Source organism: Kangiella marina, from assembly GCF_039541235.1.
In the GTDB taxonomy this organism is placed as follows: Bacteria; Pseudomonadota; Gammaproteobacteria; order Enterobacterales; family Kangiellaceae; genus Kangiella; species Kangiella marina.
This window is the reverse complement of record NZ_BAABFV010000002.1, coordinates 517,878-575,548: the sequence shown is the minus strand read 5'-3', so window position 1 is coordinate 575,548 and position 57,671 is coordinate 517,878. Positions and strand designations below refer to the sequence as shown.

The following is a 57,671-nucleotide window of genomic DNA, read 5'->3' as shown; positions in this document are numbered from 1 at the left end:
TATATTCCAAAAGATATTCGCATCCCAATTTTTGTCATGATGATCGCCAGCTTCGTGACCAATATTGGCTTGCTAATGAATGCATTCACCTATGATTTATACTTAACTTTAGGCATTTTTATACCGTTGATCGTGACTAATTGCGCGATTATTGGGCGAGCTGAAGCTTTTGCATCGAAAAACCGGTTCTTACCCTCTTTACTGGACGGTATTATGCAGGGACTTGGCTTCACGGCTGTGCTCTGTACACTCGGCGCTTTAAGAGAAATGATTGGCCAAGGAACCCTTTTCTCAGGAGCCGAGCAATTACTCGGAGGCTGGGCCAGCAATCTAGAAATTTCATTTTACTTAACAGATGCCAAGTTTCTCTTTGCCATATTGCCTCCAGGAGCTTTTGTCGCTCTAGGGATTTTAATTGCAGTTAAAAATGTTATTGATAATAAAGCCGCAGAAAAAGTAAAGCATAGAACCAATAATCAAAATATCAGTGGGGAAACCGTCACTAATGAATAAAGCTAAGCGCCAAGTAATTTTTGAGCGACTAAGAGAACAGAACCCAAACCCTGAAACCGAACTTGAATACAGCTCAACTTTTGAGCTACTCATTGCTGTCATCCTCTCAGCACAGGCTACCGATGTCGGCGTCAACAAAGCCACTCGTAAGCTATACCCTGTCGCTAACACACCTGAGTCTATTTATGCGCTGGGCGAAGAAGGTCTAAAGGAATACATCAAAACCATCGGCTTATTTAATAGCAAAGCTAAAAACGTCATCTCCTGCTGTAAAGATCTGATTGAAAAACATGACTCTGTTGTTCCAGATAACCGGCCAGATCTTGAGGCATTAGCTGGCGTAGGCCGTAAAACGGCTAACGTTGTTTTAAACACAGCGTTCCGCCAACCTGCAATGGCTGTCGATACGCATATTTTCCGCGTATCCAACCGGACCAATATCGCTCCGGGCAAGACTGTTCGAAAAGTCGAAGACGCTTTATTAAAATTTGTGCCCAAAGAATTTTTGTTGGATGCTCACCACTGGTTGATACTCCATGGCCGCTATACTTGCGTCGCTAGGAAGCCCCGATGCGGCTCTTGCATTATTGAAGATTTGTGCGAATTTAAGGATAAAACCTCCGATTAGTGCTCAAAATGAGCACAACTGCTCTTATCAGATGCTTATTTTTTAATCAACAAGTGATCTTTGCTTCACTTTTGTTATACTCAGACGCTGTATGTGAGAGATGTCACATTAATTGATGGCACATTGCGGTCGAAAATAGTCTAAAAACACTAGTGAAAACAACACCCCGCAGAGTCATATCAATAAGTAATAAACACATTCAAAGTACAGGAAATCAAGAAATGAATAGATTGCTACTAGGGGTAGGCTTTCTGGCATGGAGCTCGGGAGCGTTAGCAGGAAAACCTTACATTGAGCATGAATACCAATACTTACAGCCGAATGGCGATGTCGTAACCATATACCTTAATGGTCATGATTACTTTGGCGAGCAACACAGCAAAACTGGCGTACTGGTCATCTACGATGAAACCGTCGGCGGCTTGGTCTATGCAACAGTTAATGAAGATAGAACGGCTTTAGTATCCACAGGCGAATTAGTCAGTTCGAGTGACTTTGATCCTTTCACGAACCGATATGTGCGTCGTGGAGGCCTAGGGTCTGGTGAAAAAGAGGAAGGCACCGAAGAAAATAAAGAAGAAAAACTAGGCGAAGAAACCTCTCAGCAGCAAATCACTCTAAAAACTCGCGAGCAGAAACTTAAGGAGCGCGCACAGTTTGCTTCTGGGAATGTACGTGGCTTAACTCTGTTAATTGAGTTTCCGGATGAAACTTCTGAGCTTAGTCAGCAACACATTGAAAACTTTTTAAATGCTGCGAACTACAGTGAGTTCGGAAACAGTGCATCGGTTAATGGTTACTTTAGTGATGTTTCACACGGTAACCTAAACTATACCAACACTGTCACTCGCTTCTATACTGCAAAGAATCACAAAGCTTACTACACTGATGATAATCATAGCTCAACAGTGCGTTCTAGAGAGTTAATTACTGAAGCTTTGACATGGTTAGAAAACACCGAAGGGTTTGATTTTTCAACATTGAGCACTGACGCCAACAACCAAATTATGGGGCTCAATGTATTCTACGCTGGCGACACTGATGGTTCTTGGTCAAGAGGTTTATGGCCTCATATGGGTAAACTCATCCCAGCATTCTGTGCTGATGGCGTTTGTACTGACCGTTACCAAATCACCAACATTGGTAGTGAATTAGAGTTGGGGCCCTTTGTCCATGAAACGGCACACCTGCTTTTCCGCTGGCCGGACTTATTTGACTATGATGAGTCTTCTTTTGGCTCAGTGGCGGATTTTGGTTTAATGGCGCTTGGTGGCGCAAAGTCCGATACGAAGCACAACCCCGTGTCTCCAAATGCATATTTCCGTTATCTAGCGGGCTGGGTAGAAGCGCAAGAGCTTAATCCAGATGTCAATCCTGAGTCGAGCCAAGGACAACAAAGTCTTTCTTCCGATAGTCGCGTAATCTATCGCTGGTCAAACCCTAATCGTCAAGGTGAAGCCTTTTATATTGAGACTATCCATCAGTCAGGCCACAACCAGTTTCAGCCAGATTCAGGTTTAGCGGTATGGCATATCGATCCCGATGGCAGTAACAATAATGAACTGTTGCCTTTTGTGCAAATGGAGCACGCTGACGGAAATCGCGACCCTGAAAATGCGATGAATCAAGGCGACGACACTGACTTATATGCAGGCAGTGACTTTAATTACAATATCCCGCAAAGCGGTGACGGCCAAACCAACTCATTATGGTCTGATGGCACTGAGTCAGGACTCCATATTCATAACGTGAGCCTGGCGTCTGCGGTAATGGACTTTACAGTAGGCCAGGAAGAAGCCGGCCAAGCAGAACCAACAGCGAGTCATTACTTTTCTAATTACTTGTACCATAATGAACTCAGAGTAGAGCCTCATGGTGGCTGGTTCTATACCGAAGGCGGCACTTTCACATTCACACTGGAAGGCCCAACAAACGCCGACTTTGATCTTTACCTACAGGAATGGAATGGCAATAAGTGGGTCTATGTGGCTGCATCTCAGTCTTACAGTTCATCTGAATCAATCCAGTACGCCACTCAACACGGTTACTATCGTGTGATTGTGCACTCTTATTATGGTTCAGGATATTATGAACTCAGGGTTTACTAAACTACTGTTTATAAGACCAAAAAAGGCTCCTCTTGGAGTCATTTTTGTCAATTCAATACAACTATCATTGACGTGGCTATAACCAACAAAAAGTCATAATAAGTACTTGAGTCCATCAAAGTTTGTGGTAGAATTCCCGCACTTAAAGAAGTCGCGTAGCTCAGTTGGTTAGAGCACCACCTTGACATGGTGGGGGTCGGTGGTTCGAATCCACTCGCGACTACCAAATTAAAAAGATGCCACGTTATGTGGCATTTTTTATAGCAGGATGATGTGGATGAGGACCACCGAAGGTGGTTTGACAAAAGACGAAGTCTTTTGAACAGACTTTAGTCTGGCCCTTCAGGGCAAGGGCATTAGCCCGCAGTAATCCACTCGCGACTACCAAATTAAAAAGATGCCACTTTATGTGGCATTTTTTATGTCCGCATTATTAGCGTTTTTTTGTTTTAAGTCTCATGAATAAAAAAGCCACTGCATTGCAGCTTTTTATATTACTGACATCTATTTTTTAACAAAACCTTTGTCCACCAAATAATCAACAACCTCTTGGGCTAGCACTTCCACTGGCTTGTCACCTGCTTTCAAGTGTACGTCAGGCTCAAGAGGAGACTCATATGGTGAATCAAGCCCTGTAAAATCCTTTATGTCACCTGCCCTGGCTTTTTTATACAGCCCCTTTGGGTCACGTTGCTCACAAACCTCGAGAGGAGTATCAACAAAAACTTCTATAAACTGGCCACTCGGTAATAAATCTTTCACCTGCTGTCTATCAGAGCGGAAGGGAGAAATAAACGCTGATAAAACGATAAGGCCCGAATCTGCAAATAACTTCGACACTTCACCAATACGGCGAATATTCTCCACCCTGTCTTCATCACTAAAGTTCAAATCCTTATTGAGCCCATGTCTTACATTATCTCCATCCAGCAAGTAGCTGTGATTCTGATTTTGAAACAACAAGCTTTCGACCGCATTAGCCACCGTCGATTTACCAGAGCCGGATAGGCCTGTGAACCATAGAACACAGGGTCTTTGTGACTTTTGTTTACAACGATCATCATGGCTCACTTGATGTTGATGCCAAACAACGTTATCGCTCATGACTACCTCACACTCTCATCTAATTAAAAGGAAAAACTATCGGAATCATGACTATCGCCACGATACTAAAACTCATCGATACTAACCAACCCGCTTTTGCAAAATCCGTAAACTTTAAGTTACCGGCATTCATCACCATCAAGTTGGTTTGATACCCAAATGGGCTAATAAAACTTGCAGAGGCACCGTAAGCTACGGCCATTACAAAAGGCATGTAATTAACCCCAAGCGATTCAGCCAAGCCAAATGCCATTGGGAACATTAAGGCTGCTGCTGCATTATTGGTCACCACCTCGGTGATTAACCACGTTAGCAAGTAGCAAACAATAAAAGCCCAATATACACCGATATAATCATTACCGGAATCAACAGATAACAACGCCTGCACTACGCTGGCCAAAAGCTCCGCAGCACCAACCTGGTTAAAAACATCTGCGATTGCTAGCGCAGAAGCTACGACAAGCCATATTTCAAAAGGTAAACGTCTTCTGACTTCTGTCGGTGTTAGAACACGAAATACAAATAATGACATTAAATAAAGAAATAAGCCTGACAGCAGAGTCATAACACCTGCGGCCGCCATGCCAACCACAGCCAAAAAGCCAGTTTCAGCGGCTACTTCTTGGTGTTTAGCCAGTGGCGGGTGGAGTTCTTTTTTATCCAGCAAAATAAAATTACGATCAATATTAGGTCGCTTGTAGAAATCTAGACCGATTGCTAAAACCAGCTTGTCGCCAGCTCTTATTTCCGTATTTGCGATGGTTCCAGACAATCTTGAGCCATTCCGTCCGATAGCCACTACAGCTGCGTCAAAGTGTGCCCTAAAGCTACTTTGTTTTAAAGATCTCCCTACTAGCGTTGAGTTAGGGCTGACGATGACTTCGGTTAAATACTTATCAAGCAACCCTGTATTCTCAGCAAATACGCTTAAACCATTAATTGCAGCTAACTGTTTAGCCTGCGAGACATCGCCCGCGAAAATGAGTTGGTCATCCGCTTTTAAAAGCTCATCAGAATCAGGCATTGAAATAACATGGTCTTCCCTAATTAACTCAACAAGCGTTAAACCAGATAAGCCTGCGAGTCCTGACTGCTGTAGAGTTTGCCCAACAATAGCGCTACCAGACTCAATGCTGGCCTCTAAATAATAGTCTTTGCTGATTTCTTTCGGTAACACTGAGCCCGTAATCCAGTAGCTACTAATGATCACAGCCGTGCCAGCCACCAATAAAATACTGAGGCCCACCGATAGAAAGTCAAAAAAGTTAAGACTAGGCTCACCGTAATCAACCAAGAAACTGTTAACAATTAAGTTGGTAGAGGTACCGATAAGGGTTAGTGTTCCACCAAGGATGGCGAAATACGATAGCGGAATAAGAAGCCGCTTTGAAGGATGCGATGTATTTTTCCTAACAGCACTCATCAATGAAGCAACGACAGCGGTATTATTCAATAGCGCTGAGCTGAATGCGACCAGCCCACCCATCCGTAAAAGCGTTAACAGCTGGCTTTTCGCGAATAACCGTTTACTTATCCAGCTCAACAAGCGAGTTCGCTCAAGAGCTAATGAACTAATCAGTAATAAAATAAGAGTCAGAACAGCTGGGTTCACGGCATGACTAAACATCCTTTCAGGCTCAACAAACCCAGGGAAGTAGAGTATTAAGGCGGCTAATGAAAAAAGCCATGCAGGGCGAGCAATATTCATTATTAGCCCACCAAGCATGGCTACTATCACCGCTACAACATAGAGTTGCGCGAAATCCATTTAATTAGCTCTTAGTAATGTCTTTGGCTCCCCAATGTGGGAAATGTTTGCGCACAAGTTGATTAAACTCAAACTCAAACTCGCTGTAGTTATGCTCGGTAACATCATCACCAGAGTCAGTCAGTGCCGTTTCTATCATCCCAGCCCCAACAGTCACATTGGTTAAACGATCAATGATGATAAACGCCCCTGTTTTGTGGTTACTTCGATAATCGTCGAACATCACTTTTTCATTGACCGACAAGTCCACAACACCGATTTCATTTAACTCCAACTGGCCAGCATCATGTTCAGCCATCGTATTCACATCTATACGGTGATGAACCTCGTCAAACTCACCGGTAGTTAACTTACTATTAAACTTAATGTAATACTCACGATGTGTGGTCAGTGCAGTCTCGTGCATCCAAACAACTTTTGCTCGCATACGGTTTGACACATTGGGAAGGTTATCCTTCTTAACAATCATGTCGCCACGGCTGATATCAATTTCATCGTTAAGCGTTAAAGTCACAGCCATTGGCGCCGAGGCCTCTTCCAGCTCTCCATCGAAAGTTACGATGGATTTAATTTTTGCCAGCTTACCGGAAGGCAATGCTCTAATAGTATCGCCTTTAGCAATAGTACCTGAGACGATAGTTCCGGCAAACCCTCGAAAGTCCAAGTGCGGCCTATTGACGTATTGCACAGGAAATCTAAAGTCGACCAAATTAATATCACTAGCGATCTCAGTGGTTTCAAGATAGTGCATCAAAGGCGAACCACGAAACCAGGTCATGTTCTCGCTGGGGTTAACAACATTATCACCATCGAGCGCTGAAATCGGTACAAATCGAATATCCGGGATATCCAAAGAGCCAGCAAGTTCTAAGTACTGTGCTTGAATTTCTTTGTATCGCTCCTGAGAGTAATCAACCAAGTCCATTTTATTGACAGCCACGATGACATGCTTAATGCCTAATAAAGAACATAAAAAGCTGTGTCGACGTGTCTGGGTTTGAACACCATGTCTAGCGTCCACCAAAATAATAGCTAAGTCACACGTTGATGCGCCCGTTGCCATATTGCGAGTATACTGCTCGTGCCCCGGAGTATCCGCTATAATAAATTTGCGCTTATCCGTTGAAAAGTAACGATAGGCAACATCAATCGTAATCCCCTGCTCACGCTCAGACTGTAATCCATCAACTAGCAGCGCTAAATCAACCTTATCGCCTGTCGTGCCTGACTTTTTGCTATCTTCAGTGACCGCAGCTAACTGATCTTCAAAGATCATTTTACTGTCATGTAACAAGCGACCAATTAGTGTACTTTTACCATCATCAACGCTACCGCAGGTAATAAAACGTAATAACTCTTTATTTTCATGCTGCTCAAGGTAAGCAAGAATATCGTTTTCAATTAAAGGAGATGCATGTGACATTAGAAGTACCCCTCAATCTTTTTCTTTTCCATAGAACCTGCGCTATCACGGTCAATCACTCGACCTTGGCGTTCCGAAGTTTTTGTCAGTAACATTTCCTGAATGATTGCTGGAAGTGTATCAGCATCGGACTCTACGGCTCCTGTTAGCGGATAACAGCCTAGCGTACGGAAACGTACTTTTTTCATCATGGGCTTCTCACCTTCTTCCAAAGGCATGCGGTCATCATCCACCATGATTAAGGTGCCATCTCGCTCTACTACAGGGCGCTCCTTGGCGAAATAGAGGTCTGGAATCGGTATTTTCTCAAGGTAGATATACTGCCAAATATCCAGCTCGGTCCAGTTAGACAGAGGGAAAACACGAATGCTCTCTCCCTTGTGAACTTTACCATTGAAAATATTCCAAAGCTCTGGGCGCTGATTTTTAGGGTCCCAACGATGCTTCTTATCGCGGAAAGAGTAGACACGCTCTTTGGCTCGTGTTTTTTCCTCATCACGACGAGCACCACCAAAAGCAGCATCGAACTGATGCTCATTCAAAGCTTGCTTAAGCCCTTGAGTTTTCATGATATCCGTATGAGTTGCGCTACCATGACTAAAAGGACCCACATTCATCGCCAACCCATCAGGGTTCTGATGAACTAACAGTTCAAAACCATAGTCCTTAGCCATTTGGTCACGGAAGGCAATCATCTCTTTGAACTTCCACGTCGTATCAACATGAAGTAGTGGAAATGGCAGCTTCGCCGGCGCAAATGCTTTGCGCGCCAGATGAAGAAGTACAGATGAGTCCTTGCCTACGGAATAAAGCATTACTGGTTTATCAAACTCAGCAATGACTTCACGCATGATCTGGATGGACTCATACTCAAGTTGACGAAGATGTGTTAGAGAAATGACCATAATGACTGCCCGGCTCCTCAGAGCACCGTTACCACCATGCCCTGAAGTCAGGGCACTAAACAATCATTAAAGTATAGGAATAGAAGTTATATAGGTTAAATAACTAGAAAAGATAAAGGTGTGATAGAAAGAAATATGGGCATTAATTAGATTTTTTGAGTAGGAATAATAATTCTTGTGCTTCTATTTCATATGTTTTGCAATTTATTGTGAGTTTCGGTGGGTTTACACACTGGTAAACTAATTACTACTTTCTCAATTTAAGATAGCATGCTGGAAAAGTAGCTTAATCACTTTTTCGATTCCGTAGCCCCTTTGCAATAGCTAGATAAGATAAGTAATAAAATATTTAAGTATAATTTTTATAGTGTTACGACTTAAGCTTTATTATTTTTGAATCTGTCGAAGAAGACTTTTCTCTACTCTTCCATAAATAATCTTCAATGACAGCATTTGGATTATAATCAGCCGGAGCCTCTAGGAGTATATCTCGAATACCTTGGATATCATCGATTAAGCAACAAGCCTCAAGTTTTTCAATAATAGCAGACATTTCATTCCACAACAGAAACTCTTCATTTGCTGTCATAATTCTTGGATGAGCGGTGCCTTCTACATTATTACCGATTAGTAACTCTTCAAATAACTTTTCTCCTGGCCTTAAGCCCGAATAGACTATCTCTATATCGCCATGTGGGTTTTCAGCACTCTTAGGTTCAAGGCCCATTAATGTAATCAATTTCTTAGCTAGCTCAACAATTTTTACTTGTTCCCCCATATCTAAAACAAAAACATCTCCTCCTTTTGCCATTGCTCCAGCTTGTATAACAAGCTGTGCAGCCTCTGGAATGGTCATAAAGTATCTGATGATATCTGGATGGGTAACTGTTACTGGGCCTCCATTTCTAATCTGGTTTTTAAATGCAGGAATCACGGAACCTGATGAACCTAGAACGTTTCCAAATCTAACCATGCTGAAGCAAGTTTTGGCATTATTTGTCGCTATAGATTGACAAACTAGTTCAGAAAATCGTTTTGTTGCACCCATTACATTTGTTGGTCTCACAGCTTTATCAGTTGAAATAAGAACAAAACTTTCGACACCAGCTTCTTCCGATGAGATAGCAACATTAAGAGTACCGAAAACGTTATTTTTTATACCCTCAATCACATTGTGTTCTACCATAGGTACATGCTTATAGGCAGCAGCATGGTATACGGTTTGAACATCAAAACTCTTTATAACTTTGCTAATTTTTTTCTTATCTAAAACAGTTCCAAGAATTGGCTTAATTAAAACATTAAGATTTTCACTTGCTTTCTTTTCATTCAGTTCTTTATCTATTTGGTACAATGCAAATTCAGATACATCAAACAGAATTAAAGCTTTAGGTTTCAGCATTAAAATCTGTCTGCATAACTCGGAACCAATAGAACCTCCAGCTCCAGTGACAAGTATCACTTTATTAGAAATATTCTTTTTAAATAGCTTTTTAACTGGGGGAACAGGGTCACGTCCCAAAAGATCTTCAATTTCAACATCTTGAAACTCATCAATCTTCATTTTCCCAGCAACTATATCAGCCATACCAGGTATAGTTTGAACCGCGACACCAGCTTTTTCCACCCTACCAATAATAAGTTTTCGTTGAGCTCTTGAAATACTCGGTAATGCCAGTAATACTTTTTCTGCACTGTTCAGTTTAACTACATTTTTCAAATTATTCGGGCTGTAAACTCTTATTCCTTGAATTATCACACCGTCAAGCGAGGTTTCATCATCTATAAAGGCTACTGGATAGTATTCATTACCGGCGATTAAAGACGTAGCTAATTGGCGTCCAGCAGAACCGGCTCCATAAATAACCACCTTCTTCTTTTGAGTATTAAATCGCATACTAAAATAAGAACGAACTAGTAAGCGAGAACCACCCAACAAAATACAAAGTACTGCACCATATATAACAGTCGAAGATCCAACAACAAATGGAATACTCAAGCTGTTGCCAATAAAGTAATAGGCAAAACTTGATAAGGAAGAACCTAAAGCTACAACCAACAATATTTTAAAGCTTACAAAACGATTAACAGCTCTATAAAAGCCCAAAATAGCCAACAAGAATATTGAACTCACTATGGATGTAGTTGCATGAATGAAGTAAACATTACTAGTCTCGTTAATGCTTAAACTTTGAAATGTTAAGTACAACGCTAATATATAGGCGAAAATATGAATGCCTAAATCAACGATGTAAGTTATACTTCGCTTTACTGCTCTTGGGGCCGATAACAGTTTTTCTAATATATAGGCCATTTTCATATATCCATTAGATTATAATCATCTTTATCTTGCTAATAACTATCTCAGTCATACTTTAAACGTACTTAGCTATAAAGGAATTATTTAACTCTATCACCCGCACCCCTGCCAACAAGTTCATAAAAATATATTTAAAGTAACCTTTTAGGGTTAAAGAGTTAAGCATTACAGCATCAGTCTCGGCTAACAATTCAGGTGTAGACATATCGATCTGATTAACTTGTGCTAAACCCGTTATACCAGGACGAGAATTAAACACTCCGTACTTCTCTCTGGCATCAGTTAGCTCTTGATGGTTAAATAATCCAGGTCTAGGTCCAACTAAGCTCATTTCACCTTTTAACACATTCCACAATTGCGGAAGCTCATCCAGCTTTGTTTTGCGCAAAAGGCCTCCAAAAGTAGTAATGGCACTGGAGGCTGCTAAGTGGCTTGCTACACTAGCTGTATCGACTTTCATTGTTCTAAATTTTACCAGCGTAAATGGCTTTTTATAGCGCCCAACTCGTACTTGGCGAAAAATCGGTGATCCTGTATCAAGAAATCCGATAAGAGTTAAAGTTACTAGAATTGGTAAACCAAATACCAAACCAAATAAGGCAAAAATAATGTCTATAAAACGAATTAGCATAATTCCTCTTTAATAAAACAGCGCTTGATCCCCTCTTCAACCGTTATCGGAGGTGTCCAATTCAATGTATGCTTGGTATGGCTGATATCAACCTGCAAGTTACCACAAAGACGGTCAATAATCGTCTGTTTTCTGGTTAATATGCCAATGACTTTTAATATAGTTACTGGCACTGCTAACAACTTAGTTTTTTTCCCCGAAGCTATTATCATCATTTTAAGTAAATCAGTGGTAGAAATATCCTGATCATCACTGACTAAAAATGTCTGGTTAGCGGCTTTTGAATGATCAATGCATGTAATAATTAAGTCTATCAAATTATCTAAAGCTACTAAACTACGTTTATTGTAGATTGCACCCAAAGGCAAAGGGAGGTTTTTGTTTGTTAGTTCTCTCAACTTGCAAAAGTTTCCCGGAGCTTTTGCACCGTATACCAATGGAGGTCGAATAATAACGACTTCCATACCTGTTTCAGAAGCGACTCGTTTGAGCTCATTTTCTGCTTCAAATTTTGAAATAGCGTATGCCTCCACCGGGCAAGGTGTATCAGAAACTGTAAACGGTTTGTTATTACCAAGACCATTAACACCTATAGAGCTTAAAAATACAAAACGCTTTACCCCTTGTTTAGCAGCTGACTTCGCAATAGCCAATGTTGCTTCGGTGTTGATCTGTCTATATTTATCTAATGATTCTCCTGCAGCATGTGCTTTCGCAGCCGCGTGAATCACTATGTCAATGTTGGAAAAGTGCTGAGATTGATTTGCTAAATCTGCAAGATCCGCAACAATTGGATAATGAACATTAGGTAATGACATTGTGATATGCTTTCTTACCGGTGCGATTATATGATGCTCTCTATTTAAGAGCGTCATAAGTCTCGTCCCGACAAAGCCAGAAGACCCTGTAACTAAAATTTTAGCCATTGCTCAAACTCCCAAGTCCTCATTTCAATATAAAGTTTAAATATCTTAGATGAGTGCCTCACCGTTGTTCTTCTAAAGGTTAGCAACACTATGTAATCCAAAACATAAAGTTTTATATAAGAACATAGTTTTTACAAAAAAAAATTTTTTATAAAAGATTGCCTCATTCATCTCCATTAAAACAACTTTATTACAACTTATTAAGATCATATTTGTCACTCGCTGACTCTAATCAGAGCAATGATAATAGTTCTTCTGTTTTTTCATCTAAAAGAGCTCTATTACCTCTTGCTTCAACATTTAATCGAACGACAGGTTCAGTATTTGACCTTCTAAGATTAAATCTCCAGCTCTCAAACTCCAGACTGATACCATCGGTGGTATCTATTAGTTTTGCTTCACTCTGAAACTCATGTTTAATTTGCTGGATCGCCTTATCTGGATTATCAATAGCTTTATTAATCTCACCAGATGAAGGAAACTTATTAATACGCTCCTCAACTAGCGATGAAAGTAAGGTGCCTTTTTGGGATAATAATTCAGCGACAAGTAGCCACGGAATCATGCCACTATCACAATAACCAAAATCCCTGAAGTAATGATGTGCTGACATTTCACCACCATAGACGGCATCATGTTCACGCATAACGTCTTTAATAAAGGCATGCCCACATTTTGACTGAATAGGTATACCACCATTTGCTTTTACAATATCAATCGTATTCCAGGTTAAACGCGGATCATGAACAATCTTACTTCCAGGATTTTTCTTAAGAAATGCTTCGGCCAAAAGACCTACGATATAGTAGCCCTCTATAAATTGTCCTTTTTCATCGAAAAGGAAGCAGCGATCAAAATCACCGTCCCAAGCAATTCCCATATCAGCTTGGTGCTCAAGGACAGCACTAGATGTTACAGCCCGGTTTTCTGTAAGGATTGGGTTAGGTATTCCATTCGGGAAAGTTCCATCTGGCTCATGATGTATCTTAATGAACTCTACAGGAATCCCTAGCTCTTCAAACTTTAACTCTATTGCATCAATTATATGCCCAGCAGCTCCATTACCACTGTTCATCACTATCTTCATTGGCATTAAAGAATTAAGGGTGATGTAGCCTAAAAGATGCTCAACAAATTCTGCGGTCACATTTTGCTTACTGAGATTGCCTTTATCTTTCGAAATCTCAGAATTAATCAATCCACTATAAACCAAGGATTCTATATCCTTTAAGCCAGTATCGGCACTAATTGGACGAGCGTTCTGTTTAACCAGCTTTAACCCATTATAATCGATAGGATTATGGCTGGCAGTCACTTCAATACCTCCATCAACCCCAAGGTATTGAGTCGCAAAATACACTTCTTCCGTTCCAGTCATGCCAAGGTCTATAACGTTGACCCCTTCATCCATAAGACCACTAGCAGTTGCTTGCTTTAACTCTTCTGATGTTAATCGTATGTCCGCCCCAATAACAACTGATTCTGGCGATAGCTCTCTAGCAAATGCTCTGCCAATTCTATAAGCGATATCAGTATTTAGTTCTTCTTCTAATTTGCCTCTAATATCATAGGCTTTAAAGCATGACTTCATAGCAAAACCTTTTTAATCATTTCTTTTCTGACCGCGGCCAACAGCAAAGTATTGGAATCCAAACTCAATTAATTCCCCTGGGTCATATATATTACGACCATCAAAGATAATTGGTTTGTTCATTCGTTGCCTGAGTAAGATAAAGTCAGGCTCAAAGAATTCCTTCCAATCAGTAACAATAAATAGTGCATCAGAATCTTCTGCAGCCTCATATTTATTATCAAAAAGTTGGATATTAAGATATTCACTATATTGTATAGAAAGTGCAGTTGTTGAAGCAGGATCGTAAATATTGATCTCACAGCCTTGAGCCGTTAAAGCTTCTATTAATTCGTGAATAGGTGAGTTGTCTATTGAGCTGGAGTTAGGCTTGAAGCTCGCCCCCCAAATGGTAACTCTTAACTCAGAGATATTAGCTTTGTTATAAGACCAAAATTTTCGGAATAAAACTTCCTTTTGGTTTCGATTTGTTTCAGATACTGCCTTTAACATCTCCGAGCCCGAGCTTGTTCGAGAAAACTGTAATAATAAGTTATCCACTTCCTGAGGGAGGGTTAGCCCTCCAAACCCACAACCAGGCTGTAAGTAAGAATTCCCAACCCGACTATCTGCTCCGATGCCTTCAATCACTGTATTAATATCGATATTAAATTCTTCTGCAAGGCTTGCAAGTTCATTGATTAAACTTAAACGTGTGGCCAACATAGTACAAATTGAAGTTTTTATAAGTTCTGCTTCAGAACCCGAGACAAACATTACCTTAGTGGCATTTTCAATAACTTGTGACAGTAAAGTTGATAGCATTGAGATCAGATAATTGTCGTCAGTACCTATTAGAAGTAACTCTGGACTTTCAAAATCACTAAAGGCATTACCCTCTCTAATGAAAGGGGGCAGCGTGCCAAGCCTTAATTGACCTTCCTGGATATAGCTTTTGAATTGATTAGATATGGAATTGAAAGTTCCTATACCAAGAGTTGTACTTATTACGAGTGATATTGTTTCTCCGGAACTAAGCAGGTTGCTAACAAGCTTAAAGAGCTCTCCTGACTTTTTATCCTTATAAAAGATCCAATGAATATCAGCGCTACTAAACTTTGAAGTATCTGAAAGCTCTAAATTATTACTGATGGCAGTTCTTTCAAGTTTGGACTTCAGACCTGGCTCATTTTTTAGGAAAGGTTGTTCATCGATTTCTGAATGAAATGATTTTGTGTGCTGTATTACAGAGTTTCCATACAAACTTAAGGATATGGCTGCGATATATGCCTCAAGAGTATTTCCGTATATAGAAACTTTCATTACATTACGCCTTTGCTTTAATGATATCTAACAATGAGTTAGTCGAAATATCTGACTTTAAATTATTATGATCAGATTGTATTGCTTGGAGTATTTCATCTGCAATTACCTTACCAAGCTCTACTCCCCATTGATCAAAAGGGTTTATTCCCCAGATCATCGCCATAACATAGACCTTGTGCTCATACATGGCAATGAGTCCGCCTAACGAGCGAGGATTAAGTTCATCAATCAGTATAGTTGTTGATGGCTGATTACCATTATAAAATTTATGGGCAGGTAACTCATCATTACTCGAAACTACTTTGTTACCAAAGGCTAGAACCCTTGATTGTGCAAGGCAATTAGCTAAAGAGAGTTGATGTTGTTTTATTAAGTACTCATCAGTACCACTACCATTTTTTGTATTATGGTAACGCTTTATTGGCGCAATAAAGTCGCAAGAAACTTTTTGTGTGCCTTGATGAAGTAACTGATAAAAAGCGTGCTGAGCATTGGGACCAATATCACCCCACAAAATTGGACATGTTTTAAACTTAACTGTATCCCCTTTCTCGGTGACTGCCTTACCATTACTTTCCATCTCAAGCTGGGTCAAATAATTAGGCAAGTATTGCAAGCGACCATCATAGGGAAGCACTGTATGTGCGTTGATACTTAAGAAGGTTGCATTCCAAATCCCAACTAACCCTAATATAACTGGAAGATTTTTCTCTAAAGGAGTCTTGGCAAAGTGCTTATCCATTTCATGAGCCCCGGCCAAGAGTTCCTTAAAATTATCCATGCCGATGGATAATGCTATTGGTAACCCTATTGCCGACCAAAGAGAAAAACGCCCACCAACCCATTCCCAAAATAGCAACTGATTTTGTTCTGGTATTCCCCAGAATTTCATTTTCTCTGGGCAAGCCGATATGCCTACGAAATGTTGCTTAAGAACGAGCTTTTTATTAGAACAGGCTCCCAACATCCATTCCATTGCGGTATTCGCATTATAAAAAGTATCAACTGTAGTAAAGGATTTTGACGATATAATGAAAAGGCAAGTTTCTGGGTTAAGCTGATCTAGAAGTTTAAATATCTGTGTACCATCCATGCTTGAGACAAAGTGAAAGTCTAAATCAACCTTGCAACTTGTCTTAAAGTCTTTCAAAGCATTAGTGACCATGAAAGGACCAAGATCTGAGCCGCCAACTCCAATATTGATGATATCTGTGATAGCCCTCCCTGAATACCCACGCCACTGTCCCTTGTGAACCTTACTCACTATCCTTTCAACTTCATTCAATGTCTGGTGTACATCCTTTACCAGATTTCTTCCGTTTACCATTAAGCTATCACTTTCTGGTAACCGCAGTGCTGAATGTAACGCTGGGCGTCCTTCAGAGATGTTAACTGACGAACCGGTAACCAAAGATGAAATTTTATCTTCAAGGTCGGACTGTTCAGCTAACTCTAATAAACCCTCAAATATATCCTGATTAATTAACTGTTTGGTGAAATCCAGGTGGTAGATTGAGTGGTTTAGTAAAAATCGGCTCGCTCGCTCTGGCTCTTTTTCAAATAGATCAAATATTGAGCTTTGTTCGACTGAGCGAGCTAGGCAATTAAGCTTTTTCCAAATCTTATTATTATCTGAGGTCATTAGCTATACACAGTTTTGTCATGTATTTCAAAATCTGGGGTCTAATTGAGCGAACTCTAGAAAGGTTGAGACATAACCCGTTTTATTACCACAGTCATGACTCTTTCCTGTAATATGGAAAGCTTCTACTTTTTCTGTTTCAATCAACTTATCTATAGCATCCGTTAGCTGTATTTCCCCTCCAGCACCGGGTTTCGTCTTTTCTAATAATGCCCATATGGATGGTGGTAAAACATATCGGCCTACAACTGCATAATTAGATGGGGCTTGTTCCTTCGAGGGTTTTTCTAAGAACGAAGATACCACACAACTATTCCCTGGTAACAAACTCTTACCATCCAAATCAGCAATGCCGTACTTCTCAATATCATCATCTTGAACGGGTTCAACCATAACTTGCCCAACTGATGTATTTTCAAAACGCTTAATCATTGCAGCAAGATTTTCTTCTGCTAGATTAGAAAGATAGTGGTTAATCAGTACATCGGGGAGCAATACGACAAAATCATTGCTACCAACAATATCTTGAGCGCACAATATAGCATGTCCAAGGCCTAAACCTCTTGATTGGCGGACAGCGCAAATATTAAGGTCATTAGGGCACACTGAACGTACTGAATTTAAAACTTCGTTTTTGTCCTTTGCTTCAAGCTGCCATTCTAACTCAAAATTAGTATCAAAATGGTTTTCTATTGACGATTTACTAGCATGTGTTACCAGTACTACCTTTCTGATTCCAGCGCTATATGCTTCTTCCACCACATATTGTATAAGTGGCTTATCTAGTAGCGTAAGCATTTCTTTGGGGATGGATTTTGAGGCTGGCAACATTCTAGTTCCAAAACCTGCCACAGGAATTATTGCTACCATTGAGTTAAACTGATTTCGACTCAAACATTACTCCTAGCTAATATTCATGTTTATAGTGTTATGACGGCTCACTTTTTTACCATATAAATCAGAGAATTACGAATTGAGACTTTCGAATAATATCTGTTAAAGCTAGTTCTAACTTTCATACAATCTCCATGAGGAGGGGTGTTAATAAAGGGAGCCCGTGTATTTTCAATCGGAACTTACTTTTAACTATCGTATATCCATTAATTCTACACTATTAAAACAGCCAAGCGCATTTTGTTCTTACGCGCTTTAAAAATAAGTTGAAATTAAAATTTTCGATGCTTTAAATAACCACGGATAGAATAACTAATAAATACTTTTAATGTTACAAAAATATTAAGATTTTCATGACTACGAAGCTGCTTCCAAACTTTTTTTGCAGACTTAAATTTGTTACCGGAAACCGATTCTTTGCCAGAAACCCTATAGCGTGTTAGATCGTCGTTCAAGCCATAACTTTTCGCCCCCCTTCTAAGCAATTCCAACCAGCAAGCAAAATCATCATAATACACATTAGCCATCATGGCCTTACCAATACTTTTGGTGTCATAAACAACTGTGGATGTGGTGATTGCAGTGTTTGAAAGCAATTTTTTATAGGTCATTGTAGAAGGCACTTTAATAAGTCTTCCCTCTTCGGTATTTTTGGCATTTACTCTTCTATACGCTGTATAGATCAAATCTACTGCTTGCTCATTCATAGCTTGAAGACTGTAAAGCAACTTATTAGGAAGCCAGAAATCATCGCTATCCAAGAAAGCAATGTACCGACCTTCAGCAGCTTTGATCCCTTCATTTCTAGCCAAGGCAGGTCCTACGTTATTCTTTAATGATAGTACTTTGATTCTAGAGTCTTCTGAGGCCATGCCCTTTATAATCTCTAAAGTACTATCCTTAGAACAATCGTCAATAATAAACAACTCCCAATTTTCATAGGTCTGCCCTATGACGGAACGAATACTTTGTTCAATATAGTCCTTTGCATAATAAGCAGGCATTATAATTGAAACTAAATTATTATTAGACATACTTACCTTTTACTAGCTAATTTCTGTAGCAAAATAACTAATGGCCATTCTTAAGCCATCTTCCAACTGCACTTTTGGTGACCAGCTCAATTCATTTTTAATTTTTTCAATCGCTGGTTGTCTCTGTTTGGGATCATCTTTTGGCAAAGGTTTCATTACCAGCTTTGAATTAGAGGACGTCAACTGAAGAACTTTCTCCGCCAATTCAATCATTGTAAATTCGTTTGGGTTACCCAAGTTGTAAGGTGTCGCAACCTTACCTGCATTCATCACAGATATGATCCCGTCGATCAAATCATCAACGTAGCAAAAACTTCTTGTTTGCTTACCATCGCCATAAACCGTGATGTCCTCTCCTTTGAGTGCTTGAACTATAAAATTACTAACGACCCTACCGTCATCAGACCTCATTTTGGGCCCGTAAGTATTGAATATTCTAACTAACTTGGCAGCAACACCATATTGCTGAGAGTAATCAAAAATCATCGTCTCAGCAGCTCTTTTCCCTTCATCGTAACAAGATCTAATGCCCATAGGATTAACATTGCCCCAATAAGACTCCGGCTGTGGATGTACCAATGGGTCGCCATAAATTTCACTTGTTGATGCGTGTAAGACCTTGGCTGAAGTCTTTCTGGCAAGTTGTAAAACATTTCTCACCCCTAGTACAGATGTTTCAAATGTATACACCGGATCTTGCTGATAATGAGGAGGGGAAGCAGGGCAGGCCAAATTATAAATTTCGTCAATTTTTAGACTAGAATCCAATTCAATTTCATCGCGGATGTCATGATTAATCAATTCAAATCTGTCATTATCAAGTAAATTTGAAATATTACTCTCCCTACCAGTATAAAAGTTATCAATACAGATAACATTACTTCCTTCATCTAATAACTTTTGGCATAGGTTCGAGCCTAGAAAACCAGCGCCACCCGTTACAACTACATTGCTACTCACATTTTCTCCTTAATTCTGATTCTTAATACATAGTGTAGGATAATTGTTGAAAATATTACTATTGGGGCATGCATAAAATCGATTGCAAATAAGAACGGTGAAAATAATAATGTTATGAATAAAGTATCTCTAAAGAGCTGAAGTAAAATCGAATGTCTAAATGCCCTAGTTAGCGTGTTACTCAGCCCTGCAACAAAGCCCGTAAAGAAACTAATAATTATCATACCCCAAACTCCAAACTGATAATAAAGAGCACCAGGGAGTGATGGAAAGCGTCCAGCCAATGGCCACTCTCCATTAGGTGCAGCTACAATATTAAATTTTGCTAATTGCTGAAGAGGCATAAGGAACAAAATAGTCTCTCCGTGGTTTTCAGCGTTAATCAAACCCGAGAAAGTAGCGAAGCTGTGTGTAATATAAGAAGCTGTAAGTACTAGCAAACCAAGCAATAATCCAAATGGACCCGAGTTAATAAATGCCTCAAACCAAGGATAGATTTCTAAACCGAGATAGCCCAACATTTTTCCAATATAGTGACTTGGTTTAATATCACTTAGCATTGCCCTTGATACAAATATGTAACTGATATAGTAAAGAAAACCAATTCCAGCAAAAGTACTCACAAGAATCAGCTTGACTTTTTTAGTTTTAACATTTTGTTTGTTTGGGATTGCTGAGTATGTATTCCAGCTAGCAATTGCATATCCTATTGTGAGTAATATGACGCTACGCCCACCTGTTAAAATTGCATTAAACAATGCTAATAATATAATTAATATAATTGCAGACCTTAAATTTTTTGCCCCATTTTCTTTCATACGAAACAAAATAATCATTGCGGGTATAAATAGAACAGCAAGTGGATAGCCCAGCAATGTATAAAATGAGGATACGCCAGAACTATTTTCTTCAGAATGCCTCCATTCATTACCAGCTGCTAATAACCCTTTAGAGTAATCTAGTCCCTTCACAAGCAACTTATCGAGAAACAAAAATATTGTCCCTATTACAGCTAAGGCTAATAGGTAATATATAACTTGTGAGTTAGGCTGGTATATTTTATTTACGTAACTTGAAGGACGAACATTTATTATTTTGGACAAGGTATAGCCGAATAATATCATACATAGGAACAACAGTTGAAAAGTGAAAGTGGCGATAGCTTGAGCATAAATTGAGTAAACAGGTAATAGTAAAACACCTGACCAGTACAGTATCCATGCTGACAAAAACCATTTAATCACATTAATACCTTGTGATACATTTAGTTATCTTCATAAACATCTCTTGTGAAGACTTTATCATTAACATCAGCAATCTCCTCTGAAACACGGTTTGCGACAATCAAATCACAATCATTTTTAAATTTAGTTAAATTGTTTTCGATTATTGACTTACCATCCCATTCACTAATGCTAGGCTCATATATTCTCACATCAATGTCATTATTTTCTAGTTTGTGAATTACATCTAAAATTGCAGAAGAGCGATAATTATCGGAACCAGACTTCATTATAAGTCTGTAAATTCCTACCGTTTTAGATTTTTGGTCTATTATCGATTGAGTAATAAATTGCTTTCTTGTTTCATTCGACTCAACAACGGCACTTATAAGATTGTTCGGAATACCTTTAAAGTTAGCAACCATTTGCTTAGTATCCTTGGGGAAGCAATAACCTCCATACCCAAAAGATGGATTATTATAATTTGAGCCTATTCGGGGATCCAACACTACACCATCTATAATTTCTTTTGCATTTAAGTTATTACCATAAGCAAAACTATCAAGTTCATTGAAGTATGCTACTCGCATAGCTAAATATGTATTAGAAAATAACTTGACGGCTTCTGCTTCTGTCGCCCCCATAAAAAGAACTGGAGTATTACTTGATAGGGCCGCATCTGATACCAACTGAGCATAAGCTCTTGCTGCTTCTGATTTACACCCTAAAATGATTCTTGAGGGATATAAATTATCTTCTAATGCTCTTCCTTCTCTTAAGAACTCAGGTGAGAATATGATACGGTTAGTGTTATATTGCTTTCTAAGAGATTCGGTATATCCGACCGGAATTGTCGACTTTATAATGATAGAGCACCGCGTATTTTCTTTCAGAACCTGCTCAATTACACTCTCAATACTTTGGGTATTAAAGTAATTTGTATCGGGATCATAATCTGTTGGTGTTGCGATCACAATGTAATCAGCCTCACTGAAAATTCCTTCGCGGCTTAATTTTGCTTGTAGGTTGAGGCTTTTTGTTAAAAGGTAATCTTTAATACCTTCTTCATCAATTGGTGATTTTTTGTTTTGAAGTAAATCTACTTTGCTTTTATCAATATCTACAATTGTAACATTATTTCTTTGTGCTAACAGAACTGCATTTGATAGCCCAACATAGCCTGAGCCTACAACAATAATATTCATCAAATCCTCTTAAAATCTGGTTGTAACATTAATTAACGATCGCCTCTTTTTAGGTGATCTCTTAAACCATCTATTAATTTAAAACCACCTCTTCTAGATATTTTAAGACGATGACCAAGGTTTGAGTTCATACTTTTTGGGGAAACCAACTCCCTCCAGCGCTTTTCAATTATCTTCTTGATTACTTCTAATTCATCTTCATCGGTTTGTTCAAAACTCTTATCATATGCTTCGACTTGGTTCGACTTAAACATTCTAATTAGTACATCCGGATCAGCGCCAGAGTAATACTCATATCTAGTGGTTGTTCTTGCTTTAACATTATCAATATACTGAGGGAACCTTCTCGCCCTTAAATAGACATAACGCAAAGTTGATTGAATAATTTCAACAGGACTAATATCTACTATTTTTTCGGAGTCGTACAATTCTTCCTTTCTTTGGAAGCATCGAACAAAACGGCAATTCATATAAGGGGATGGACCTAAGCAAATAACTTCTTTTCCACAGGCTCCGGCCTCAACTGCGGAAGAACCCCCATTCATAATGACAATATCGGCTTGCTGAATTAGATCATAGGTACTTAATTTGCTATCACTAGAAACAACATGTACGCCCTTAGCATTAGCCCATTCCGAATAATGATAAATAGACTTCTCGCCTTTAACTGCGCCTATATTTTCGGCCCAATTTGGATGAAACCTTATAACCATTTGTTGTGGGTTAATATTAAATGCTTGCATGTAATCATTTAAAGCATCTGTATTAGATTTCCATGTACTTTTCCATTCATCGTGCCCGGCAAATTCATTTTTACTACTCGGAATAACTAACACTTTCTTTCCTTGAGTATTGATAGGCCATTTCGCAGGTTCTGGATTAGCATTATATAGACGCCACTCAAGTGTATTGCTTTGAAGAAAGCGTTGCGCTATATGATTACCGGCTAAAAGAGCTTGTTCCTTGGTTAATGGCTTAGAGTCAAACTCTTGGACCAATTTATCGACATGCTTAATGGACAAACAGTTAGATCCTGGGTTTAACCTAAGCCCATCACCAAACCAAGTCCTTTCATGTGTGATAAAGGGTACATTCTCTATTTCACAAGCGTAGGTAATAGCTCTTGTAACATCCATTCGACCATTAAAAACTACAACACCATCTAACTGATTATTTCTAATCCAATTGGTAGCTGAGTTATATGTCTTTGCTATGGAGGGAATGAGCTTTTCGACAGTTTTTTCAACTTCTGCTAAATGATGATCATCATCACTCTCGGTTCTATTTAAAGTGCAAGCACTTGAGAGTGCTATATTCCGAAGTTCATCTTCTGTTATATGATGCTGAGTTTTCTTCTTTATACTTGTTACATTGCCAACAGGATAACTTCTTATACCACCAATAATACATTTGGAACATTCACTAAGTTTAGATGTATCTTTTAAAGATCTAGGGTAACAATCTGACAGAGCGGCATCACAAGTGAGAAAGTGTGTATTATGACCTGCATCCTCAAGAGTTTTCGCCAAAAAATATAAATGCTCCATATGAGGCCTGAAGGCATAGATATTTACTAAACCAATATTCATATATTTAATCTTCTATTTTAAGTTGTACTAATTTTATTTTAGTCAATATCTCTTCAGAAAAGCGAAAAGTAAGTAGCTCAGAAACTAAGTAGTTTGGTATATCATCCCATATAATTATGTTCCGACCAGGTTCCAATTTTTTTTCCAAGCCATATAGTGAAATAATATTTGAAGCCGTATTACTTAACAGCTCTATTTCTAATTCGACTTTAGAAAAAGAAGAAATTACTTCAAACTGAAAGACTTCAGATTTAAGTTTAAACGAAAGTTCCCCAGAAACTAGTGAATTAACATCATAATTTATTTTTGATTTTATATGAGGGAGAGTCTCCGGATCATAAAAGTCATATACTGATTTTGATGATAATTGGAATCTGTTAGAAATAAGCTTAGCCGGCATTCCTGCGTAAACTGAGTAAGCAGTAGTATCCTTTGTTACAACAGAGTTTGCACCAATTACACATCCCTTTGCAATTTTAACCCCAGGCATAACTACCACATTAATACCCAACCAAACATCATCCTCAATTAGTATTGGTTTGTTAGGTAGTACTGAGCATATTTTTTCCTGCACTCTTATAGGTAAATGAGGCTGGTGACTATAAAGATGTGAGCCAGATGATAAAAAAACGTTGGGAGCTATAATTACATCTGTGCCAATTGACACATCACCATTAATAGTAACATTTTTTTGTATCGTTGTTCTTTCGCCAATATCAATTAAATTGTTTGCGTTGATTTCACAATGTTTATTAATCCAAACATTATTGCCTAAAATTATCTTCCCCTTTCCAGCATTAAGAACATACCCATTTTTTACTCTAACATTATTACCGATATTGAAAGAAGATATTGGGCTAGTTATTTTGCCAAACATTGACAAATAACTACCTCTAGTCGTTGACTTGATTATAATAATAATACTTTTAACTTTATATATTAATAAGCTCAATAGTTTAGTAATCATCATTTTTTGACTCTCTTATAGAGAATTAATGCAAGCAGTATTAAACTAAGTAATGTAGTAATGATTGCTACAATATAAATAGTAAGATTAGTGCTCATACCAATATCTAAATTGTTTGCTAAGAATGCCGCAATGACAAATGTAATCAATCCTAGAAGAAAAATGCGGACTTGATATCTCTCACACTTGAATATCAACCCCATATTAGAAATAAAGTCAGAAGCTCTAATGATCATTAGAACATAAACTAAAACCACAAATATCTCTACATTCTCACTATATTCGACAAACCATTTATTTATTGTAAAGCAAGTAAGATAAAAACCAATTGGACTAAGTAAAAGTAAAGCTAAAGCTAAAAAGAGTGAAAATTTAACAATTTTTTTGTAAGCAAGTATTTCGTTATTTTTTGCGAGAAGAGTAGCTTCAGTAAAGATTCGTATATTTAATACTTGCTGCAAATTAAGCCCTATGCTGATCATTATCCAATAAAAAGAATATATTCCAAATTCTTCAGCATTTAAAAGAATAGCTGCAACCCACTTATCTCCATGAATAAAACTTGTTGATAAAAGTGTTAGAAATATAAGCTGTTTATTTTTGAAAGCTCTCTGAATTGACTTTTTAACCTCTCCAATTTTTAAAGGTGTTTTAAAGCGGTTTATCAAGTAGCTGACTTGAAGCAGGAGCAGTATAAGACACTCTGCGACTAAGATAGATATAGCAGACTTATAAAACGATAAAGCCAATAATCCTGCAATCGTTATTGCTAGCGTTCTTAATAACAATCTCTTGCCATATTCTTTAAAATGCAACTTTGATTTTATTAACAACAAATCTTGGAAAAACAAACCAGTAAATATGCCGTGAACAACACCTAAAACTATTAAGTTGTAACTTTGCCCACTTATTAAACTAATACTTAACGTTAGTAGAACTAGAAATACTCCGTTAAAGAAGATCGTGTTTTTGGTAGCATTATTTAAAACTACAATATCAGCCAGTTTTCCATTAACAAATAGAGATGGCACTTCTCTGTGAGCAATGGATGTCAAACCTAAGCTTGCTACGAGAGCAAAAACAGATGAAATTACATATGCTTTTGAAAAATATCCAAACTCAAGCGGTCCAATATAGAAAGAGTAAAGTGCTATTTTTGTTATAGAAAATAAAGAGCTTAAAAGCACTAAAGCAATATAAAAAAATTTTTTTTCTCTCACGGTAACTATTTAATCTTTTATAATGAGTTCTAATTTATCTATAGTGTCGTTTTGTACACCATAATCAAATAGAGCAAACTGTATTTGAAAAATTAAACGCGGGCTAGATATTGGAGTCGAGCCTTTATGGAATCCATAAGTATCTTCAATTATCACATCACCTGAATTTCCAAGCATTTCAATAATACTTTGTTCCCCATAAAGCTCTACAATCTCTGAATCTTCATATCGCCTATTCCTAAAAAGATTTTTCCACTTATTTTCTTTGCATCTATTATGTGATCCTTTTACAAACACGTGCGGCCCACTACTTTCATCAACATCCGTTATGTAGAAAAAAAATTTTATGAATTTAAAATCATCAACATCTCTATGAAAATAATGAGCATGTTTCTTACGATCTTCTTCAGATGCTCTCGTAGGAAATGTCCACCATAAATTACATCCTACAAATTTATAACGATTTCCTAAATATTGTTGTGTTATCGCATGAATTACTGGTGACCTAATTACTTTGTCTAGTATTGGAAGCTCATCTTGTGCATTAAAGTATTGTGCTAGTAATATATTTTTTCCAATTGCTTCCTCAGCCAATTTTAAATCTTTCAAATAAAACCCCCAACGAGGATTCCTTAATGCATAGCAAGGTTGAGTATTACAGAAGTAAAAAATTTCGTTAACTACAGCTGGTGATAATTTTAGATCTACACTATATCCATCTTGTTTCACTTGTTTGGCTATATCTTTTAAATTTGATTTTTTTAATTGTATTAATTCTTCTCGTGCCAGATCAGACCTTTCAAAGTTACCTCTTGTAATCTTCACTAGGCTTGCTATCACTTTCCTTACAAAGGATATATTTGCCAGTACTCGTATTAATCTGAATTTTATATTTTTTGTCATTATCTTTTACAAGCCAATCATTTCTTCTGTAACAGGTGTGCCCGCTTTTATATCTTTTTTAGATGTTAAACCAATAATTTCTTTTAAATATTTCGGCTTAACCCCATATCCTGGCCTTATACTCCTTACATTCACCTGCGTAAAAAGCTCTCCTTTTGCTATATCTTTTACAACATATAGTGAGCGACGAAATATCATATTGTTTTTTTCACTTTCTTTGCGCTCATAGTTCACTTTCCCCATAGCTTGCCAAGCTATTTTACTATCGCGGCATAGTTGAATAAGTTCTGGTTTTTCTAGTGAGAAGCTGTCGTCAGGCCCTCCTCCATTACGGTCAAGAGTTACGTGCTTCTCGATCATACAAGCTCCCAATGCAACAGAGGCAATGGCCGTGGTGTTATCTATAGTGTGATCAGAAAGGCCGGTTAATACATCAAAGCGCTGGGCCATATCAGGAATAGTCGCTAAATTGTAGTCTTCAGCAGGAGCCGGATAGCCGCTAACACAGTGTAGCACTACCAATTCATTACAGCCTCCGTTTCTGGCGGCATCAACGGCTTCCTGAATTTCCTCTTCATCCGCCATACCGGTCGAAATGATCATCGGCTTACCGGTTTTAGCTACATATTCAATCAAAGGAATATCGATCGCTTCAAAGGACGCTATTTTATAGGCTGGAGCACCCAGCTCTTCCAACAGGTCTACCGCTGTAAAGTCAAATGGAGAGCTAAAGATTGTAATACCTAATTCGTTAGCCTTTTTGAATAAAGGCTCATGCCACTCCCAAGGCATATGGGCTTCTGTATAAAGGTCATAAAGCGTCCTGTTGTCCCACAGCCCGCCTTTGATTTTGAAGTCATCTTTATCACAATCAATTGTCAAGGTGTCTTGGGTATAGGTCTGAATTTTAATCGCATCTGCGCCACATTCTTTTGCCATCTTCAAAATATCAAAAGCACGATTAATATCCCCGTTATGATTCGCCGAAAGCTCAGCAATAATATAAGGTGGGTTTCCATGACCAATTTTTCTGCCATCTATTTCTATATAATTAGTTTTCATCATACTTCTCTATAAACAACTTGTATTTCTGTCCATTTAATTCGAAAAATGCAGGATATCTATTTGGATCGCAAACTCTTAATAGATTAAATTGCTCTTTAATGCTTTTATTTACATCAACTTCACTATCGTTCGGTGTTCTCTTGCGGTAATAACTAGTTTCACCATCCTCTTGCGGAGTCGGTTCTACTGTAAAAACATTCTTGCAAGCCCATGAGATAAGCTCAATTTCAGCTTCAAAAAGCAGCGTATTAATTTCATAGTACAACTCCGAGCCTTTAAGCTTGATATGCTTCTTCTTCCAAATGTCACCAGTATCAACACTGTCTTCGGCATTAATCAAAGACAGAGTCAACTCATCTTTGCCTGACAATACATCCCAAGTATGCGGGCTCCAGCCACGCCCTTGCGGCAGATCACTTGCGTGTAACACCAAAGTATGTGAGAACATATCACGGATCTGAACTTTTACAATTTCCGAACATGAAATCAGGAATAAAATATCACCAGGTTCATTTATTTCACTAACTTTGCTGACAATTGAAATACTGTAATTATCTTTATTTGCATTTTTCCAAGCACTAAGATATTGATAAACTGGATGATTTAAGTCCGAACATAGTAAAGTTACCTTCATACTAAAACCACCCTAACATGCGCATTTTCTCGACTACTCGACTACATCCCTTACCATCGCATAGGCTCAGGTTGTTGTGCCGCATCGCTTCAAAGTTATGTAGCAATTTATCCAGCTTAGGGTTTAACTGCGCTGGAACTTCACCCAAAGATAAAGACATGGCCGCATCTTCCTTAACCAGATTTTGACATATTTGTAGTTGATTTTCGGCTAGCGGAATCAAAATACTAGGTAACCCAAGACACGCCCTTTCCCACGATGTTGACCCGGGTGCGCCTATAGCTATAGTGTGTTCCAACATTAGTGTCGCCATGTCTTCACAAAATGGTATATGTCTAAGCCAATCACTGTTGCTTTCACAAAATGAAGCGACACTGTCAAAGTGCGGAGCATTGTAACTGAGCAACACCGTGGTCTTAATTGCAGTTTCTCGTTGCGAAAGTGCGTTCAATACTTGAAGTGTTGCGTTCGGGTTGTCTACTCCCCCCATGGTCAACAACAACCGGTGAACTTGCTTATCTATTTCTTTCGCTAATGCAACTGAGTGCAAAAGGGAAAACTGCTCCTTAAGAAGAGCAAATTTAGTTCCCGACAGTACATGACTGCCTGGGGAAGTTACGTGGTACTCGCTTACTTTCCTGGCTAATGTTTGATCTATGATCATGTCGGAATTATGAGCACGTACCAAATCATCGATAGCGATCAAATTGCACAAGGTGGTAGACTTCACAAGGGTCTCCCAATGCACATTTATTCCGTAATGGTCAATTACAACTAGGTCTGCATCTTCTGCAACTGCCAAGAAATCCTCTGCGTCTTCCGTTTCTGAGACCTGAAGCCAGGCATGATAATCAGTGGTGCTTTCCGGGTTTATCAATTCATCCGGTTGCGCTAACTGTTCAACCTTAAAGCCACGTTTTTTTGTATAGTCACACAAATCACCGGGCTGTACGCGCATGACAAAAACCACATCACTTCCTAGCTTTTGCAACGCATCTGCCAAAGATAAACAACGCATAACATGCCCGCTACCAATATGCACAGAGGCATCTACCCGAAAGTAAACCTTCATTTGCTTAGTGCCGTATACATCACTTCGGCAATTTCCCAGTCTTCAAGCGTGTCGATATCTTGAACTCGCTTTCTGGGCAGCAAAACTGGTTTACTGTGGGGAGCGAAAAACGCAAGTCCGGCTTTAAACGCAGAAACTTTCCCCCAATAAAACTGACCCGCATCATGATACGCCTCAATCAGATCTTGTGAACGCGTGTTTATGTGCTCTGGCTGGAACATATTTACATGTTCATTCTCATCAAGATAGAAGGCTCTTTGAATTGGAAACGCATAAGAGGTCGCAGAAAACGCATATTTTATGTCTGACTCTGCCAACAGGGTTAAACCACATTTGATATCCGTGGCCTGAACAAATGGTGCCGTTGCATAAATGCAGCAAACGTTATCAATCTTCCAGCCTTGGTTCTCGCACCACTCGATTGCATGTTGAATAACATCCATGGTTGTTGCGTAGTCGTCAGAGATGTTATCTGGCCTGAAAAAGGGTGTTTCAGCCCCCCATAACTTTGCAACCTCGGCTATTTCGGCATCATCAGTTGAGACAATAACCCGGTCAAAGCAGCCAGATTCCTTCGCTGCTTCAATTGAATAAGCTATCATTGGCTTACCATGAAACTCTTTGATGTTTTTTCGAGGGATACGCTTGCTTCCCCCTCTGGCCGGAATAATACAAAGGTTCATTTATTTTAAACTAATACTTCCTTGAGAGTTGCAACAACCTTATCTTGTTGTTCAACACTCATACCATGAAACATAGGAATAGAGATAGCTTCCTGGTAGTACTTTTCCGCTTCAGGGAAATCGCCCCAGTTAAAACCCATTGCCTTGTAATAGGGTTGTGTATGAACCGGGATATAGTGCAGATTCACACCAACACCTTTTTCTCTTAGCTCGTCAAATACTTGTTTATGCGTTTTGTTAATCTCTTCCAATTGCAGCCTAATTACGTATAAGTGCAACCCTGAATAAGTATTTTCGAGCTGAAATGGCAGGGTGATTGGCAGATCTTTTAGATTTTCATTATATCTACGAGCTAGCGCATGACGCGCAACTATAAATTCTTCCAAGCGTTGCATTTGAGAAACACCTAAAGCTGCTTGCAATTCTGTCATACGGTAATTATAACCAAGCTCTATTTGTTCGTAATACCAACCACCATGAGACTCCCCTTTCATCATGTTCTCGTCGCGAGTAACTCCGTGACTTCGGAGGAGGTTCATTTTATCAAACAACCCCTGATTATTGGTTACAGCCAAACCGCCTTCAGCGGTTGTAACAATTTTTACTGGATGAAAACTAAACACGGTTATATCAGAATAAGCGCAAGATCCAATTTTTGTATTCTGATAACTTCCACCAATAGCATGCGAGGCGTCTTCAATAATTTTGAAACCATATCGTTTAGATAGCTCATGAATTCTCTTCATATCGCATGGTTGACCACACAAATGCACAGCAACTAAGACTTTAGGTAGCTTACCTGTTTCTTCAGCCTGGATAAGTTTTCGCTCTAATTTTTCGGGGCACAAGTTGTAGGTTCGAGAATCAATATCAACAAAATCAACGTTAGCCCCGCAATATAAACCACAGTTTGATGATGCAACAAAGGTAACTGGCGTTGTCCATAGAATATCGCCATTACCCAAACCTAGAGCAAGGCATGCGATATGTAAAGCGGAAGTCGCACTGTTAACAGCGCAACCAAACTTACTTCCGGTGAACTCAGTAACTACTTTTTCGAATGCTGGAACCTGGGGGCCCTGAGTCAAAAAGTCGGATTTAAGAACACTAAAAATAGCATCAATGTCTTGTTGATTAATATCCTGTTTTCCATAGGGAATCATAGTCTTATAAAACCTTGAATGTTGGATCAACATGATCTTTTATCAAAGACCTTAATGATTCGACTGTTTCCCAATCAGTATTAGTACCTGAATTATATTTAAAACCAAATGGTACTTTCTTAGCTTTATGGTGTTTAATAAAATTTTCTTCGGTATTCATAAATGAAACCGAAGGCAAAATCGCATATTTGTCACCAAGGTCTATTGTATTGATTGAGTCTGTTTCTGTTAACATCTCTTCGTGTAACTTCTCGCCAGGACGAATCCCTACAACTTCAGTTTCGCAATCTGGAGCAACAGCCTTTGCAACATCCAAAATTTTGTATGACGGGATTTTGGGAATAAATATTTCACCACCTAAGTGATGCTCTATAGCAAACATAACCAAGTCCACACCATCTTGAAGAGAAATATTAAAACGAGTCATTTCCGGATGGGTGATAGGAAGAACACCTTCACTTCGTTTCTTTAAGAAAAATGGAATTACAGAACCACGAGAGCCCATTACATTTCCATATCGGACAACACTAAACTTGGTGTCTTTAGACCCCCGAATATTATTTGCAGCCGCAAATAATTTATCTGAAGCTAGCTTTGTTGCACCATATAGATTAATTGGAGCGCAGGCTTTATCTGTTGACAGAGCCACTACATCTTTAACACCACATTCAAGAGCTGCATGAATGACATTCTCGGCACCATCAACATTCGTTCGGATACATTCAGTAGGATTGTATTCAGCGGTATCAACTTGTTTTATGGCTGCTGCATGGATTATCACATCAACCCCTTCACACGCTCGCTTAATGCGGTCTTTATCTCTTACATCGCCAATAAAAAACCTTAACTGAGGGAACTCTTGATGTGGATATTTCAATCTTAGCTCAGACTGTTTTAGCTCATCACGTGAATAGATAATAATTTTCTTCACTGCAGGATAACGAGATAATATAGTCTCGATAAACTTCTTACCAAAAGAACCTGTTCCGCCTGTGATTAATACGCTTTTATTATTTAACACCACTCAACCCTCAAAATTTATTTTTTTGTAATATAGCTGTTTGTCAAAATATATATATAACGCTAAGTATTAAGCCTAACAAAAATCCTAAAATGCAAATAATCAACCTATTTGGTTTGTTTTTCTCTTCGGGAACTTTCGCCCGGCTTATCGTTTTAAATATATACTCATCTGACACCTGCGCCAGCATCTTAGTTTTATGTTGCTCTTGAATGAGTTCGCCAAATACCGTTCTAATCTCTGCAACAGATGTTTGGTTTATTTGTTGCTCGAGGTACTGAATACTTTCATTTGCTTCTTTTAAAGCCCGATCTTTCATGTATTGGTTGATTTCTTGCACCAATAAATCTGTCCATCGCTTTGCGATATTCGGGGAATAATAGGTAACGGAAATACTTATCAAACCAGTTTCTTTATCTTGGCTAACAGAAACGCTTTCTTTAAACTCCTTGTAAAGCTCCCAGCTTGTTGGCTCTATAGTTTTGCCTTTAGGTGGCTCGCGAACCCAATTTTTGGTTTGTGTGTTGTAAAGCTCTCCATCAATAACTAATTCATTTGAGCTTTGGCTCCACCCTTTCGCTGCGAATAATGGTACAGCCAAGCTGTGTCTTTCTATGAACTTTTCTGCGAACCCCCAGCTTTTCATTATCTCCATAGCAATGATGGCATCTGAAGACTCACCACCACCTATGTTGATACCAGCAAGCGATGCTAGACCACCAAACTGACCAGCTAGTTGGCTTAATTTTCCGCCACTTCCACTCTCATTTGGCTGAACGATTGCTGTAGCTTTATATTCGTTCGGCAAATACAAAGCGTAAGCAACTGAAGCGATAGTAAATAAAAAAATTACCCCAACAATGATCCACTTGCCCTTCCATAAAATAGAGAACAATTCACGCAAGTCAATTTCATCTTCTCTATAGGTTGTCTCATTTTCTTGTGTATTTTGAGTACTCATAGTTTCTATTTTTTTGTTAAGAATTCATGTCTAACAGGAGGACTTTGTTTGCAGTCATTATGCACCTCTTTCTTAGACTTATAGTTCCTTTTTCCATGATAAACCTACATTAAGTTTATCTTCTGCTCCTAATAAGCCTTCAAAAGCCTTGTCTTGATAGGTCATATTTAATGACAATAGACCTTGGCTTAACGGTTTTTCGAAACTAATTTCGGCTTTATAGAAGCTAGTTTGGTTGCTAGAAATAGTGTGATTATCTCCAGTACCATCTTTATTCATATCAACACTAGATACTGATACTTTATAGCGTTGCCCGCCTTTTGTTGAGGCAAGCAGACCTATAGTAATACTTTCGGTATCTGCATCGTAAGTCGAACCAATACTTCGTCCTTCGGTTCTATAACCCGTTTGATATATTGAATGTTCATATGTTACGTTTTTAGCGTATTCATTTTCGGTGTCTGCATACTCAATATAACTAGTTATTAAGCTATCACCGTAACTAAAACTATTTTTATACCCTAATTGGTAAAATTTTCTTGAGGGCGCATAACCCGCTTCATCTTCTCCAACTAACTGGCCGTAAACTGAGCCATAGTTTTTTTTTGTAGGAAGTCTCCAATTAAAATCAACTCCCGCCAACTGATTTCCTGCTTCACTTGAGTTCAGTCGGTCATCACAACCATCTTCAATTTCATCACAGTTTGTTCGTCCAATTGCTAAATCTATTAAGCTCGATAAAGACTCTGGTCTTCCTTCTCCACCCCATTGCGCTGTCCGCCTTAACCCTATTTCTAACGAGTCAAATGGTTTAAATGTGACCGACATACCTAGCAGCTTAGCGTGAGGAACAAAACGCCTATCTTCTAACTGCCCTGCAAAAGCAGTAACAGACCAAGGTCCAATCCATGAAAGCCAGTCACTTTCAAAGGGGTCTGCATAGTTACGTTGAATAGACAAAGCTGGAACGGGGCGAGCATTATTACTTAAAATTAACGAGCTATCCCAACCGGGGCCGTACCAGCGCTCCTGAGCACCCGCAGAAAAAATCCAATTGCCCCAAATTGCCGCGACATAACTGTTGTCCAAACGCTGATCTTCACCATCATGAGGTTCAAAAGCTCTTGTTGCTTCAATATTCCATGCAAAACTTTTAGTCATGCCGGTTGTACGTGAGCTAACCTCCGCCTTTTCCCTTCTAGAGTCACCAAAGTGGCGTAGCACCTTGCCTTCATTTCCGCCACGTAAGGTAAACTCTGTACGTGATTCCTTCGAGGTCTCTATTCGAGCTTTTCTTTTTAATCTCATCAAAGCTGGCATTAGTACATCAGGCACGTCGTCTAAGTTTGCATTGTCTATTTCCTTAACCACCCTAGCCCAAGGTAGGGGCCAAGTTGTTATTGGGGTATTGATAACACCATGAGCAGATAAAGCTTCGACATCAGCCCTCAGCCAAGCATCTCTGGTATCCAGCCAAGGCTCGGCTCTTGCCCCACTAGCTCCCAAAAGAAAAGAGCTGACTAATAATATAGAAGCTAAAAATTTCATTAGAAGCTATTTACCGCTGCAGCACCTAGAGCTAGTTGATATACAATTTGTGTAACTTTAGACCAGAGCTCTAAGTTATCGACTCTAGCCGTATCTAATGGCACAACTATAGTATCACCCGGCTCTATATCCGCTGACTTATGAGTTAGCCACGAGGACTCATTTGGTAATATGACTGAGCCGTCAGCCTTTACGATATAAACCGCGTCGCTATTCGCCGTTTCTTTTTCACCGCCACTACGCTCAATATAATCTTCAAAATCAAAATTAGGGTTAAATAAATGCGAAGTTGCTACTTGTACCTCTCCAACAACGGTAATCTCTTGCCTAAAGCTCGGTACTATCAGCTTATCACCGTCTTTCAATATTATGTCTTGTGAGGTGCCTGCTAACACTGAGTCCATATCAACAATAAGTCGACCAGTTGCTTCAGCTGTATCAAGTACATCTAAAAGTGATTGGGCTGTGCCAACGTCGGCTGATTTTCCAATATTGGCATCTTCAAGCTCTGATATTGCAATATCTTGTCGAATCCTAACTTGTAGTTCATCAAGCTTTTTCTGCTCGTGCTCCCGTAAAGCCTTTCTAGAGAATACAGTCGCTTTTGGATGCGCAAACTGGCTAAAGCCACCTACACGCTCCATCAACTGCTTCAAAGTTTCACCTCGAGCAATCTTATAACGGCCAGGGAACTTAACCTCACCTTGCACTTCTACATAGACATCCTCTCTAAAGTCTGGAGTAATTCTAACGTTTAGTTCATCAAAAGATGTTAGCTCGACACCGGTCCCACCTAAAAACTCACTTTTCAGATCAATCCTTAGATGATTTATTTCAATTGAGCCTTCAGAATTAAATTCTTGACGAGTTAATTCGGCTTCTATCGCATAAGCAGATTCTGATAACCCTCCAGCGAGTTGAATAAGGTCAAGTGGAGTCATACCCTTTGTTAAGGGGTACTCATCAGGAAATTTAACAGCACCACTCACCTTGACAATCTGAGAGCGCTCATTATTTGTTGACTGTTGCTTTAACTTTTCTACAATTTCTATAATTTCTTTGTTTCTAAGCTCAAGCTTGATCTGCTTTAATTCTAACAATTCCGCTTCAGCTTGCTCGTCTTCACCTAGCTCTTTTTCCAGCCAAGCAGATTTTTTATTTTGCTTTATCTTTTCTAGTACATTTTGCTCTTGCACAAATACACTGTTCTCTCCTCCTATTGCCCTTTGTAACTCGGCAATTTCTAGATCTTTAGTTAGTCCTTCGATCTTCTGCTCCCTCTTCTCTTCATGATATGCTTCTATTTGTTCTTGAGAAATCATATTACTTAACACATAAACTTCATCGCGAGGTTTAAGAAAGAATGGAGCCCTTGAAGACCACTGTTCTCTTAAACTAACCTTTATCGGATACACAACACCAAGTTCGTTCTTTTGCCTTAAAATGAGTACAGCATCAATATTAGCGTGGGGCTTAAGATGAACCTGACTTTTAATAACATCAGTTAACTTAAGACCTTCAGCCCACTTAAACGAGCCCGGACGATAAACATGTCCTATTAATTCAACAACATTCTCTTTTCGCTCAACCGCAGGATACACCTTCGCAATATCACCACTTTTAATCTTTGTTCTTTTGCCTGAAGCTGTTGCTAAATCAACATCTACAACTGTCCGTTGACCAGAGTCACTATAACGCTCCACTCTCACGTCGCTCTTATAAGCGCTAGGCAGTAAGCCACCTGCTAACTTAATAAGCTCACCAATAGTACTTTCATTTTTCAGCTCATAAATTGCCGGTCGAACTACTTCTCCAGCGACTGAAGCGGTTTTCTTAGCTGAAGGGATATAAATGACATCACCTGAACGAAGGCGCTGATCATCACTAGTGTCACCCTTGAGCAATAGATCGTAAAGGTCGATAGTTGTGACAAGGTTACCATTTCGTTTTAGCTGGATATTTCTTAGCGATCCAATATCGGTAAGACCGCCACTAGCGTAGAGTGCATTCATCACTGTTGAGAGTGAGGAGACCGTATAAGCACCGGGCTTGAAAGACTCACCTAAAACAAAAACTTGGATAGAGCGTAACTCGCCTAAGCTAATGTTAGATTGGACGCCAATATACTGCTCACTAACTTTCTGAGTTAACGCCTCTTTAAGTTCAGAGTAAGATAAGCCAGCAACGTTAACTGGGCCTAACTCAGGAAATTGAATAGAGCCATCACGTTCAACGGCAAGCTCATAGCTGTTATTTTCCTTGCCATAAAGTTGCACTTTAACGACATCACCAGGACCAATAATATAATTCGATGGAACAGGAATATTGTTGACAGGGGTATAAGTAGTTGGAACTCCAGCAAACAAATCATAACCAAATTTTTTCAGTTCGCGCTCAACTCTTGGCAGCTTTTCTTGTTCGATTTCTTTTTGGTCTTTTGATTTCTGCTCTCTTTTCTTTGGGAAGTCTGCAAGCTCTCTTGGTAGAACAGACGAGCCTGACTGTTCCTCAGAAGAAGACGCACTGCCTTGCTGCTTCAAAGATGCACACATTGAGTCCACATCATAACCTGCAGCTCTTGCCATCTGTCGCTGTTGCTCAGTAGCGTTTTCACATAGCTGCTTAGCTTGAGACATCTCATTTGCAGCACTAATGTTTAAAGAAAAAAGAGAAAAAGCTCCAATAACCAAGCCAAGTGTATTCTTCATCATAATTTCGGGCCTTGCGCTATGAAATAAGGGTTTAATAATGATTCTTTTGAGTTATAGGTTAATTCTCGCTCAGTATCATACAGAATACAGCGACCACCTGCAGCTTTTAACACTGCATGAGCTGCTGCAGTATCCCACTCTGAAGTAGGACCGAGTCTTGGGTAAATATCTGCTTTTCCTTCAGCCACAAGACAAATTTTTAACGAGCTCCCCATGGGTACCAACTCGTAATCATCAAATCTTTCGAGGTACGTCTTCATGTCTTCTGACTGATGCGAGCGGCTACCAACCACAGTCACAGGAGTAGCGGTAGACTCGGATACTGAAATAGATGTCGTGCTAGTGGCTGCTCTTTTCCAGGCACCGATACTTTCTCCACCAAAATATAACTCATCTAAAACCGGGGCATATACGACACCAAATATAGGTTCTCCACCTGAAATTAAAGCGATATTAATCGTAAACTCACCATTCTTTTTGATGAATTCTTTGGTTCCATCTAACGGATCGATAAGCCAATAGTCATGCCATTGTGAGCGTTCAGCCCAGTCAATATCAGCCGACTCCTCAGAAAGGATGGGTATATTGGGAGTTATCGTAGAAAGTGATTCGACAATACAATGATGCGAAGCTAAATCAGCTTCTGTTAGAGGCGAGTTATCAGACTTTTCTTGAATATCAAAGTCTCTCTCGTAAATAGACATGACCTTTCGGCCTGCATCAATGGCTATATCATTGATTTTTGAAACAAAGTCTTTGTTTATTAATTCTAAGTTCATCCAATATTCCATTCAACTATAGTTCGGTACCACTGCCTTAGACACGCTACCGCCCGTGGGTTATGGCCCCCAAAGTGCCTATCCTTCTGTTTTTTATTGTAATTTTTATATATCCGCACTTTTCCAAGCGAGCGCTATTATATAGGTTTAAGAATCTAGTCGAAACCAGAAATAGCTAATAATTAAAAAATCTAGTTTAGGTTTTCTCAATGTCTTTATTTAAAAGCTCAAGCTTACTTTCTTTTCCTAAGATATTGAGTAAGACTATTGATCGACGCTCACCATCGGCCATCTGAAACACACCTTCTAAATCTTTGAAAGGGCCTCTTAAAATTCTTACTCGATCACCTTCTTTAGGCGTACCCACGTCAGTGTTTGTGACAAGATTAGTTTCAAGCACTTTCAACTGCTCTAGCAGTTCTAGCGAAATTCGAGCAGGTTTCCCCCCAAAACGAACGAAATCTCGAATACCTCTGGTTGAGCGTATTTTGGCCCATAACTCACCACTAAGTGGAAGCTCGACGAACAAATAGCCCGGAAACATCACTTCTTCAACCATCTGCCTTTTTCCTCGAACCACTTTATCTATAGACATTAACGGTAAAAAGCTGTTAATCGATTGATTTTCAAGGTTTTCTTCAGCTCTTAGCTCCTGACGAGGCTTACAGTGCACTAAGTACCAAGCTGTAGCTTCACTTTTGTCTTTGTCACTCATTACCGATTGTCGCTACTGTTTGATTGAATTCTTGATTCTTTTCATTTAAGGACCGAACGACACCAGCAGCGCCTTTCGAGTCAAAAGTGCTTCTGAACAAGCTTCGCTTCATGTTAACAAAGCTAATCCCTTGAAAACTAAAGTCATAGATCGTCCATTGTTCATTTTCATTGTAGATCTTCAGGTCTACGGGTAATGTTGGCAAAGAAGGGCTTTCGATATTAACTCGCAACCAGCCTTTATTGCCTCGGTCATTCAACCGAACGTCCTTTACCGTCGCTACTTGCTGATCGTATTGATCTAGTAGTTCAAATAAGTAGCGCCTAATGGTCTGCTCATAAGCGCGAGTGAGCTCAAGAACCTCATCCTGTGATAGCTGCTTCCAGCGTGATGGACCGAGCAAAGCACGCATGGTATTTCTAGCCGACCACACCTCTAACAGTTCACTGTCCACAAATTGAATTATTTTTTCAGGATTCTGACGAGCTTTTTGATGATTATTGGTAAGGAAGCTATTGATTTTATTAACTTTTTTATCAAAAAAATCAACCACACCAGAGTTGGCTAACACTGATGCACTAAAGAAGGCTAGAAATATAAAAAGCAACAAGCTCGTCAATCGTTTCATTATTATTGTTCCTCGCCCCAAAATTTGATAACCAGATAATATGTAAGCCTTGCTTAATATAAGCTTAATCCTTTACATAGTGGTTAACCGGAGCTACTTAGATGATGACCACCGAATTTTATCATCAGAGCGGTTTCTTACCAATTAATTCCTTGGTTTTATTTATTTTGTGACCTACGCAATACTTCGCTCTCGAATTTTCTCAATTCTGTCTCGAATTTCAGCTGCTTTCTCAAACTCAAGGTTTTTAGCTTTCTCAAGCATCTCTTTCTCTAGTTTTTCTATCATTTCAACACTATCGGCCAGGCTTCGAACGTCGTAAGCACCTTTTTTCTCAGCTACTCGTTTCTTGCCTCTTCCTGAGCCACCGGTATCCATAACGTCGTTAATTTTCTTCTTAATTCCTTGTGGCGTGATGCCGTGCTCTTTGTTAAAGGCTAACTGGATTGCACGACGACGCTCGGTTTCATCAATGGCGCGCTTCATCGAGCCAGTAATGCGGTCGCCGTAAAGAATTGCTTTGCCATTCAGATTTCGAGCAGCTCGTCCTATGGTTTGGATCAGGGAGCGTTCGGAACGCAAAAAGCCTTCTTTATCCGCGTCCAAAATTGCCACTAGAGATACTTCCGGCATGTCTAGCCCCTCTCGAAGCAAGTTAATACCGACCAAAACATCAAATTCACCCAGCCTCAAGTCTCGAATAATTTCCATTCTTTCAACGGTATCGATATCCGAATGCAGGTAACGGACTCGTGTACCATGCTCGGCAAGGTAGTCCGTCAGATCTTCAGACATTTTCTTGGTCAAGGTAGTCACCAACACCCTCTCATTCACAGCAACACGCTTATTGATTTCTGAGAGTAAATCATCCACTTGTGTCCCAACTGGACGAACCTCGATATCAGGGTCAACTAAACCCGTAGGACGAACCACTTGCTCGACTACTTGTCCTGAGTGCTCTGCTTCATAATTTCCTGGTGTCGCAGAAATGAAAATTGTTTGTGGCACAATTCGCTCAAACTCATCGAACTTGAGTGGTCGGTTATCTAGCGCTGAAGGAAGCCGAAAACCAAACTCTACCAAGGTTTCTTTACGTGAGCGGTCACCTTTGTACATAGCTCCGATTTGAGAAACCGTCACATGTGACTCATCAATGATCATCAAGGCATCTGGCGGCAAATAATCCAGCAAGCACGGCGGCGGCTCACCCGGTTGAGCGCCTGATAAATACCGTGAATAGTTTTCAATCCCTGAGCAATACCCCAGCTCCTGCATCATCTCAATATCGAATTTAACGCGTTGCTCAAGGCGTTGAGCCTCAACCAACTTATTCATGTCATATAACTGCGCAAGACGCTCTTTCAACTCTTCTTTAATTTGCTCAATCGCGTCCAAGATAGTCTGGCGAGAGGTAACATAGTGGCTTTTAGGAAAAATAGTTGCTCGGGTAAGGTTTTTTAGAACTTCCCCCGTCAAAGGGTCAAATGTTTGAATCGTTTCTACTTCGTCATCAAACAGCTCAATCCGTATGGCGTTCTTGTCGGACTCAGCGGGATAAATATCAATCAAGTCGCCTCGTACACGGTAAGTCGCACGCTGTAACTCCATATCATTACGCGTATACTGCAGCTCCGCTAAACGTCTTAAAATGTAACGCTGGTCGATCGCATCTCCGACTTTAAGATGCATCACCATGCTGTGGAAAGCCTTAGGATCACCCAAGCCATATATTGCCGATACCGACGCTACAATGATGGCATCACGGCGTTCGAGCAGCGCTCTAGTCGCTGACAAGCGCATCTGCTCAATGTGCTCATTAATCGACGCATCTTTCTCAATAAACGTATCCGAGGCTGGTACATAAGCTTCTGGTTGATAATAGTCGTAGTAAGACACGAAATACTCCACCGCATTATTAGGAAAGAATTCCTTCATCTCACCGTATAATTGCGCAGCCAACGTTTTATTGTGGGCCATAATAATAGCCGGACGTCCACTTTGGGCGATAACGTTCGCCATGGTGTAAGTTTTCCCTGACCCCGTCACACCCAGAAGTGTTTGATGTGACAAACCATCATCCAACCCTTCAAGCAAGCGTTCAATTGCTTTCGGCTGATCTCCAGCAGGCTGAAACTGAGACTTCATGTCAAAAATTTGGTTCATAGACTTATATCTTTTGGTTACTTTCGTTAACTTACGGTCGCCAGAACTGCTTGGGTAGCGATATAACTTGGAGTATGATTGACGCTTATTGTCTCATACTTTGTAAAAAAATCGAGGGATCACGGTGACAATCGAACTATCCAAAAGAGTACAGCTGATCAAGCCATCGCCAACACTGGCGGTTGCAGCGAAAGCAAAAGAACTAAAAGCCCAAGGCCGTGATATTGTCGGCTTAGGAACCGGTGAACCGGACTTTGATACACCCGACCATATCAAGCAAGCGGCGATTCAAGCCATCAATGATGGCGCGACTAAATATACTGCCGTAGACGGCACCCCAGAGCTTAAGCAAGCAGTGATCAATAAGTTCCAGCGGGACAATGGTCTTAACTATGAGCCTAACCAAATATTGGTCTCATCCGGTGGCAAGCAAAGTTTTTATAACTTGTGCCAAGCGCTATTAAATCCAGGCGATGAAGTGATCATCCCGGCACCTTACTGGGTATCCTACCCAGATATGGCACTCTTAGCAGAGGCGCAGCCTGTTATCATCGAAACCGATATTGAGCAGCACCTGAAAATCACGCCAGAACAGCTCAAAAATGCTATTTCAGAGCGCACTCGCCTTTTTGTCATTAACAGTCCAAGCAACCCAACCGGCGTTGCTTACTCTAAAGACGAACTGAAGGCCCTCGGTGAGGTTCTGAAAGACTACCCGAATATCATTATCGCCACCGATGACATGTACGAACATATCTTGTGGGAAGAAGGCTCGTTTACCAACATATTGAATGCTTGCCCAGAGCTTTTTGATCGCACCATTGTTCTCAATGGCGTCTCAAAAGCATATTCAATGACAGGTTGGCGTATCGGTTATGCTGGCGGCCCTGCAAACCTGATTGCAGCCATGAAAAAAATACAGTCGCAAAGCACATCAAACCCTGCAGCACCGAGCCAAGCAGCCGCAACCGAAGCACTAAACGGTGATCAAAGTTGCATTAAACCCATGCTAGACGCATTTAAAAAGCGTCATGATTATTTGCTTAAAGAATTGAATGCTATCGAAGGTATTACTTGTTTACCAAGCGACGGTACATTTTACGCCTTCCCTAATGTTCAAGGGCTAATCGATAAGCATGGCTGTGACTCTGACTTGGATTTAGCAGAGCTTCTAATTGAGAAAGTTGATTTGGCTTTAGTACCAGGCTCAGCGTTCGGAGCACCAGGTCATATGCGGCTATCTTATGCAGCCAGTATGGAAACTCTTGAAAAAGCGATAGAAAGGCTCAAAAAAGTAGCAAATTAAAATTTTTTTCACCTAAGGTGTTGACCAAGAGGCGAAATATGTCTATTATCTCGCCCCGTTCAGCACACAACGTTGAACGAACAATTCCCCCTTAGTTCAGTCGGTAGAACGGTGGACTGTTAATCCATATGTCGCTGGTTCGAATCCAGCAGGGGGAGCCATATTTTAAAGGCCTTGCAGCGATGCGAGGCCTTTTTTATATCTGCGAAAAAGCTTGACGCTTTCCGACTCTACCTATGAACCATCAGCTCATGATCGCCAGTAATAATCCGTTTATTCTTTCAAAGGAAAATACTCCCAGGTAGAATTGTTCGAATACTGAAAAACATGACTGTTACTCCTCAGTTACTACGATTGTTGGGCAGTAATGAGCACGTTAAATTCGATGTTAACTGATTAGGTTGTAAGTCAGTATTAACTTAGTAATACATCAAAAGTGACTCACATTTGGCGGATTAGCAAGAAAAGTCTTACCCTGTGACAACAATGCCTATGTCCTTGAAAAGCGTAGAATTACTTTTTGATAGGCAAAAAAAAGCCGAGAAATGATTCTCGGCCAAATCCCACCATATAGCTGAAGGAAAACTGTATCAGACATTGTCTGATTTTTACTTTAAACTTAGTAGCTTACGATTTTTTTCAAGTTTGCTTTATTTGTTAGCAAGACTGTGATAAAACTAAACTAGTAGATTAAAGTACATCTTGGATATATATTAATGCATTAATGCATTGAAATCAAGTCAAAATTGCATTGTTGGAATACAATATGAGTGAAATAATTGATCAACTAAAGCAACTGATGAATAATTTTGGTGAAACTGATTATTCAATGCAGCGCAAGTCAAATATAAGCCAATCCACTATTTACCGGATCCTTGAACGAAAGACCACAGATCCTGGCGTTCACAAAATTGATACACTAGCTCGAGCTCTTGGTTTCAGACTCACACTGGTACCCATCAATGAGACCACGAACCAAATAGACTACTCTTCTGAAGTTGATACACTAAAGCGTATAATCACTCTGGTAGAGTCGTTAGCAAATGCTAGAGGCATTGAACTGACTCCTGAAGAAAAAGCTGAGATGATATTGTCTAATTACAGGGCCAACAGCTCCAAAGAAGAGCTTGGAATGCGTATTGTAAATTTGAAATAGAATCCTTAACTACGTACTAAGCAGCGCCCATCGGCGCTGTTTTTGTTTATATCACCTCAGTTACCACTATTAGCCCACTCCCCAACATACAAAGTCTTTATTTGAGAGTAATAATATTCATTGTAAATTACTGACAAACAAGACTTATCTGGTGAAATACCAAAGATAGGATTTTATAAGTGAGGCGCTATAACTTAGGGGATTCTTCTTCTTTTCCTTCTGGAAAAGTTTTTTGAGTTCGATACTGATGAGTTGTTGTTCACGCTACTGACGCTGAAGCGCAAACCAAATAGAGTTATGCCGTTGATCTGCTTGCCAGCGACTACAACCAATTGCTTGGCTATTGGAGCAAATAAAATGAGAAGAATACAAACATTCACAGCTGTGTATGCGTAGGCTTGAGTGTCTTTTATGACGGTAAGCTCTGAATAGTGCCTTTCTATAAATCTGCTGATATGAAAGATAATAGCTATAAGAGTGAAGCAGCTAATAGCTAACTCTTCCTTCGTAACAGTACCTTTGAACACAGCCCGATAACCTACAAAGAAAAGAATAGAGAGATCGGTAACCATCCATGTGATATACCATAGGTATTTTGCATGCTCGTGAGCATATACCCAGGGACTGAGTTGCAAATTAATAAATTGTAAAACGACCAGAAAAGCGCAAAAGCTCACTAAGCTTTTTTGCTTAGTGAGCAAAAGGTGGAAACCTAGACAGCTAGCTAAACCTAATGTAAACCAGTTGTTTAGTAGATCCTCAAGGTTTAACTCGAGTACAAAGTTGCTAATAATTAATCTCTCTCTTCTTTATCCGGATCCTCCTCTGGCTCACCACCGTGAGTTCCAGTGTATACCTCGACCTCTTTATGGGGTGGCACGAACAGAGGTTGTTGAATTTCTTGAGGCTGTACCATAGATAAATAGCAGATCATTGCGATAGATTCAAACATAATAATTGTCTCCAACAGTTGTGATTACACGTAAAAAATTGAATTAAACAAAATAATTAATGGGTTACGAAGTGCGCACCCGCCAAATGAGTACCATAACTAATTGTTTTGAAACGATATTATTAGTGTAAAGAGCAAGCGTTATGGGTTTAACTGTATAAATATTAATCAATATAATTAAATAAAAACGTGAAGTAAATTTTACATTTGATAAATTTTACTTATTAAAATATTCGGGTGATAGGACAAGTTAAATGATTGAATTGTCATGTCTTTTATGCATTAAAAGCAATGCAAGATTGACTTAAACCTATTCTTTTTATTAATCTATTTTTAGTTATAAAAAAAGCGCCTAAAAAGGCGCTTCTGTTGTCGTTCGTACGATGACTATATCCGAGTTAGGGGAGTGACCGTTGAGCTCTTTGAGCTCGCTTGGACCGGCCTTAAAAAGCCACGAGATTGAATGATCTTACGATTCTTTCGCTCAAAATCTTCTAGCTTTTGGTTCCACACTAAAATTTCTCTCAACTTATCTTTCTCCGATAAGTTGCTCGTCCTATCTGAGAGTACTCTTGCAGTAGGCGTAGGGCTACAATATCCGCTCGGCGATAGGCCGACAGATCAACGATGTTCTCTTCTTCACCGAAGAGTCCCTGCTCCGAAAACCCGGCTTCAAAGGATTCTGCGTTTTTGCTTCGATATGCCCTTAGGATCAGCCAGAACAGCATTGCTGCGAATGCTGCTAACACTAAACCGTAGGCCAAAAATAGTAATGCCATTTAACTCTTTCCCAGCTATGAACACCAATTGTTTGATTACCGGTAAAGCCAGCACAACAACAATACAGATATTGACTGATTGTAGGGCGTAGGCTTGTATGCTTCCGATAAAATCAAACTCAGTAAAATGTCTTTCAATGAAACGTCCTAAACTAAAACTTATCGCCACTACCGTTAGAACAGAAATCGCAAACTCTTCTTTGAGTACTTTTCCGGATAAAACGGCTCTTGTAGCAACGTATGCAAGAATAAGTATGTCGGTAATCATCCAGGTGATATACCAAATATATATAGCAATCTCGTGCGAACGGAGAGCAGGGCTTATTGCCCAGTTTAAAAACTGCACGACAACCAGCAACATGCAAAAGCTCACTAGACGGCTTTCTTTAGTAAAAAGCAGATGTAAGAACAGGCAAGCCACTAAGGATAATGTGAAAATATCCTTAAGTGGTTGCCATAAATTTAGCTCTAATACAAAGTTAAACAACGAGTTCTACCCTCTTCTTACGCCTTCACCTAAATACTAGCCTTAGCCAGATTAATTACTTGTAAGTGTGATGAGCCTTAGAAGCTTAGTTTAACTAAAACTAAATGACAAAATGGTTTTAAAAAATCTCGTCACTTACTTTACTTGCTTATAGAGACTAATCACGCTCTTCCTCGGTAGGATCCTCTTCTGGCTCCCCACCACCGTTACCTGTATACACCTCTAAAGCCGTTTCTTTAGGCTCGAACAGAGGTTGTTGAATTTCTTGAGGCTGTACCATAGATAAATAGCAGATCATTGCGATAGATTCAAACATAATAATTGTCTCCAACAGTTGTGATTACACGTAAAAAATTGAATTAAACAAAATAATTAATGGGTTACGAAGTGCGCACCCGCCAAATGAGTACCATAACTAATTGTTTTGAAACGATATTATTAGTGTAAAGAGCAAGCGTTATGGGTTTAACTGTATAAATATTAATCAATATAATTAAATAAAAACGTGAAGTAAATTTTACATTTGATAAATTTTACTTATTAAAATATTCGGGTGATAGGACAAGTTAAATGATTGAATTGTCATGTCTTTTATGCATTAAAAGCAATGCAAGATTGACTTAAACCTATTCTTTTTATTAATCTATTTTTAGTTATAAAAAAAGCGCCTAAAAAGGCGCTTCTGTTGTCGTTCGTACGATCACTATATCCGAGTTAGGGGAGTGACCGTTGAGCTCTTTGAGCTCGCTTGGACCGGCCTTAAAAAGCCACGAGATTGAATGATCTTACGATTCTTTCGCTCAAAATCTTCTAGCTTTTGGTTCCACACTAAAATTTCTCTCAACTTATCTTTCTCCGATAAGTTGCTCGTCTCTATCTGAGAGTACTCTTGCAGTAGGCGTAGGGCTACAATATCCGCTCGGCGATAGGCCGACAGATCAACGATGTTCTCTTCTTCACCGAAGAGTCCCTGCTCCGAAAACCCGGCTTCAAAGGATTCTGCGTTTTTGCTTCGATATGCCCTTAGGATCAGCCAGAACAGCATTGCTGCGAATGCTGCTAACACTAAACCGTAGGCCAAAAATAGTAATGCCATTCAAATGTTTCCCTGATATCAGTACTAACTCTTTCAACACTGGCGTTAGTAAAACTAGTAATATACATATATTCACAGACGGAAGTGCATAGCCCTGCGCACCTTTTATAAAACTAAATTCTGTAAAGTGGCGTTCAATATAACGGCCTATATAAAAGAATATAGCTATCGTCGTAAACACACTGACCGCAAGTTCTTCTTTAGTAACCGACTTTTTGATCACCGCTCGGTAGGCAACGTATAATAGAATTGCAATGTCAGTTATCATCCATGTTAAATACCATAGGTACTTTGCGTGCTCGTGCCCGTAAAGCCAAGGGCTAAGTTGCCAGTTAATAAATTGTACCACCACCAAAAACATACAGAAATTCACCAAGCTTTTACGCTTGGTGAATAACAAGTGAAGAACTAGACAAAGAACCAGACCAACAGTAAACCAGTCGGTAAATAAACTATCTAAGTTCAATTCAATAATTAAGTTCTGCAATATTAATTTCTTTCCTTTTCTTCAGGATCCTCTTCAGGCTCCCCACCATTACTTCCAGTATATACTCCAAGAGCAACTTCCTTCGGATCAAACAAAGGTTGTTGAATTTCTTGAGGCTGTACCATAGATAAATAGCAGATCATTGCGATAGATTCAAACATAATTAAATTCCTCTAACAGTAGTTATTGATAAAAAAATAGGATATAAAACAAAATAAATAATGGATGACGAAATACGCATCCGCCGAGTAATTACCATAACTTATTGCTTTTAAACGATATTATTATTGTAAAGAACCTGTGTTATGGGTTTTTGTGTATAAATTTTAATCAATATAATTAAATAAAAGCGTGAAGTAAATTTTACATTTGATAAATACTACTTATGTCACGAACTTTACAGAAATATGCTATCCCTTTGATATTAAGTCATATTTGCATTATTCTCATATTTGCATCCCCCAAGCTAAACTTATGGCTGGCTTATGACCGGCTAGCTGTCAATGATGGCGAGTTTTGGCGCTTTCTGACCCCCAATTTTGTCCATTTGGGCTTATGGCACACCCTGCTCAACTTAGCTGGCCTCTGGTTCACTATGCTTCTGTTCATTAACCTTATAAAAAACTCGGACTGGCTCATCTGGTTCGCATTACTTTTTATTGGCAATATTGTGGGACTGCATCTCTGGGTGCCTTCTTTAGAGCATTATGTTGGTATGTCTGGGGCACTTTATGGACTTATTGCAGCCGCAGCGGTAGGCGAACTAAGGCTAGGCGTTAAACTTAGCGGTCTATTGTTGGTGATAGTTGGTTTGAAAATCTTTTTGCCGCAGCTATTGGGCTCAGAAACAGAATACAACGAATGGCTAGGCGGTAATGTGATTGAGGAGGCTCACATTATTGGGTTTATTCAGGGGTTGATTTTAGGCTTATCCTGGCCAAAACATCGTTTGCGTAAACCCAAGGATGCAAAGGCCAAGATCTAACCTGGGATACTAAATAGAAATTTTTGCTCTATTCTTTTGTAGCGTCTTACTACCAATTCCTTTCACGGCAGTCAGCTCATCGACCGACTTGAAAGGTCCAAATTTGTTACGGTAATCAATTATCGCCTGAGCCTTTTTTAAGCCAACACCTTTCAAGGTCGCAGCTAGCTGGCTACTTGATGCAGTATTGATGTTAACTTTAGACAATGTTTGTTGAGTTTGGTTGGGCTTAGAGGGACGATCGACTTTATCTTGTGCTGTAACAGTTTGAGTTAAAAAACAGCTGATGACTATCGCAAGAGATGCGAAAAATTTCATGAGTAATCTCCTTATATGGTATGTAATTTCCTTGTTAACGGGCAAAGTCACCAATTAACAAGGAGGAGATTAATGCAACAGCTATTAGGTTACAAGTGGCTTACGATAGAATCAGAAATATCGCACAAGCTTTGGTAAGGGTCGTCCGCTTTGGTAATAGGTCTGCCAATCACAAGAAAGTCTGACCCCGCCTTCAAAGCCTCAGCTGGAGTCATAATTCGACTTTGATCACCCTTGTCGCTTCCTTCTGGCCGTATTCCAGGCGTAACAAGTCTAAACTGGCTTCCACACTCTTGTTTTAGTCGCTCAGCTTCCCAGGATGAACAAACAACACCATCCAGTCCAGAGTCTAGTGTCATTTTTGCTAATAGACTCACCTGAGCGGCAAGATCTCTTTCGTAACCAAGCTCGCTAAAAGCATGCTCGTCCATACTGGTCAACATAGTCACAGCAATCAGCATAGGCTTATTATCACACTTCTGTATAGCTTCCCGCGCCTTCTCCATCATGACACGACCACCCGACGCATGGACATTAACCATCCAAACGCCTAAGTCAGCGGCTGCCTGGCAAGCTTTCGCTACCGTGTTTGGTATGTCATGAAATTTTAGATCAAGAAAGACATTGTAGTCTTTGGCTACAAGCTCTTTCACAAACTCAGGGCCGAATAAGGTGAACATCTCTTTGCCAACTTTAAGTCCGCAAAGTTTAGGGGTTAACTGCTCGACCAGTGCGAGCGCTTGATTTTTATCGTTGTAGTCTAGGGCGACTAAAATTTTAGGATCTGACATGACTTACCTTACATATTGAAAATTACTCGCCTTCAATCCCTTTAATAGGCTTAACAGAGCTCCATTCTTTACAACTTGGACACTGCCAATAAATAGCTTTCGCCTCAAAGCCACAATTATGACAAGCATAGCGAGGCTTTCTTGATATGAGTTTCTCTACAATGCCATCCAGCAACTCTAAGCTTGGCTTGGCAGAATCCTGAGCATGCTCGATATGCAATGCAATCAACCGCTGCAAGCCCTTAAGCGACGGTCTCTCCTGCAAAAAGTCACCGATGAGTGCGGCCGCTGCTCGGTCATTTTTGTCATCTTGAACGATTTTAGAAAGCTCGACCAAGACAGACACTCCCGCGCCACGCTCCAAGCTTTTATCCAGAAACGCTTTATAACCGGTTTTATCTTTGCTGTTATCGTAAGCGTCTGCAATTTTGGGTAAAGCCTCAGGTAAAAAAGCGATATCTTGCTGTAAAATTCTTTGATAGGACTTAATGGCTTGTTTGTAGTTTTCTTGCTGTAGGTGAATGTCACCTTGCAGCAAACTTGCTCGTACAGAGTCTGGATTAATCGCAAGCGCTTTCTTAACATTGGAGAGCGCAGACTTAACATCGCCTTCTTGTCTATTTTGCTGTGCTAACTCACAATAAAAGTGGGCAATAGGCTTACTCTGCTCTACCCCCAGGCTCGATTGTAATTCTTCAGCGACCTTCGCAGCATCATCCCAATCGCGGGTTAGCTGGTGAATATTGAGAAGTTGGACTAAAGACTCGTTCTTATGCACAGGATCCGCTAAAAGCTCTTTAAACAGCTTTTCTGAGCGGTCATACATGCCAACAGCATTGTAATCCAGCCCAAGCTGAAATAAGGCGGTGTTGCGGTCTTCCGAAGATAACTGTGGCCGAGCGATAAGATTTTGGTGCAATCGTATGGAGCGATCCACTTCACCACGTTTGCGGAATAAGTTACCTAACGCGAGGTGAGTTTCGACGGTATCGGTATCTACTGTTAGTAGATCAATGAAAGTATCTACCGCTTTATCTGGCTGTTCATTCAGTAAGTAGTTTAATCCCTTGATATAATTGCTTGATAAGCTGCTATCCTGCTTGCCTTTTCGATGCTTCCGCCCCATTAAGAAACCTGATAAAGCCGCTAGGGGTAAAAGCGATAAGACCCCATAGAGAAGCCACTGTTCCATTTAAAAAGGGTCCTTGCTCGATACAGGCTGTTGTCGAAGGTGGTTGAGTTCTTTTTCTAGTTTGGCTATTTGCTTTTTTTGTCTACTGACGCGGTGACGATACTTATACACCGCAATAAGCATGCCTAAAATCCCCAGAGCGAGCCCCGATAACCCCGACCAAAACACAATCATTGAAAGGGATAGGTTTGTGCTGCCAAATAGGTAATTAACAGCAGTCTCTTGGTTATTATTCAGTGCAAAGACAGTGCTTATAATCAACACAACCACAAATAAGATGATGGCGATAATTTTACGCAAACTTGCTCCAAGATATTTCAGGTGCCTGTTAGTGCCCTTCAATCAGCACCACAAGCAGCTAGAGTGAATGGCTAAGGCTTAATCGGTTGATCCTTCCCATCATCAACTCTTTCACGCAGCTCTTTACCAGGTTTGAAGTGTGGAACATGCTTGCCCTGCAAAGTGACAGATTCACCTGTTTTTGGGTTTCTGCCCACACGCGGCGCTCTGTAGTGTAACGAGAAGCTACCAAAGCCACGAATTTCGATTCGACCACCATCAGACAAGGTATCTGACATTTGATCAATCAGCGACTTAACAACAAGCTCTACGTCGCGAACCGATAACTGAGGATTTTTATCCACTAGACACTCAATCAATTGTGATTTTGTCATTGGCCTAGACCTCCATTTGAATGAATACCCAATAGTATGGAGTATTTCGGTGCAAAAATCATCTAACTATTTTAATTATATGGTATTTTTTACAAATTTGCATCTTTCAGGAAAGCAAAAAAAAGCCCAGCTGATGCCGGGCTTTTATGATTTTAAGAAAAATCAGTGGTGAATTACTCGTCGTCACCTAACTGTTCTTTCAATAAATCACCTAGAGTCGCAGGAGAGTTAGAGCCTTGCTCATTGCTGAACTCTTTAATTGCTTCTGCTTCTTCAGCTGCGTCTTTCGCTTTGATAGACAAAGTCAAATTACGGTTTTTCTTGTCTACGCCAACGAATTTAGCTTCGATATCGTCGCCAACACTCAAGTGCTTGCTCGCATCTTCGATACGCTCAGGAGCGATATCAGAAGCACGAACGTAACCTTCGATATTCTCAGCTAGCTCAACCGTTGCGCCTTTAGCGTCAACATCGATGATTTTGCCTTTAACCACAGAACCTTTCGGATGCTCGCTTAAGTACTCAGCAAATGGATCTGAATCAACTTGCTTGATACCAAGTGAGATACGTTCACGCTCAGCGTCTACAGATAATACAACCGCTTCAACTTCATCGCCTTTCTTGAAGTCACGTACGGCTTCTTCGCCAGATACCGTCCAAGAAATGTCAGAAAGGTGTACAAGACCGTCAATACCGCCGTCTAGACCGATAAAGATACCGAAGTCAGTGATTGACTTGATTTTGCCTGAAACTTTGTCGTTCTTGTTGTGAGTCGCTGCAAATTCGTTCCAAGGGTTAGGCACACACTGCTTAATACCAAGAGAAATACGACGACGCTCTTCATCAATATCGAGAACCATAACTTCAACTTCATCACCCAAGTTAACCACTTTAGATGGGTGAATGTTTTTGTTAGTCCAATCCATTTCAGAAACGTGTACAAGACCTTCAACGCCGTCTTCAATTTCAACGAAACAACCATAATCAGTAAGGTTAGTTACGCGACCTTGTAGACGAGCACCTTCAGGGTAACGATCGTTGATATCAACCCAAGGATCAGAACCAAGTTGCTTGATACCTAGCGATACGCGGTTACGCTCACGGTCAAACTTCAATACTTTAACGTCGATTTCGTCGCCTACTTGTACCACTTCACTTGGGTGCTTAATACGCTTCCACGCCATATCTGTGATATGTAGAAGACCATCAACACCACCCAAATCAACGAATGCACCGTAATCAGTAAGGTTCTTAACGATACCTTTAAGCTCTGAACCTTCCTCAAGGTTAGCCAGAAGCTCTTCACGCTCTGCACTGTTCTCAGACTCGATAACAGCACGACGAGAAACCACTACGTTGTTACGTTTTTGGTCAAGCTTGATAACTTTAAATTCAAGATCAACACCTTCAAGGTGTGATGTGTCACGTACCGGACGAACGTCAACTAATGAACCAGGTAGGAAAGCACGGATAGATTGTACTTCCACAGTGAAACCACCCTTAACTTTACCAGTGATAACACCTGTAATCGTTTCTTCTGCTTCGTGAGCTGCTTCAAGCACACCCCAAGCAGCGAAGCGCTTAGCACGCTCACGTGATAGACGAGTTTCACCGAAACCGTCTTCAACTGCGTCTAGTGCAACTTCAACTTCGTCGCCAACGTTAACTTCTAGCTCACCCTTGTCGCTCATAAACTGGCTACGTGGGATAACGCCTTCAGACTTTAAGCCTGCGTTAACAACAACAACTTCATTATCAATATCAACAACCGTACCGGTGATGATAGCGCCTGGACGCATTTCTACGTTCTGTAGGCTCTGTTCAAATAGTTCTGCGAAATTCTCGCTCATTCGTTAGTACCTGATACACCCTGCTAAGAAAACCTTAGTCAGAGACTTAGTTAAAATCACCATGCGACGATCCCGTTGCCATGGGTCAATGAGTTTTATCGATTCATCATCCGTGCGAATCAACTTTTCCAATTTATTGTTCAGAAAAACCTATAAAATCAAGGATTTGCTGAACCACTTCATCAATCGTTAAATCTGAGCTATCAATAACAAAAGCACCCTCTGCTGGCACCAAAGGGGCCACAGTACGAGTGCGATCACGCTCATCTCTTTCGATGATGCTTTTTAGAAGGTGCGAAATATTAGCATCAACGCCCTTTTCGATCAACTGTTTGTGGCGTCTTTCTGCCCGTATTTCGGGGCTTGCAGTCAAAAACACCTTATGTTCAGCATCGGGGAAAACTACCGTTCCCATATCACGACCATCCGCCACCAAACCTGGGGTTTGTCTGAACTGCTTTTGACGAATCAATAACGCTTCACGCACTTCTGGGATCGCCGCCACTTTTGAGGCCATGGCGCTGGTCTCGTCCAAACGCAACTGGACACCAACATCTTCACCATTCAGCAACACCCTCTGCTCACCGTCAGCCTGAGGTTCAAAAACCACATCAAGATCGAGCGCAGCCTTGGATATCGCGCTTGTATCATTGATATCCAACTTATTTTTAATCACTGCCAACGCCGTTAGGCGGTAAAGCGCACCGCTATCAAGCAAATGATAATTCAGTGTCGTTGCCAGAATTTGGCTGATAGTGCCTTTGCCTGAACCACTTGGACCATCGACGGTCACCACTGGAGCTTGTATCGCGTCATTCACAGCCATGCCCTACTTCGTCATCTCACGTAATACTTTAATGAACTTAGCATTTTCTTCTTCTAAGCCAATACTGACGCGCAGATGATTAGGCATTTCATAATTAGCCACAGGGCGAACAATAACGCCTTGCTCTAGCATGTGTTGATAAATAGATCCGGCTGGCTTGCCCATATCCACGGTTATAAAGTTGGTGACCGATGGAATATAGTCATAGTTAAGCTCTTTAAAGACAGCTTCAAGTTGTTGCATACCAGACTTGTTAACATCCAGAGCTTTTTGTAGGTAAGCATGATCATCCAATACCGCCTCAGCAGCGGAAAGTGCTAATGAGTTCATGTTAAACGGCTGTCGTGGACGGTTAATTAAACCCGTAATCTCTTCATTCGCGACCGCATAGCCCGCACGAACACCAGCTAAGCCGTAAGCTTTCGAGAAAGTACGAGTCACGATTAGGTTTGGATAGTCTTTAATCCAAGGAATCGTCTGCGGATAATCTTTATCTTCGACGTATTCGTAATAAGCCTCATCCAAAATCACCAATACATTTTCTGGGACCTTGTCCATGAAGGCCTTAAGCTCAGCAGACTTTACCCAAGTTCCAGTCGGATTATTGGGGTTAGCAATAAAAATCATGCGCGTGTTTGGCGTAATCGCTTGAGCCGTTGCTTCCAAGTCATGTCCCCACTCTTTCGCAGGAATCACCACCTTCTTAGCGCCAATCGCTTGAGTTACGATAGGGTAAACCACAAAGGCATGCTGCGAGAAAATGACCTCATGCTCGGGAGCCACAAAAACACGTGCAATCAACTCTAAGACATCGTTAGAGCCGTTTCCAAGGGTGATTTGATTAAGTTCGACACCGACACGTTCAGCGATTTTAGCTTTAAGATAGTAACCGTTCGCATCAGGATAACGTGCTAAGTCAGAAAACTCTTTCTCCATAGCTGCCTGGGCTTTTGCGCTAATACCGATCGGATTTTCATTACTCGCAAGCTTCACAATATTGCTGATACCAAGCTCTCGCTCCAGCTCAGAAATTGGTTTACCTGGCTGATATGGGTGCAACTCTTGCACGCCTGGGTTCGCTAACTGAATAAAATCACAACTCATAAGAGACTCCGTTACTATTCTCTTAACCTAAAAAAGGCTATTTAAATTTGCGCCACATTATCCAAGAAACAGCCGCAACTTTCACCCCATATCGCCAACAATCTCCAACAAATCATTAAAGTGTGGGGATAATCGCTTAACTGCTAGCGATAGCTACCATGACATCCATGATTGATTTGTCGGGGAGGAGCCTGCATTTTCCCTTCCCAACAACAAGTTAGCTCAGTGCAAAATTTTCGCTAACATTGCTAAATGCAATAGGACTTAAGAACGGTTAATCGGGACGGTGTTAATATTTAATGTGCGGAAACAGGGAAAATACTGGTATTACAGTGTTTTTACGGAAAATGTTTTTAAGGTTTACAACCTGATCTATCCTGCTGATAGAGTGGTATAAAACTCAATCAGCAGGTAGAAACGGCTTCAAAGTCTCGAATAACCTTATGTAACGTTACGTTCGAATTGTTCCATGAAACGGATAAGGCTTTTTACACCATCTAAGCTCATTGCGTTATAAATGCTGGCTCGCAAACCTCCAAAGGTTTTGTGGCCTTTAAGTGCTATCAGGTGATTTTCACGAGCCTCATGCAAAAAACGCTCTTCATGGGTTCTGTCTTTCATCTGAATAGCAACATTCATAAACGAACGAGAGCCTTTAGCGACTGGCGAATGATAAAAGTTCGACTGATCAACATAGTCATACAACAAATGGGCTTTTTCTAGATTGCGCTTATACATTTGCTCAACCCCTCCGTTTTCCAAAAGCCACTCAAACACCATCCCAGCAAAGTAAATCCCAAAGCTTGGTGGCGTATTCGGCATCGAGCCTTTTTCTGATACGTAAGGGTATTGGAATAAACTCGGCACACGCTCAGTATGGAAACTCTCAAACAAATCTTCTCGGACAATAACGACGGTCATGCCTGATGGCCCAATGTTTTTTTGAGCACCCGCATAGATTAAAGCGTACTTTTCTATATCAATAGGACGAGACAAAATGTCAGAGCACATATCACTGACTAACTTACCTGAAAAGGTATGCGGATCTTCTTGGAACTGAACACCAACAATAGTTTCGTTTGACGTAAAGTGTAAATACTTGCCCTTCTCATCAAGCTGCCATTCATTTTCTGGCACTAGCTCCATCAGACCCTCAGAGTTGGTTCGTATGCCTTGCTGGAGGTGGATATTGCCAAAGCGTTGTGCTTCTTTAATACACATCCTAGACCAGTGATCCATTTCCAGGTAGTTCGCCGTTTCCTCTGGCGCCAAAAAGTTCATCGGGACCATTGAAAATTGATGCGAAGCACCACCGTGCATGAACAGCACTTTATAGGTGTCGGGAATTTTAAGGAGCTTGCGTAAATTAGCTTCCGTTTTATCGAGTATACCCTGAAAGTCTGGAGTGCGGTGGCCCAGTTCCATGACCGAACAGCCGTACCCATTCCAGTTCAAAAGCTCTTTTTGTGCTCGCTCTAATACTTCTGTCGGTATTGCAGCAGGCCCGGCACTAAAATTAAATGCGCGAGTCATGTCTAATCCCATCCTAATAACCTAGTACACATTATTGATATGACCAAAGGCTAACGAATTGTTAGCCCCAGGTCTAATAGCTTATTCTTCTATCGAATCGTCATCTGATTCTGAAGAAACGTCTGCTACCTCA

The 57,671-nt window shown here is 40.1% G+C and carries 53 protein-coding genes, 2 tRNA genes and 1 pseudogene (2 of these 56 cut by a window edge); 8 read left to right on the top strand and 48 right to left on the bottom strand.

All coding sequences use genetic code 11. The features are described from left to right. The 4 genes from ABD943_RS10875 to ABD943_RS10860 form a co-directional block, all read left to right on the top strand. Window positions 1-513, top strand: partial view of an electron transport complex subunit E gene (locus ABD943_RS10875; RefSeq protein WP_345293210.1) — the 3' portion only. The gene continues 189 nt to the left of window position 1, outside the view; 513 of the gene's 702 nt are visible here — the last part of the coding sequence; its start codon lies off the left edge, out of view; it ends in the stop codon at window positions 511-513. Then, window positions 506-1,141: an endonuclease III gene (nth, locus tag ABD943_RS10870; RefSeq protein ID WP_345293209.1), complete on the top strand. Its 636-nt coding sequence runs from the start codon at window positions 506-508 to the stop codon at window positions 1,139-1,141. Before ABD943_RS10875 ends, nth begins: the two co-directional genes overlap by 8 nt. A gap of 221 nt (window positions 1,142-1,362) precedes the next feature. Then, window positions 1,363-3,249, top strand: coding sequence for a M6 family metalloprotease domain-containing protein (locus ABD943_RS10865; RefSeq protein ID WP_345293208.1), 1,887 nt, complete (start codon window positions 1,363-1,365; stop codon window positions 3,247-3,249). 149 nt (window positions 3,250-3,398) lie between these two features. After that, window positions 3,399-3,475 (top strand) — tRNA-Val (locus tag ABD943_RS10860). Between the two features lie 278 nt (window positions 3,476-3,753). Here the strand turns inward: ABD943_RS10860 and cysC are convergent. The 32 genes and pseudogenes from cysC to uvrB all read right to left on the bottom strand — a co-directional run bounded on the left by cysC (window position 3,754) and on the right by uvrB (window position 42,002). Next, window positions 3,754-4,353 carry an adenylyl-sulfate kinase gene (gene cysC / locus ABD943_RS10855; RefSeq protein ID WP_345293207.1) on the bottom strand — a complete coding sequence of 200 codons (600 nt, stop codon included), beginning with the start codon at window positions 4,351-4,353 and terminating at the stop codon, window positions 3,754-3,756. Window positions 4,354-4,372: 19 nt separating this feature from the next. After that, the gene (locus tag ABD943_RS10850) at window positions 4,373-6,121 is read right to left on the bottom strand and encodes an SLC13 family permease (protein ID WP_345293206.1); all 1,749 of its coding nucleotides are present in this window, start codon (window positions 6,119-6,121) and stop codon (window positions 4,373-4,375) included. A gap of 4 nt (window positions 6,122-6,125) precedes the next feature. Next, window positions 6,126-7,544: a sulfate adenylyltransferase subunit CysN gene (gene cysN, locus ABD943_RS10845; protein WP_345293205.1), complete on the bottom strand. Its 1,419-nt coding sequence runs from the start codon at window positions 7,542-7,544 to the stop codon at window positions 6,126-6,128. Then, window positions 7,544-8,449, bottom strand: a complete 906-nt coding sequence (gene cysD, locus ABD943_RS10840; RefSeq protein WP_345293204.1) for a sulfate adenylyltransferase subunit CysD — start codon at window positions 8,447-8,449, stop codon at window positions 7,544-7,546. Before cysD ends, cysN begins: the two co-directional genes overlap by 1 nt. A gap of 370 nt (window positions 8,450-8,819) precedes the next feature. Continuing rightward, entirely contained in the window at window positions 8,820-10,763 is a 1,944-nt protein-coding gene (locus tag ABD943_RS10835; protein WP_345293203.1) for a polysaccharide biosynthesis protein, read from the bottom strand. 86 nt (window positions 10,764-10,849) lie between these two features. After that, window positions 10,850-11,400: pseudogene (locus ABD943_RS10830) on the bottom strand (sugar transferase). Beyond that, window positions 11,394-12,326, bottom strand: a complete 933-nt coding sequence (locus ABD943_RS10825; RefSeq protein ID WP_345293202.1) for an NAD-dependent epimerase/dehydratase family protein — start codon at window positions 12,324-12,326, stop codon at window positions 11,394-11,396. Before ABD943_RS10825 ends, ABD943_RS10830 begins: the two are co-directional and overlap by 7 nt. 232 nt (window positions 12,327-12,558) lie before the next feature. Further along, complete coding sequence (locus tag ABD943_RS10820) at window positions 12,559-13,917, bottom strand: phosphohexomutase domain-containing protein (RefSeq protein ID WP_345293201.1); 1,359 nt, start codon at window positions 13,915-13,917, stop codon at window positions 12,559-12,561. Window positions 13,918-13,929: 12 nt separating this feature from the next. Further along, the gene (locus ABD943_RS10815; protein ID WP_345293200.1) at window positions 13,930-15,219 is read right to left on the bottom strand and encodes a nucleotide sugar dehydrogenase; all 1,290 of its coding nucleotides are present in this window, start codon (window positions 15,217-15,219) and stop codon (window positions 13,930-13,932) included. 4 nt (window positions 15,220-15,223) lie between these two features. Then, window positions 15,224-16,864 (bottom strand): glucose-6-phosphate isomerase, encoded by a 1,641-nt coding sequence (gene pgi, locus ABD943_RS10810; protein WP_345293199.1) that lies wholly within the window; start codon window positions 16,862-16,864, stop codon window positions 15,224-15,226. A gap of 27 nt (window positions 16,865-16,891) precedes the next feature. Beyond that, complete coding sequence (galU, locus tag ABD943_RS10805) at window positions 16,892-17,734, bottom strand: UTP--glucose-1-phosphate uridylyltransferase GalU (RefSeq protein ID WP_425559476.1); 843 nt, start codon at window positions 17,732-17,734, stop codon at window positions 16,892-16,894. Between the two features lie 296 nt (window positions 17,735-18,030). Further along, the gene (locus ABD943_RS10800; protein ID WP_345293197.1) at window positions 18,031-18,792 is read right to left on the bottom strand and encodes a glycosyltransferase family 2 protein; all 762 of its coding nucleotides are present in this window, start codon (window positions 18,790-18,792) and stop codon (window positions 18,031-18,033) included. Between the two features lie 12 nt (window positions 18,793-18,804). Beyond that, a complete protein-coding gene (locus ABD943_RS10795; protein ID WP_345293196.1) occupies window positions 18,805-19,752 on the bottom strand; it encodes a UDP-glucuronic acid decarboxylase family protein in 948 nt (315 codons plus the stop codon). Continuing rightward, a complete protein-coding gene (locus ABD943_RS10790) occupies window positions 19,749-20,996 on the bottom strand; it encodes a hypothetical protein (protein WP_345293195.1) in 1,248 nt (415 codons plus the stop codon). Before ABD943_RS10790 ends, ABD943_RS10795 begins: the two co-directional genes overlap by 4 nt. Before the next feature lie 20 nt (window positions 20,997-21,016). After that, window positions 21,017-22,180, bottom strand: coding sequence for a nucleotide sugar dehydrogenase (locus ABD943_RS10785; protein WP_345293194.1), 1,164 nt, complete (start codon window positions 22,178-22,180; stop codon window positions 21,017-21,019). A gap of 32 nt (window positions 22,181-22,212) precedes the next feature. Next, a complete protein-coding gene (locus ABD943_RS10780) occupies window positions 22,213-23,769 on the bottom strand; it encodes a capsule biosynthesis protein (protein WP_345293193.1) in 1,557 nt (518 codons plus the stop codon). Between the two features lie 4 nt (window positions 23,770-23,773). Then, window positions 23,774-24,739, bottom strand: coding sequence for an acyltransferase (locus ABD943_RS10775; RefSeq protein WP_345293192.1), 966 nt, complete (start codon window positions 24,737-24,739; stop codon window positions 23,774-23,776). Continuing rightward, window positions 24,736-25,956 (bottom strand): MATE family efflux transporter, encoded by a 1,221-nt coding sequence (locus ABD943_RS10770; protein ID WP_345293191.1) that lies wholly within the window; start codon window positions 25,954-25,956, stop codon window positions 24,736-24,738. Before ABD943_RS10770 ends, ABD943_RS10775 begins: the two co-directional genes overlap by 4 nt. 9 nt (window positions 25,957-25,965) lie before the next feature. After that, window positions 25,966-26,781, bottom strand: coding sequence for a phytanoyl-CoA dioxygenase family protein (locus ABD943_RS10765; RefSeq protein WP_345293190.1), 816 nt, complete (start codon window positions 26,779-26,781; stop codon window positions 25,966-25,968). 84 nt (window positions 26,782-26,865) lie between these two features. Then, on the bottom strand, window positions 26,866-27,921 hold the full coding sequence (pseI, locus tag ABD943_RS10760) for a pseudaminic acid synthase (protein WP_345293381.1): 1,056 nt from the start codon (window positions 27,919-27,921) through the stop codon (window positions 26,866-26,868). Beyond that, on the bottom strand, window positions 27,911-28,558 hold the full coding sequence (locus tag ABD943_RS10755; RefSeq protein ID WP_345293189.1) for a formyltransferase family protein: 648 nt from the start codon (window positions 28,556-28,558) through the stop codon (window positions 27,911-27,913). Before ABD943_RS10755 ends, pseI begins: the two co-directional genes overlap by 11 nt. Window position 28,559: 1 nt before the next feature. After that, window positions 28,560-29,630 carry a UDP-2,4-diacetamido-2,4,6-trideoxy-beta-L-altropyranose hydrolase gene (pseG, locus tag ABD943_RS10750; RefSeq protein ID WP_345293188.1) on the bottom strand — a complete coding sequence of 357 codons (1,071 nt, stop codon included), beginning with the start codon at window positions 29,628-29,630 and terminating at the stop codon, window positions 28,560-28,562. Next, entirely contained in the window at window positions 29,627-30,313 is a 687-nt protein-coding gene (gene pseF, locus ABD943_RS10745; RefSeq protein WP_345293187.1) for a pseudaminic acid cytidylyltransferase, read from the bottom strand. Before pseF ends, pseG begins: the two co-directional genes overlap by 4 nt. Before the next feature lie 5 nt (window positions 30,314-30,318). Continuing rightward, the gene (pseC, locus tag ABD943_RS10740) at window positions 30,319-31,476 is read right to left on the bottom strand and encodes a UDP-4-amino-4,6-dideoxy-N-acetyl-beta-L-altrosamine transaminase (RefSeq protein WP_345293186.1); all 1,158 of its coding nucleotides are present in this window, start codon (window positions 31,474-31,476) and stop codon (window positions 30,319-30,321) included. 4 nt (window positions 31,477-31,480) lie between these two features. Next, entirely contained in the window at window positions 31,481-32,497 is a 1,017-nt protein-coding gene (gene pseB, locus ABD943_RS10735) for a UDP-N-acetylglucosamine 4,6-dehydratase (inverting) (RefSeq protein ID WP_345293185.1), read from the bottom strand. Window positions 32,498-32,540: 43 nt separating this feature from the next. Next, window positions 32,541-33,458 carry a Wzz/FepE/Etk N-terminal domain-containing protein gene (locus ABD943_RS10730; RefSeq protein ID WP_345293184.1) on the bottom strand — a complete coding sequence of 306 codons (918 nt, stop codon included), beginning with the start codon at window positions 33,456-33,458 and terminating at the stop codon, window positions 32,541-32,543. 78 nt (window positions 33,459-33,536) lie between these two features. Then, the gene (locus ABD943_RS10725; protein WP_345293183.1) at window positions 33,537-35,006 is read right to left on the bottom strand and encodes a capsule assembly Wzi family protein; all 1,470 of its coding nucleotides are present in this window, start codon (window positions 35,004-35,006) and stop codon (window positions 33,537-33,539) included. Continuing rightward, complete coding sequence (locus tag ABD943_RS10720) at window positions 35,006-37,717, bottom strand: SLBB domain-containing protein (protein ID WP_345293182.1); 2,712 nt, start codon at window positions 37,715-37,717, stop codon at window positions 35,006-35,008. Before ABD943_RS10720 ends, ABD943_RS10725 begins: the two co-directional genes overlap by 1 nt. Next, a complete protein-coding gene (cysQ, locus tag ABD943_RS10715) occupies window positions 37,714-38,496 on the bottom strand; it encodes a 3'(2'),5'-bisphosphate nucleotidase CysQ (RefSeq protein WP_345293181.1) in 783 nt (260 codons plus the stop codon). The genes ABD943_RS10720 and cysQ overlap by 4 nt, the downstream gene beginning before the upstream one ends. A gap of 196 nt (window positions 38,497-38,692) precedes the next feature. Next, on the bottom strand, window positions 38,693-39,211 hold the full coding sequence (gene rfaH / locus ABD943_RS10710; protein ID WP_345293180.1) for a transcription/translation regulatory transformer protein RfaH: 519 nt from the start codon (window positions 39,209-39,211) through the stop codon (window positions 38,693-38,695). Beyond that, window positions 39,204-39,839: an MlaC/ttg2D family ABC transporter substrate-binding protein gene (locus ABD943_RS10705; protein WP_345293179.1), complete on the bottom strand. Its 636-nt coding sequence runs from the start codon at window positions 39,837-39,839 to the stop codon at window positions 39,204-39,206. Before ABD943_RS10705 ends, rfaH begins: the two co-directional genes overlap by 8 nt. Window positions 39,840-40,013: 174 nt before the next feature. Next, window positions 40,014-42,002, bottom strand: coding sequence for an excinuclease ABC subunit UvrB (gene uvrB, locus ABD943_RS10700; RefSeq protein ID WP_345293178.1), 1,989 nt, complete (start codon window positions 42,000-42,002; stop codon window positions 40,014-40,016). Window positions 42,003-42,126: 124 nt separating this feature from the next. On the opposite strand from uvrB, the gene ABD943_RS10695 reads away from it, so the two are divergent. From ABD943_RS10695 to ABD943_RS10685, 3 genes are all read left to right on the top strand, one after another. Further along, window positions 42,127-43,308 carry a pyridoxal phosphate-dependent aminotransferase gene (locus tag ABD943_RS10695; protein WP_345293177.1) on the top strand — a complete coding sequence of 394 codons (1,182 nt, stop codon included), beginning with the start codon at window positions 42,127-42,129 and terminating at the stop codon, window positions 43,306-43,308. An 85-nt stretch (window positions 43,309-43,393) separates the two neighbouring features. Further along, a tRNA-Asn gene (locus ABD943_RS10690) sits at window positions 43,394-43,469 on the top strand. A 605-nt stretch (window positions 43,470-44,074) separates the two neighbouring features. Further along, window positions 44,075-44,464 (top strand): helix-turn-helix domain-containing protein, encoded by a 390-nt coding sequence (locus ABD943_RS10685; RefSeq protein WP_345293176.1) that lies wholly within the window; start codon window positions 44,075-44,077, stop codon window positions 44,462-44,464. A 194-nt stretch (window positions 44,465-44,658) separates the two neighbouring features. Here the strand turns inward: ABD943_RS10685 and ABD943_RS10680 are convergent, their stop codons facing one another. The 6 genes from ABD943_RS10680 to ABD943_RS10655 all read right to left on the bottom strand — a co-directional run bounded on the left by ABD943_RS10680 (window position 44,659) and on the right by ABD943_RS10655 (window position 48,426). After that, window positions 44,659-45,165: a hypothetical protein gene (locus tag ABD943_RS10680; RefSeq protein ID WP_345293175.1), complete on the bottom strand. Its 507-nt coding sequence runs from the start codon at window positions 45,163-45,165 to the stop codon at window positions 44,659-44,661. A gap of 92 nt (window positions 45,166-45,257) precedes the next feature. Further along, window positions 45,258-45,416: a hypothetical protein gene (locus ABD943_RS10675; protein WP_345293174.1), complete on the bottom strand. Its 159-nt coding sequence runs from the start codon at window positions 45,414-45,416 to the stop codon at window positions 45,258-45,260. 672 nt (window positions 45,417-46,088) lie between these two features. Continuing rightward, a complete protein-coding gene (locus ABD943_RS10670) occupies window positions 46,089-46,682 on the bottom strand; it encodes a hypothetical protein (RefSeq protein WP_345293173.1) in 594 nt (197 codons plus the stop codon). Window positions 46,683-46,839: 157 nt separating this feature from the next. Continuing rightward, the gene (locus ABD943_RS10665) at window positions 46,840-46,998 is read right to left on the bottom strand and encodes a hypothetical protein (protein WP_345293172.1); all 159 of its coding nucleotides are present in this window, start codon (window positions 46,996-46,998) and stop codon (window positions 46,840-46,842) included. Window positions 46,999-47,385: 387 nt separating this feature from the next. Continuing rightward, the gene (locus tag ABD943_RS10660) at window positions 47,386-47,778 is read right to left on the bottom strand and encodes a hypothetical protein (RefSeq protein ID WP_345293171.1); all 393 of its coding nucleotides are present in this window, start codon (window positions 47,776-47,778) and stop codon (window positions 47,386-47,388) included. Window positions 47,779-48,267: 489 nt separating this feature from the next. Next, window positions 48,268-48,426 carry a hypothetical protein gene (locus tag ABD943_RS10655; protein ID WP_345293170.1) on the bottom strand — a complete coding sequence of 53 codons (159 nt, stop codon included), beginning with the start codon at window positions 48,424-48,426 and terminating at the stop codon, window positions 48,268-48,270. Between the two features lie 224 nt (window positions 48,427-48,650). Here ABD943_RS10655 and rrtA point away from each other — a divergent pair, with 224 nt between their 5' ends. Continuing rightward, window positions 48,651-49,250 carry a rhombosortase gene (rrtA, locus tag ABD943_RS10650; RefSeq protein ID WP_345293169.1) on the top strand — a complete coding sequence of 200 codons (600 nt, stop codon included), beginning with the start codon at window positions 48,651-48,653 and terminating at the stop codon, window positions 49,248-49,250. Window positions 49,251-49,259: 9 nt separating this feature from the next. Here rrtA and ABD943_RS10645 read toward each other — a convergent pair whose 3' ends face one another. The 10 genes from ABD943_RS10645 to gyrA all read right to left on the bottom strand — a co-directional run. After that, window positions 49,260-49,568 carry a ComEA family DNA-binding protein gene (locus ABD943_RS10645; protein WP_345293168.1) on the bottom strand — a complete coding sequence of 103 codons (309 nt, stop codon included), beginning with the start codon at window positions 49,566-49,568 and terminating at the stop codon, window positions 49,260-49,262. A gap of 89 nt (window positions 49,569-49,657) precedes the next feature. Further along, entirely contained in the window at window positions 49,658-50,359 is a 702-nt protein-coding gene (gene pyrF / locus ABD943_RS10640; protein WP_345293167.1) for an orotidine-5'-phosphate decarboxylase, read from the bottom strand. Between the two features lie 22 nt (window positions 50,360-50,381). Next, window positions 50,382-51,551 carry a lipopolysaccharide assembly protein LapB gene (lapB, locus tag ABD943_RS10635; RefSeq protein ID WP_345293166.1) on the bottom strand — a complete coding sequence of 390 codons (1,170 nt, stop codon included), beginning with the start codon at window positions 51,549-51,551 and terminating at the stop codon, window positions 50,382-50,384. Further along, a complete protein-coding gene (locus ABD943_RS10630; protein WP_345293165.1) occupies window positions 51,552-51,851 on the bottom strand; it encodes a LapA family protein in 300 nt (99 codons plus the stop codon). 71 nt (window positions 51,852-51,922) lie between these two features. After that, entirely contained in the window at window positions 51,923-52,225 is a 303-nt protein-coding gene (locus tag ABD943_RS10625; protein WP_345293164.1) for an integration host factor subunit beta, read from the bottom strand. Window positions 52,226-52,398: 173 nt separating this feature from the next. After that, window positions 52,399-54,075 carry a 30S ribosomal protein S1 gene (gene rpsA / locus ABD943_RS10620; protein ID WP_345293163.1) on the bottom strand — a complete coding sequence of 559 codons (1,677 nt, stop codon included), beginning with the start codon at window positions 54,073-54,075 and terminating at the stop codon, window positions 52,399-52,401. Between the two features lie 133 nt (window positions 54,076-54,208). Then, window positions 54,209-54,901: a (d)CMP kinase gene (cmk, locus tag ABD943_RS10615; RefSeq protein WP_345293162.1), complete on the bottom strand. Its 693-nt coding sequence runs from the start codon at window positions 54,899-54,901 to the stop codon at window positions 54,209-54,211. A gap of 3 nt (window positions 54,902-54,904) precedes the next feature. Then, the gene (gene hisC / locus ABD943_RS10610) at window positions 54,905-56,005 is read right to left on the bottom strand and encodes a histidinol-phosphate transaminase (protein WP_345293161.1); all 1,101 of its coding nucleotides are present in this window, start codon (window positions 56,003-56,005) and stop codon (window positions 54,905-54,907) included. A gap of 441 nt (window positions 56,006-56,446) precedes the next feature. Continuing rightward, window positions 56,447-57,538, bottom strand: a complete 1,092-nt coding sequence (gene serC / locus ABD943_RS10605; protein ID WP_345293160.1) for a 3-phosphoserine/phosphohydroxythreonine transaminase — start codon at window positions 57,536-57,538, stop codon at window positions 56,447-56,449. 81 nt (window positions 57,539-57,619) lie between these two features. Continuing rightward, window positions 57,620-57,671 carry the end of a DNA gyrase subunit A gene (gyrA, locus tag ABD943_RS10600; protein WP_345293159.1) on the bottom strand. It continues 2,555 nt past the right edge of the window, so only the last 52 of its 2,607 coding nucleotides appear in the window; its start codon lies beyond the right edge, outside the window — the gene reads right to left on this strand; the stop codon is at window positions 57,620-57,622.

Bases quoted from the DNA above. Each gene is read 5' to 3' on its own strand.
- nth (WP_345293209.1), top strand. From the start codon at position 506: ATGAATAAAGCTAAGCGCCAAGTAATTTTTGAGCGACTAAGAGAACAG.
- ABD943_RS10865 (WP_345293208.1), top strand. From the start codon at position 1,363: ATGAATAGATTGCTACTAGGGGTAGGCTTTCTGGCATGGAGCTCGGGA.
- cysC (WP_345293207.1), bottom strand. From the start codon at position 4,353: ATGAGCGATAACGTTGTTTGGCATCAACATCAAGTGAGCCATGATGAT.
- ABD943_RS10850 (WP_345293206.1), bottom strand. From the start codon at position 6,121: ATGGATTTCGCGCAACTCTATGTTGTAGCGGTGATAGTAGCCATGCTT.
- cysN (WP_345293205.1), bottom strand. From the start codon at position 7,544: ATGTCACATGCATCTCCTTTAATTGAAAACGATATTCTTGCTTACCTT.
- cysD (WP_345293204.1), bottom strand. From the start codon at position 8,449: ATGGTCATTTCTCTAACACATCTTCGTCAACTTGAGTATGAGTCCATC.
- ABD943_RS10835 (WP_345293203.1), bottom strand. From the start codon at position 10,763: ATGGCCTATATATTAGAAAAACTGTTATCGGCCCCAAGAGCAGTAAAG.
- ABD943_RS10825 (WP_345293202.1), bottom strand. From the start codon at position 12,326: ATGGCTAAAATTTTAGTTACAGGGTCTTCTGGCTTTGTCGGGACGAGA.
- ABD943_RS10820 (WP_345293201.1), bottom strand. From the start codon at position 13,917: ATGAAGTCATGCTTTAAAGCCTATGATATTAGAGGCAAATTAGAAGAA.
- ABD943_RS10815 (WP_345293200.1), bottom strand. From the start codon at position 15,219: ATGAAAGTTTCTATATACGGAAATACTCTTGAGGCATATATCGCAGCC.
- pgi (WP_345293199.1), bottom strand. From the start codon at position 16,864: ATGACCTCAGATAATAATAAGATTTGGAAAAAGCTTAATTGCCTAGCT.
- galU (WP_425559476.1), bottom strand. From the start codon at position 17,734: ATGGTAGCAATAATTCCTGTGGCAGGTTTTGGAACTAGAATGTTGCCA.
- ABD943_RS10800 (WP_345293197.1), bottom strand. From the start codon at position 18,792: ATGTCTAATAATAATTTAGTTTCAATTATAATGCCTGCTTATTATGCA.
- ABD943_RS10785 (WP_345293194.1), bottom strand. From the start codon at position 22,180: ATGAATATTATTGTTGTAGGCTCAGGCTATGTTGGGCTATCAAATGCA.
- ABD943_RS10780 (WP_345293193.1), bottom strand. From the start codon at position 23,769: ATGAATATTGGTTTAGTAAATATCTATGCCTTCAGGCCTCATATGGAG.
- ABD943_RS10775 (WP_345293192.1), bottom strand. From the start codon at position 24,739: ATGATGATTACTAAACTATTGAGCTTATTAATATATAAAGTTAAAAGT.
- pseI (WP_345293381.1), bottom strand. From the start codon at position 27,921: ATGAAAACTAATTATATAGAAATAGATGGCAGAAAAATTGGTCATGGA.
- ABD943_RS10755 (WP_345293189.1), bottom strand. From the start codon at position 28,558: ATGAAGGTAACTTTACTATGTTCGGACTTAAATCATCCAGTTTATCAA.
- pseG (WP_345293188.1), bottom strand. From the start codon at position 29,630: ATGAAGGTTTACTTTCGGGTAGATGCCTCTGTGCATATTGGTAGCGGG.
- pseF (WP_345293187.1), bottom strand. From the start codon at position 30,313: ATGAACCTTTGTATTATTCCGGCCAGAGGGGGAAGCAAGCGTATCCCT.
- pseC (WP_345293186.1), bottom strand. From the start codon at position 31,476: ATGATTCCCTATGGAAAACAGGATATTAATCAACAAGACATTGATGCT.
- ABD943_RS10730 (WP_345293184.1), bottom strand. From the start codon at position 33,458: ATGAGTACTCAAAATACACAAGAAAATGAGACAACCTATAGAGAAGAT.
- ABD943_RS10725 (WP_345293183.1), bottom strand. From the start codon at position 35,006: ATGAAATTTTTAGCTTCTATATTATTAGTCAGCTCTTTTCTTTTGGGA.
- ABD943_RS10720 (WP_345293182.1), bottom strand. From the start codon at position 37,717: ATGATGAAGAATACACTTGGCTTGGTTATTGGAGCTTTTTCTCTTTTT.
- cysQ (WP_345293181.1), bottom strand. From the start codon at position 38,496: ATGAACTTAGAATTAATAAACAAAGACTTTGTTTCAAAAATCAATGAT.
- rfaH (WP_345293180.1), bottom strand. From the start codon at position 39,211: ATGAGTGACAAAGACAAAAGTGAAGCTACAGCTTGGTACTTAGTGCAC.
- ABD943_RS10705 (WP_345293179.1), bottom strand. From the start codon at position 39,839: ATGAAACGATTGACGAGCTTGTTGCTTTTTATATTTCTAGCCTTCTTT.
- uvrB (WP_345293178.1), bottom strand. From the start codon at position 42,002: ATGAACCAAATTTTTGACATGAAGTCTCAGTTTCAGCCTGCTGGAGAT.
- ABD943_RS10685 (WP_345293176.1), top strand. From the start codon at position 44,075: ATGAGTGAAATAATTGATCAACTAAAGCAACTGATGAATAATTTTGGT.
- ABD943_RS10675 (WP_345293174.1), bottom strand. From the start codon at position 45,416: ATGTTTGAATCTATCGCAATGATCTGCTATTTATCTATGGTACAGCCT.
- ABD943_RS10665 (WP_345293172.1), bottom strand. From the start codon at position 46,998: ATGTTTGAATCTATCGCAATGATCTGCTATTTATCTATGGTACAGCCT.
- ABD943_RS10660 (WP_345293171.1), bottom strand. From the start codon at position 47,778: ATGGCATTACTATTTTTGGCCTACGGTTTAGTGTTAGCAGCATTCGCA.
- ABD943_RS10655 (WP_345293170.1), bottom strand. From the start codon at position 48,426: ATGTTTGAATCTATCGCAATGATCTGCTATTTATCTATGGTACAGCCT.
- rrtA (WP_345293169.1), top strand. From the start codon at position 48,651: ATGTCACGAACTTTACAGAAATATGCTATCCCTTTGATATTAAGTCAT.
- ABD943_RS10645 (WP_345293168.1), bottom strand. From the start codon at position 49,568: ATGAAATTTTTCGCATCTCTTGCGATAGTCATCAGCTGTTTTTTAACT.
- pyrF (WP_345293167.1), bottom strand. From the start codon at position 50,359: ATGTCAGATCCTAAAATTTTAGTCGCCCTAGACTACAACGATAAAAAT.
- lapB (WP_345293166.1), bottom strand. From the start codon at position 51,551: ATGGAACAGTGGCTTCTCTATGGGGTCTTATCGCTTTTACCCCTAGCG.
- ABD943_RS10625 (WP_345293164.1), bottom strand. From the start codon at position 52,225: ATGACAAAATCACAATTGATTGAGTGTCTAGTGGATAAAAATCCTCAG.
- rpsA (WP_345293163.1), bottom strand. From the start codon at position 54,075: ATGAGCGAGAATTTCGCAGAACTATTTGAACAGAGCCTACAGAACGTA.
- cmk (WP_345293162.1), bottom strand. From the start codon at position 54,901: ATGGCTGTGAATGACGCGATACAAGCTCCAGTGGTGACCGTCGATGGT.
- hisC (WP_345293161.1), bottom strand. From the start codon at position 56,005: ATGAGTTGTGATTTTATTCAGTTAGCGAACCCAGGCGTGCAAGAGTTG.
- serC (WP_345293160.1), bottom strand. From the start codon at position 57,538: ATGACTCGCGCATTTAATTTTAGTGCCGGGCCTGCTGCAATACCGACA.